The following is a 57,671-nucleotide window of genomic DNA, read 5'->3' on the forward strand; positions in this document are numbered from 1 at the left end:
TTGACAAGAAGATGTTTTATTTGCATCTTAAAGAAACGGAATATCGCTTCAATCATCGCCATGGTAATTTATACCTCGATTTGCTTAAAATACTCCGTAACAACCCTCTTTAACTTCCTAAGCCCCAAATATATATCTCCTTTAAATCTAGATTAATCTATAGTTTGAGTCTATCAAATACAAAAATACAGCTCCCAACTCAATGAGAACTGTATTTTTAATACTAAAAATTGATCGAAATTAAACGGCAAGTACTTTCACAATAATGGTTTGCATGTCTTCATTTTCTTCAGCCAAATAAACACGCTTTAACTCTTTACTTTTCACTTTGAATTGATGATTTTGATACTGAATTACAGCCGGAATTTGATCAAAATACAGGCTATCTGCGTCTAATTCTTCTTGAAAAAGTGGCGTGCCCAATTGATAGTCTAGGCTTTTTAATACTACATATTTAACAGTCGTTTTCATTGAAATAAACCTACTTTTGTTACGCTCTTTATTTTAAGTTTTAACATCGTTTCCCTTCCGAAGAAACCTTTATTTCATCTTTTCGTACAGCTTCTAAACAATCACACTATTTTTGTGAATTCCTCAACGCCCACAGTGCCACCTTAGACTTTTAGTGAAATTACAGGCGAGCGGAATCAATGCTAAAATTTTAAGAATACTAATGATCATTCACCATTCTACTTTGGGGTAAGCACGTGCTTAAACAGTGTTGCGATGCTTTAGAACAAAAATCCATGACCATCGCGTTTATCGAGAGTGCAAGCTCTGGTTATTTATGTAGCCAATTTTCAATTTATAAGAATAGTGGTGCAGATATCTTGTTAGGTGGTCTTGTGAGCTATGATCCATCGATCAAACGTGAAATTTTAAAAGTAGATCCTCTACTAATAGAAAAATTTACGGCCGAATCCGCAGAAGTGACTCAAGCGATGGCTGAGCAAGGACAACAACTATTTTTACATGCGGACTTTGTGGTGGCCTGCACTGGATTACTCAAACCCGGTGGCAGTGCAACCGTAGAAAAACCCGAAGGAACATTTTATATTTCAATTTTACATGATGGTCGTATCTATAATTATCATTATTTTATTTTGGGTACGGCTTTAGAACGCTTAGATCAGTTAACTGAAAATGTTGCTCACAGTGTATTAGACATCTTAAATGCAGAATAAAACATACATAATCTTCATATTTAAATATCATTTTGCATCGCATACTGTATTGAGGAATTTACTTATCAGGACAAGAAAATGCAGCTACGTCATTTCAATGCATTCGCAATTAGCACCCTAATGTCCTGTTTTGCTTTCGCGACGGTAGGTGGCCCTCAAACCATTGAGGTTTTAGGTTTTGATAAAAAAGACCAAAAAATCTATTTAATGCGTCATTTTGAAGATGGTCGTGGTCGTTTACCACAATTATATTATTATCAATTAAATAGCCAAAAACCGACGCAATTAATTACAGTGAAGTCTTTGTATATTAATCCAAAGACAAAACGGATTGATTACGATCAAGACAGCATCCAGTTTGATAAAGAAATCGCGAAAATAAAAAAACGTTTGGTCGAATTAACACCAGTAAATAACAATAATGCTCGAATACAGGTATTAACAACCATGAATGGCGCTGCAAAATCATGGTATGACCCCACTGAAACCATTGATAAATGGACCTATCAATATCGTGTTAAAAATTCGCAGTATAAAAGCACCATACAAAAGGCTGAGACCTATAAAGAAGGTTTAAAAATCTCTAAAACTTATCGTGTAGTGCAAAAGCCTTTTTATTTAGTGACTGTTAAATATCTAGGGATTCCATTTGAAACGGGATATAGCGTCGAAGATCCTGTTTTATTAACCAAATAGATTGTTAACTCAATTAACAAATAATAAAAAAGCCTCTTTTGAGGCTTTTTTATTTCACTTTAAAATTATGCCGCAGAACGCTCTGCAATTGGCACCACTTTGCGCAGTTCAGGGCCTGTATAGTCCGCGCTTGGGCGAATGATTCGGTTATCCGCACGCTGTTCCATCACATGTGCTGCCCAGCCTGTTACACGTGACATTACAAAGATTGGCGTGAATAGTTTGGTTGCAATATCCATGAAGTGATAAGCCGATGCATGGAAGAAGTCTGCATTACAGAACAATTTCTTCTCGCGCCACATCACTTCTTCACAGCGTACTGATACTGGATAAAGCACAGTATCACCGACGTCTTTAGCTAGGCGTTCAGACCAAATTTTGATGATGCCATTACGTGGATCATTGTCTTTATAGATCGCATGACCAAAGCCCATGATCTTTTCTTTACGCTCAAGTTTGCCGAGCATTTCACGTTCAGCTTCTTCTGGAGACGTCCAATTTTCAATCATTTCCATGGCAGCTTCATTTGCACCGCCATGTAATGGGCCACGAAGTGAACCAATCGCACCAGTAATACACGAATGCATATCTGAAAGCGTCGAAGCACATACACGTGCTGTGAAAGTAGATGCGTTAAACTCATGCTCTGCATACAAAATCAGTGATACGTTCATCACTTGCTCATGCAATTCATTTGGTTTTTCACCACGAAGTAAATGCAAGAATTGAGCGCCAATTGAATCATCATCGGTATTTTCTTCTACACGTACGCCGTCATGGCTAAAACGATACCAGTAGCAGATGATCGCAGGAAGCGTTGCCAAAATACGATCTGCAACATCTTGTTGTTCATCGAATGATTTTTCTGTTTCAAGGTTACCTAACATTGAAACGCCTGTACGCATCACGTCCATTGGGTGTGAGTCAGCAGGAATACGCTCTAAAACTTCTTTCAACGCTTGTGGTAATTGACGCAGTGATTTGAGTTTGGCTTTGTATGCTGCAAGCTGTTCTGTTGTTGGTAATTCACCAAAGAAAATCAGGTACGCGACTTCTTCAAACTGACAGTTTTCTGCCAAGTCTTGAACGTCATAACCACGATAGGTTAAGCCCGCACCACTTTTGCCTACAGTTGACAATGCAGTTTTACCAGCTACTTGTCCGCGCAGTCCTGCGCCTGTGAGTACTTTTCCTTCAGCCATTTTTTATTTTCCTTCAGTGAACAATTTATCTAAGGTGTTTTCAAAAGTGTGATAATCGAGGAATTGATAGAGTTCTTTTCGTTGTTGCATTTTATCCAGTACATTGACTTGTGTACCGTCATTGCGGATCGCATGCATTACTTCGAGTGCCGCTTTTTGCATTGCACGTGTTGGTGATAATGGGTAAAGCACCATTGAAATGCCTTGCTCGCCTAGTTCTTCTTTGGTGTAGTAAGGGGTATCACCAAACTCTGTAATGTTTGCCAGTACAGGGACACCAACTGCATCGCAGACTGTTTTATACATGGTAATGTCAGTCATCGCTTCAGCAAAGATCGCATCTGCGCCTGCTTCTACACAGGCACATGCACGGTCGATCACTGCTTGCAAACCTTCTTTTTGCAAAGCATCTGTACGCGCCATCACCACAAAGTTTGAATCGGTTTTTGCATCAACAGCAGCTTTAATACGGTCAACCATTTCTTGTTGTGACACGATTTCTTTGTTCGGACGGTGACCACAACGTTTTTGTGCCACTTGGTCTTCGATATGAACCGCTGCTGCACCCGCAGCAATCATTTGTTTCACAGTACGAGCAATGTTAAATGCACCGCCCCAACCTGTATCGATATCGACAAGTAATGGCGTATCTACACGTTCAGTAATACGACGAACATCTTCCAAAACATTGTCTAAGCTGGTCATGCCTAAGTCAGGTAAACCATATGAATAGTTCGCAACACCTGCACCAGATAAATATATGGCTTTATAGCCAACTTCTTTTGCCATCATTGCTGCATATGCATTTACTGTGCCAATGATTTGTAATGGTTTTTCTACTTCCAATGCTTGTCTAAATCTTAAGCCTGCAGACGTTTGTTGTGTCATATTCCTTTCCACGGCATTTACTTTAATTTTCGAAGTTTGAGTATATCCATATTTTTTTCCAACTCTATGGCTTTGTAGAATATTAACTCTAAAACTTTAGTCAAATATTTCACTTGTCACCTATCTGTTGTTATTCTTTAGTCAAAGATCCCTTATTTATTAGCAAAGCAGAAAAGTACTGAATTTTTTGCTATAATTATCGTCAAATCAGCTATTTTTTTGTTAAATATTATCACTTTATGCAAGATTTAATACACATTGAACCTTTAACGCATGACCAGCCACAAACGCGGCGCGGACATGAACGATGTGTTGCGCTTTTAGAAAGTGCTACGGAGCTTTTTTTAAAACGTGGTTTTGATGCAGTTTCATTAGATGACATCGTGAATCATGCAGGTGGTTCAAAAGCGTCAATCTATAAATATTTTGGTAATAAAGACGGATTATTTAAGGCCATTTGTGACTATCGTCGCTGCTTATTTTTCAAAGATATTTGCCTACCATTTACGGTGAGCCCTGACACCGATATTCGTGCTTATCTCATCAATACTTTAAGTGACTTTCATCAGCATATTGTGATGCCTGAAAATGCTGCATTTATGCGGCTAGTCTTAGAACAAACAGGACGTAATCCTGAAATAGCACGTTATATTCATGAGCAAGGCCCAAAACAAATTCAGAACACCGTTGCAGAAATTTTGTATCAAGCACATCAACACGGTTTGCTGTATTGTGAAAACCCACTGTTTTCGGCTCAATTTTATTTTGGAATTTTGCGTAATTTAGAATGGCGCGTTCTCATGGGCATCACCATTGATGAAAATGATCAAGAAACCATCAATTACATAAGTTATTGCGTTGATCGTTTCCTAGACGGTCACCAAAAGCGCTAGATTTTTTGCAATTTACCTCTCTTATAGTATATTAATCGATTACTTTTTCTCTAACCAACCAACAACTAATTGTTGTTTTGTTCTTTGATTCAGCAATTATTGTGGAGTAACAATGGCTCTACGTCACTTTCTAACTTTACGCGATTTATCGACTTTAGAACTTAACCAAATTGTACAGCGCGGTATCGAACTCAAGCGCAAACAGCATAACAATGAAGTTTTCCAACCTTTCGTTGGTAAAGTCATGGGCATGATTTTTGAGAAATCGAGCACCCGTACACGTGTATCGTTTGAAGCAGGAATGAGCCAATTTGGTGGTAGCGCAATTTTCCTTTCATCTCGCGACTCTCAATTAGGTCGTGGCGAGCCAGTTGAAGATTCTGCACGTGTGATTTCAAGCATGCTTGATATTGTGATGATTCGTACTTTTGGTCATGACATTGTTGAACGTTTTGCTTCTTATTCAAAAGTTCCTGTCATCAATGCATTAACAGATGATCACCACCCTTGCCAATTACTTGCCGATGTTCAAACATTCGTTGAACACCGTGGCTCTATTGAAGGTAAAACGGTTGCTTGGATTGGTGATGGCAACAATATGTGTAACTCATATATTGAAGCAGCTCATATGTGGGGCTTTAAATTAAAAATCGCCGCACCTAAGGGCTATGAACCTAAAGCAGAATTTTTATCTGAATTTGCACACTGTGTTGAACTTGTTGATTCTGCAGAAGATGCTGCAGTTAATGCAGATTTAATCGTGACAGATGTTTGGGCAAGTATGGGCCAAGAAGAAGAACAAAAAATTCGTGAAAAAGCGTTTGCAGATTATCAAGTGAATGAACGCCTGATGGATCTTGCTCACACTGACTGCTTATTTATGCACTGCTTGCCTGCACATCGTGGTGAAGAAATTTCTGAAAATATGCTTGACCACAAAAATGCAGTGGTTTGGGATGAAGCTGAAAATCGCTTACATGCACAAAAAGCACTTGTTGAATTTTTAATTAACGAAAATCTTAAAAAAGACTAAGGTTTTACTTAGATAAATGAAGCACCTTCGGGTGCTTTTTTTGTTTTTGCATGCTTTAATAAAACCATAACTTTTATAAGTGATTTAAAATATGCACATTCAAAACAGCTTTTTAATTTTAGTCTCTTTGGGCCTAAGCACCGTTACATTTGCAGCATCTCCAACTGAGTTAGATCAATACCTCGTAAAAAAAGGAATTTTGGATGCTGCATACCAAATCAAAAATAAACCTGCATTAGATGAAATACTTTCTGCCATAAGTGACGAGGACTCTCGTACTCTTCCTTTTCAAGTTGACCAAAATATGTTGATGGAAAAAATGGAAGTTTCAGCAGATAAAATAGAAATCGAAGGAATTATCACCACACCTGACTTTACACAATTTGCAGAATCGGTGGGTCAACAGCAAGTCAAACAACTGATCAAAAAAAATTCTTTACAAAATTGTGAATTACTATTTGAGCATCAATTTCAACGTGTAAATCCATATGTATTAGAGATGGATTTATCTTCACCTCAACAGAAATACGAAATAAAAATCCACAACGCTGAATGTAAATTTAAATAAACATCTGATTTCTTATAGCTCTTGGTTTAACTTCTGCAATGTTTATTACTTAACGAATTAAACCTTGAGGCTGTAATGCAATCACAGCTGCACCCACCAATACAATGATGCCACCTAGCATATCCCATCGCGTTAGAACTACGTGATCGACAAAACGCAACCACAGCAATGCAGAGAAAATGTAGATTCCACCATAGGCTGCATAGATACGACCCGAAGCTGCTGGATGCAACGTCAATAACCAAACAAATGCAGCCAATGCAAGGGCTGTAGGAATCCATAACCACTGCGATTTTTGCTGATTTATAATCAAATATGGGAAGTGACAGCCTAAAATTTCCATCAATGCTGTTAGTGCAAATAAACCAAATGTGGTCAGCACTTTTGTTAATGGTAAATCCATCATAGAAAAATCCAAATCTAGCGTCGAATAAATATAAAAAACCCGTGCAAGCACGGGTTTTTTATAAATAAATTATTTAAGCAGGTTCAGCGGTTTGGTCTTCAAACACTTCGAGTTTTAAGCCCACAGCTTTACCATTTTCTTTCTTCACTGAAACAGCAACATTGCCGCCATGTTCCGCAAGCTCACCAAACAGAATCATTTCAGCAAGCGGTTTTTTCAAATGCTCTTGGATTAAACGCTGCATTGGACGAGCGCCCATCAAGCGATCGTATCCTTGCTCAGCCATCCATTCGCGTGCATCTTGATCAACCTCAAGAACCACTTTCTTATCATCTAACTGTGCCTGAAGCTCTGTTAAGAACTTATCAACCACACTTTCAATGACCGTTGTTGGCAATGCTTTAAATTGAATAACACCATCTAAACGGTTACGGAACTCTGGTGAGAAGGCTTTTTTCATCGCGTCTTGGTTATCATTACTGTTGTCTTGGTCCATGAAACCAATGCTCACACGTGAAATTGATTCTGCACCAATATTGGTAGTCAGTACTAACACAACGTTACGGAAGTCAGACTTACGACCGTTATTATCTGTTAATGAACCATGATCCATAATTTGCAGTAACAAATTAAAGACATCTGGATGTGCTTTCTCAATTTCGTCTAGTAATAGCACGCAATGCGGATTTTTATGAATCGCGTCGGTCAGCAAACCACCTTGATCAAAACCGACATAACCCGGAGGCGCACCAATTAAACGAGATACGGCATGACGTTCCATGTATTCTGACATATCAAAACGTACTAGTTCGACGCCTAATAATTTCGCCAATTGCTTAGTGACTTCAGTTTTACCCACACCTGTAGGACCCGCAAAGACAAAATTACCCACTGGCTTATCTGGCGCTTTTAGACCTGCACGAGATAATTTAATCGCAGATGCAAGCGCTTCAATCGCTTCATCCTGACCAAACACCACACGTTTCAGATCACGCTCAAGATTTTCAAGGACGCTCTTATCATCTTTAGACACAGTTTTCGGTGGAATACGGGCAATTTTCGATACGATATCTTCAATGTTTTCAACTGAAATGACCGTATCATCCTGCTCAGCTTTTAAACGACGCTGCGCACCAGCTTCATCAATCACATCAATGGCTTTATCTGGCAAGAAACGATCATTGATAAATTTCGCTGATAGTTCTACCGCAGAAACCAAAGCTTGATCTTCGTATTTCACATGATGGAATTCTTCAAATTTGCCTTTTAAGCCACGCAGAATATCAATCGTTTCTGAAATAGATGGTTCATTGACATCAATTTTTTGGAAGCGACGAGATAATGCATGATCTTTTTCAAAGACTTGACGGTATTCTTGGAAAGTCGTTGAACCGATACAACGCAAAGTACCATTTGCCAAAGCTGGTTTGATGAGGTTCGATGCATCCATCGTGCTGCCCATACTTGAGCCTGCACCGATGATCATGTGAATTTCATCAATAAATAAAATAGCTTCGGGCTTTTTCTTCAAGGCATTTAGCAGTTGTTTTAAACGCTTTTCAAAATCACCACGGTATTTAGTTCCTGCAACTAAAGCACCAATGTCTAAACTAAATACTTCTGCATTTTCAAGCGGTTTAGGTGCTTTGCCATTTACAATGAGCCAAGCCAAACCTTCAGCAATCGAAGTTTTACCTACACCCGGATCACCCACCAAAAGTGGGTTGTTTTTACGGCGACGGCATAGAATTTGAGCTGTACGTTCAATCTCTTTTTCACGACCAATCAGTGGATCTGTTTTGCCTTTTTGAGCTTCAACATTGAGATTGGTCGTATATAGCTCTAATGGGCCAGAATTTGAAGACGTGGTGCTTTCACCATCGAGCTCTTCGATTTCTTCTTCGGCTTGGACTTCATCTTTACGTATGCCATGAGACAAATACTGCGTTAATGTCAAACGGTTGATTTGATGGCGTTTAAGTAAATACACCGCAAATGAATCACGCTCTGAATACATCGCAACTAAAATGTCTGCACCTTCTACAGTGCGGTCATTACCACTCGATTGCACATGGAAAATTGCACGCTGCAAAATACGATCAAAACTTTCTGTAGGATGTGGCGCTTGATCGCTATTTTCGCCAAGCTTAGGGGTATGTTGTTCTACGTATTCTTCAAGTTCTTTGCGAAGCACAATAATGTCTGCGCCACATGCTTTCAATGCATTAACAGCGGAATCATTATCCAGTAAAGCCAATAATAAATGTTCTACCGTCAAAAATTCATGTCTCTTTTGACGAGCCATGCTGACAGCCAAACGTAGTGATACTTCTAATTGACGACTGAGCATGTAATCCCCTTATTAATCTTTTGGCTCAATCTGACAAAGTAATGGATGACTTTGCGACCGAGCGTAATTATTGACCTGATTTGCTTTAGTCTCTGCGATGTCTCGCGGATAAACCCCTGCAACACCCTTTCCTTCATAATGTACAGTTAGCATTACTTGAGTGGCTTGGTCAAGATTCAAAGCAAAGTATTGTTGTAAAATTTCAATTACAAAGTCCATTGGGGTGTAATCATCGTTCATTAAAACGACAGCATACATAGGAGGACGCTTTAACTCAGGTGGCGCAGTCAATACTTGAATGTCTGAATCACCATCATCCTGCGTACCTTGGCTGAGAGTCGGGTTTAGATGCCAGTCCACTAAACCAGATTGGTAAAATGAATTTTTAATGTCAGATAAACACGTTTGACGCTTATTGGTTCGCATAGGATTTAGGTTTCACACTTAGTTTGCACTTGCTTCAGTTTGAGGAATTTCTGAAAGGAAGGCAGATTGATTTTCAACAGGCTGACCTTTCGACCAGCTAAAATGGCGAATAACGGGTTTAGAACCGGTTAAACACACTTCAATAAAGTCTGGACTGAAGCCTTTTGGCATGGTCCAACGTCCAGTGAGTCGTTCACTTTCACTAAAGTTAAAGTTTTTGTCTTCTAATGGCACTGCAAGTACTTCTGTGCCCTTAATTAGACGCAGTTCAACACTTCCAGATACATTACTTTTTGATGGGCTAACTTGAACGAGATCAAGTTGGTATTCATACGCATTTTCAGGTAAAGGTTTAATCGCTAAATGTTGTACTGCAAGAGGCATACCACCACGTTGGCGCAATACTTCACGATACAAAACACTCAAATTACCAGTTAATTCTTGATCATCACGTGCTTTTTTAACAGCCAAATATAAATCATTTGAATTACTTACAGCGACATCACGCTCTTGGATTGCCGCATTCAAACTTTTATTTAGGCCTGCTAATTCAGTTTTTTGCTTTTGCACCACATCAACCAGTTGCTCTGCATCTGCATCATATCCGACCACAGTTAAGCCCTGACGATGACCGATACTATATCCGAGCAAACCGCTGCTCAATGCAAGTACAACTGCACCAATCGCCAGTGGCATATTCGTCTTCATAAAAGGCGTTTTTTCACTGTTTTCAGGTTCTGACTTGAAATTAGATTCTGTATTCGACATCGTCATCTCTTATTTTTAGTTCACTCAAGGCACACATTTAAATCCAGTTTTAAATGTGTGTGAAGTTTTAAATCGTTTCTTATGGTAATAAACCAATGCCTTGAAGTCCTGCATTTTCAGCAAAACTAAACATCAAGTTCATATTTTGTACGGCTTGACCTGCAGCACCTTTCACCAAGTTGTCTTGAGCCACCAAAATCACTAATTTTTTCGGTTGAGGTTTGCAAATCGCAATACGTAATTGGTTCGCACCACGCACAGTACGTGTTTCAGGTGAGCTACCTGCCGGCATAACATCTACAAACTGCTCATTGGCATAGAACTGTTCATATATGCTTTGTAAATCCGCAGAAGCACCTGCGTCTGTCAAATCAATATAGATAGTGCTGAGCATGCCACGAATCATCGGTACTAAATGCGGTACGAATAAAATTTCGTTAAACACACCTTTTTGACCTGAAATATTTTCTAAGGCTTCTACAATTTCAGGATGATGACGGTGACCCGCCACACCATACGCTTTAAAGTTATCTGCATTTTCAGAATAGATCATGCCTAGGCTGGCTTTACGGCCTGCACCCGACACACCTGATTTTGCATCAATAATAATGCTTTCTGGTTTCACTAATCCTTCAGCTTTTAAAACTGGTGCTAAACCGAGCTGAACAGTTGTTGGGTAGCAACCTGGGTTACCAATCACTGAAGCCTTTTGAATTTTTTCACGGTTTAATTCTGATAAACCATAAACTGACTCTTTTAATAGCTCTGGACATGCATGGTCTAGACCATACCATTTCTCAAATTGAGCTAAGTCTTGCAAGCGGAAGTCAGCAGCAAGGTCAATCACTTTAGTATTTGCAGCAACTAACTCTTCTGCGTGTTTCATTGCAACACCGTGCGGCGTCGCAAAGAATACAACGTCACATTGTTTTAGTTCTTCAATATTTAGATCTGAATAGCAAAGGTCTGTATGTCCACGCAAACTTGGGAACATATCATCCACACGGCGGCCATTTTCAGTACGCGAAGTTAAAACTTTCACTTCTGCATTTGGGTGTCGCAGTAAAATACGCAGTAATTCAACACCTGTGTAACCTGTACCGCCGACAATACCTACTGAAATCACGCTCATTACCTCTATTCAAAGTATCCATTTGATGACTGCGTAGTATGACAGGAAGTTGAGGATTTCTGAACTGTTTTGCTTGGGTTTAGCTGTTTTTTTAACGTCTTAGAGCATCAGCGCTTTTAATTCTAAAATTATCTGCCACTGGTCTTTAATCATTTGATTTCTTGCATTGATTTGCTATTTTTCATCACAAATAACAAAAAAGATCCCCCTTATGCAAAACGAAATTGATGAAGCCTCTACACTTAATACACTAAATAGAATGTCTGATGCAGGACTTGATTTAACCCAGCCTCGTCTGTTTGATTTTCTACTTTGGCTGCCTACTCAAGGGGCAGCAATTCAAATCTCACAAGAAATTTTTAATATGGGCTTTAAAGCATCGATATATCAAGATGATGAAGATAGGAGTTGGACTTGCGAGTGTTCTAAAGTCATTATTCCATCTTTTGAAAATGTAATAGAAATTGAAAGAAAACTGCATTTTTTGGCGCAAAGTTATGACGGCCATAGTGATGGTTTTGGAACAATGGGCTAAGTTTGTTTATATTTTAAATAAATAATGTACTTAGGCTATTTTATCTAAATGTAATTAAACATCTTAATTTGAGGTTAGGAAACACTCCACCACCACGGCATTGGACTGCTCTTCAACGTTTTCCGATGCTGTTGGAAATGAACATCATGTTTTTGAACTTCTGCCCAAAAGTTTGGGCTATGGTCAAAGTGCTTAGTATGCGCTAACTCATGTACAGCTACATATCGTGCAATTTCCAATGGAAAAAGTACCAAACCACTATTCAACATAATGTCATGTCTAGCAGAACAGCTCCCCCAGCGAGTTTTGGGCTGACGAATCGAGCACTCACCATATTTCAAGCCTGTTTCACTGCTCACTTGCTTTAAATAAATCGGTAAATACTTTTTAGCGTAAGCAATCACAAAGCTTTTTAAATATTGTTCAGGCTGCCGGTCACTGATGAAAAGCTGATGATTTTCTTCATCCAAGATAAATGAATGTTTTTGCGTTTGATACACAACCTGTAAAGGCTGTTCTAAATTAAAGAGTTTTAATTCTGCTGGAAGCGTTTTATCAATCTGCCCTGCTTTTTCCTGCTGCTTCTGCCATGTTTCAATCATCCACTGTTCTGATTGTTCTAAAAATTCTTGAACTTGGCGCGGTGTACAAAACTGGGGAACCGTTAATTTAATTTGAGTTGGTTCGACACGCAGTCTTAAGCGTGTGGCACGTAATTTTCGAGTGATTTGAATTTCAGGAAGGTTTGGTGTCATTAATTCTATAATTTTATTATGAAATTTGTAGTTCACTCTCCTTTTAGGAGAGGGTTAGGGAGAGGTTGATTAACTCCCTAACCCCTACCTTCTCCCTTAGCCATCAATGGCACAAGAGCAGGAACTTTCAGCAGATTAAACCGCAGTACGCTCTTCAATACCGTTATCAGTCGCAACAACAGCAATATCCGCTTTGTTTAATGCAAAGATGCCGTTACACACTACACCCGGAATGTCATTCAAAGTCTTTTCAAGCTCTAAGGCATTCAGGATATTTAAGTTGTGTACGTCTAAAATTACATTACCGTTATCTGTTACTACGCCTTCACGGTACACAGGATCGCCGCCTAAAGAAACGATTTTACGTGCCACAGCAGAACGTGCCATTGGAATCACTTCTACAGGAAGCGGAAATTCACGTGCCAACTGATCAACCCATTTAGAATCATCTACGATACATACGAATTTTTTCGCAATTGATGCAACGATTTTTTCACGAGTCAACGCAGCGCCGCCGCCTTTAATCATGTGCATATGACGGTCAATTTCGTCAGCGCCATCCACATAGGCATCTAAACCGCCAACGTGGTTCATATCAACCACTTCAATGCCTAATTTTTTCAAACGCTGTGCAGTTGCTTCAGAACTCGCAACAGCGGCTTCGAGTTGAAGCTCTGGCAATAATTCGATGAGGAAGTTCACAGTACTTCCTGTACCAACACCCAAAATACCGCCCTTTGGCAAATGCTTTAACGCAGCTTTTGCGGCAGCTTGTTTCTTTTCATCTTGGGTAGCATACAGACTCATAACTTGGCTCAACTATTTTTTGACATTTGTTGCTGATTTTACAGCCCAAATGTACGGGTGTTTGTTACAATGAACGCCTATTTTAAACTGTTAGATGGAAAATTAACATGCTGTCTCGTTTGGTTCGACAAATATTACAGGCAACGGTCTATGACGTTGCAATCGAAACCCCACTCGAAGCAGCGCCACGAATTAGTGAAAAACTAAACAATAACATTCGCTTTAAACGCGAAGATTTACAACCTGTCTTTTCTTTCAAGCTACGCGGTGCCTATAACCGTATTAGTCAATTACCGAAATCTCAGTTGGAACGTGGCGTTATTACTGCTTCTGCAGGTAACCATGCTCAAGGCGTGGCTTTATCTGGTAAAAAGTTAGGTATCCGCGCCATTATCGTTATGCCTAAAACCACACCAGACATTAAAGTACAAGCGGTTAAACGCTTAGGCGGTGAAGTGGTTCTGCATGGCGATTCTTTTGACGTAGCCAATAAATACGCAATCCAATGTGCAAAAGATGAAGGTATGACCTTTATTCCACCTTATGACGACGAACTCGTTATGGCCGGTCAAGGAACCATTGCCAACGAAATTTTGCGTCAATGGCGTGATGTAGACTATGTATTTGTTGCTGTGGGCGGTGGCGGTCTCATTGCCGGTGTAGCTGCTTATCTTGGTGATGTGGCACCGCATGTTAAAGTCATTCCTGTTGAATATGACGAATCAGCATGTTTAAAAGCAGCCTTTGAAGCTAATGAACGTGTCATTCTTCCATCTGTAGGTTTATTTGCCGACGGTACTGCCGTTGCGCAAATTGGTGAAAAGCCATTTGAAGTCATTCAGCTACAAAAATCAGATAACTCAGGCCCAATTGTTGAGCGTGAAGTTGTACTGGTAAATACAGATGAAATCTGTGCAGCCATTAAGGATACCTTTGATGAATGCCGTAGCATTGTTGAACCATCTGGTGCAATGGCGCTTGCAGGGATTAAAAAGTATGTTGCTGAGCATGGCCTAGAAGATAAAAATATGGTGTCAATTGTTTGCGGTGCAAACATGAACTTTGACCGCTTACGCTATATTGCAGAACGTACAGAACTCGGTGAACGTAAAGAAGCAATCTTTGCTGTAACCATTCCAGAAGAAAAAGGTTCTTTCCTTAAATTCTGTCGTGCACTGCAAGGCCGTAACATCACAGAATTCAACTACCGTGCAAGTGATTCTTCTGCGGCGCAAGTCTTTGTGGGTATCAGCCTAAAAGGTGGAGAAAAAGAACGTCATGACATCTATGAAACATTAAAGTTTGAATACGATGTAGATGATCTTTCTGATGATGAAGTCGCTAAGCTTCATATCCGTTATTTAATTGGCGGTCATGCAGATATCGAAAATGAACGCCTATTCCGTGTTGAATTCCCTGAACGTCCAGGTGCGCTACTGACTTTCTTGGAACGTCTTGGCCCTACCCACAACATCACGCTTTTCCATTACCGTAACCACGGTGCTGCTGAAGGTCGCGTATTGGTGGGTATGGAAGCAACGGATGCGAAACAAAACCCAGATGGTTTAATTGAAACATTGGAAAATATTACCTATCCATATGTTGAGATTACCAATAACCTCGGTTATCAACGTTTCTTGAAATAAGTAAAATTTCTATATGAAAGCTGGGATCTAGGTTCCAGCTTTTTTATTTGCATCAACTATTTCCTGAATCAAAATAAATAAATTCATCAAATTAATTTATCAACGCTGTCATTGTTGTTAATTTAACCATACCCTATAATCCATTGAAAATAAAACAAAATGGATATTTAAAATTGAATTTTTATGCCTTATTTATGATCGTCATTGTGGGTTTAGGCGGATATTTTTATGTATATCCGGCTTATCAACTTAAGCAAGAGGAAGATAAGATTCGTCAAAGTATGAAACAAATTCCAAATCAGTCACGTACGCAAAATCTAGAAAATATTTACGGCTATACCGCGCAGGCTGAAATGTTGAATCAATATCCAAATTACATTGTATATATTCGCTTTGATGAGCTAAGTGATCAAACCGCTCCCGAATCTGTTCAAACCATTATCCGTGAATTTTCATGCGATGGCTTAAACCGTTTAAAGAACAATTCCGAGCTTGTTCGTAAAGCCACTCTTAATGTCATTAAAGAAGATCAACATCAATTTCAATATATTCTAAAAAATAAACTAGGCTATGAAATTTTTAAATACCAACAAGTTATGGATAATTGCCCCAATATTGCTGAACTTTATGCCTATCAAAATACTGAAGAAATTAAAAATTAGAGCTTTTCGGTTTAGATGGATTATGTAAATTTTCATAGCCGCTCTAGGCTGAACAAGCTAACATCAACATATTCAATAACTTTAGAATAATTTAGGAATACGGCATGGCACAATTCGCTGTGATTGGCTTAGGAAGTTTTGGCGCAACTGTAGCCACTGAACTCATGGGTTTAAAACACGATGTCATTGGAATCGATAGCAACAAAAAGTTTGTTGAAAGTATTTCGGACCAACTGACCCATGCAGTGATTGCTGATGCAACAGATGAACACGTTTTACAGGAACTCAATATTCAAAACTGTGAAGCCGTCGTTGTTGCGATTGGTGAAGATATTGAAGCCAGCATCTTATGTGTGCTCCATCTTAAAAATATGGGGATTAACAAAATTTGGGCCAAAGCCAAGTCCAAAGCGCATCACATGATTTTAACCCATTTAGGGATCAGCAAAATCATCCATCCTGAAGAAGATATGGGTGTTCGTGTTGCCCAGTCACTGAGTTATCCAATGGTGAGCCGCTACATGGTGCTCGAAGATGATCATTATTTGGTGAAAGTTGAAATTAAAGAATCACAACAAGGCACGCGTTTAAATCAAATAATGGATCATGTCCCTGAAGTGAAGACGATTTTGCATAAACGTGGCACCGAGCTTCAATATAGTTTAGATCCGAACCTGATTTTACAAACTGGCGATATTTTAGTGGTTGAAGGTTTACTCGAACATTTACGTCGACTGGCTAAACACTTTAAAGCAACTTTGTAATCAGCGTCGTGCTCTATTTGCACACAATCGCGCAAGATGACAGTAGAAAAACATGAAACTGCACAATAAACAGCGTAATACCATTAATCTTAGCCCACCCAGTATTTTGGCATTGGGTTTTCTTGGGCTCATTATCATTGGCACCTTGCTGTTAAAGCTCCCATATTCACATCATGGCGATTTAAGTTGGATCAATGCCCTCTTTACAGCGACCTCTGCCGTAACCATTACAGGACTTTCAGTTGTAAATGTCGGCGAAGCCTATACGGTGTTTGGTAAAGTCGTGATTATGGGTTTACTACAATGCGGCGGTCTCGGCTTTATGACCTTTGCGATATTGGCCGCTATGAGTTTGTCCCCTAAAATTGGGCTAAAACAACAAATTATGGCTCAAGAAACCATTGGACAAACCAGCCTTGCCAAAGTGACCATGACTATTAAAGGCGTACTGCTTTATTCGCTATTTTTTGAAATGGTGGGAACGGTTATTTTGACCATCGCTTGGATGCAAGAATACAATTTTAACCAGGCCCTGTTTTATGCTGCCTTTTATAGTGTTTCAGCATTTAATAATGGTGGATTTTCATTATTTCCCAATAGTTTAATGAGCTTCGCTGACCGTTATTTCATTACATTTACCATCAGTATGCTTTATATCATCGGTGGTATCGGCTTTTTGGTACTGATGGACATTAAGCGCAATAAAAGTTGGAAAAAACTCAGCACCAATAGCAAGCTGATTTTATCGACCATTGCAGGCTTAAATGTCTTTGCCTTCATCACCATTTGGTTATTAGAAGCCAATAATGCTGCAACCTTAGCCACGATGTCACTAGGTGATCAAGCCCTAAATGCTTGGTTCCATGCAACGGTTCCACGTTCATCCGGTTTTAACAGCTTACCCATGGAAAGCATGAGCGATGCATCATCACTCGTCACGATGTTACTAATGTTTATTGGAGGTGGTTCTCTCAGTACAGCCGGCGGCATTAAAGTCGGGACGTTTATTATTGTTGTGCTCAGTGTGGTCAGTTTTTTAAGACGTGAAGATGAACTGCGTGTGTTTAACCACTCTGTTTCTGAAAAAACGACCTTTAAAGCATTAGCGGTGATTTTCATTACAGTAACGTTGATTTTCATTGGCTTTTTCAGTCTATTGCTTCTCGAACCTGATAAACGCTTTTTAGACTTACTCTTTGAAGCAGTATCCGCTGCCTGCACCGTTGGCCTATCTCGTGGCATCACCAGTGACTTACAACCCGCCAGTTTAGTCGCCCTGATGTTATTAATGTTCGCAGGCCGTCTTGGCCCCTTAACACTGGCTTATCTGATTGCTACACCGAAGAAGAGTCGCTTAAAACACCCACCTTCTGAGATCCAAATCGGTTGATTTGTACATTTTCTCTCCGCCATAAAAAAAACCACGCCATAGCATGGTTTTTTTATTTACTGATGTTACATAGTAACATCAGTAGCGTAATTTGATTCAAATGAAAGAACGATACGCGGTAAGGTCATCCGCAAGTGTTTGAGACAGGATGACTTCTAATCAAAAATGTTTTTGCGATACTTTAAATAAATAGACGCTAGAGAGCGAGTTTTGCGGATGACAATGGTTTTGGGTACTTTTGCCGAAACAAAAGTACCTCCAGCCGAAGGCTAATCCCTTTATTCAATCCCTAGATATAAGACTCCGTCGATTAGACTTAAAAGCATCTTAAAAATGCGAAATTACTTTTACGTCCGTAAATTAATTATTGAGCAATCATTAAAACCAATTCATTAATGACACACCGACACCGACATAGGTTGCACGATGGTTATAGTCAATCAGGCTTTCACCATAACCATCAAACAATTGAACTGTACCGCGCAATTTACCATTGATTGGGAAAGTCCAATCAAACTGCACAGCACCATGTGAATCATCACCACCTTTTAGTGAATGGCGCAACATCAAACTAAAGTCATGATCTTTATGACGATAAAAAGCTGTTAAATCTCCACGTCCCACATAGTCGGTAATATCTGGGTTGTTATCATCTTTGGTATCTTCTTCGAAACGATACCAAGGACGTAACATCAGTGCAAAATTGTCACGTTCAAATCCTAGATTTAATATGACACGGTTCCAACTCCGCGATAAGGGATCAGAACGTCCATTAGACTGATGGTTAAAAGTTAAGCCCAGCATACGCCAGTTCAAACCCAAGAGTTCATAGTTGGTACGAAAAACCAGACTGGCTTCAGGTTCATAGTTGGTTTCACGGAATGGTCGAGATTCATCTTCGTTATAGACTTGCCAACGAGAAGACTGGGTATAGCCCAACCAAATATCACCATTATCACCAAATAAGTTTTCAACAGCTTTGGTTTTTAATGACAATTGGAATTTGGCTTCCATCGATTTCAGGTTTTGTTCCTGATCGGCTTGTAACGTGTTGTTTTCATTCGGGCTTGATGGACGTTCATTTTTATCCGAAGTCCAATATCCCGGCATTAAATACACAGGTTGATAGCCACGAATATTCCACGTCCCCAATTTACTTTCTGGAGAAAGCTCCCAACGACTATCCAATAGTGAAAGATTTGGATTGAGGTTCGGTGCTTCTACAGCAAATAAACGGTCCGTAAACGCATGACTGACTTTTTCTTTCAAAGTCAGCTTTTCAGTCGGCTCAGGTTTGATTTCTTGGGCAGCTTGACGCTCAGAAACCAACATTTCTTTTTCAGCAGGTTGCACTTTAAACAAAGCGTCATAACACGATAATCGCTCTGCATTTGACTCAAGTGCCACACATGCTTCAGCGGTAGCTGGTTTAACAGCCACTTCCGCATTTTGTGCATTTACAGTATTGACATACATTGAACTGAGCGCAATGAGGCTCAGTTGCAATGTCGTACGCTCAAGAGATTTGAACGCCATAAAAACCCCTTTTTTGTTTTAATTCACTTGTTTTATTTCGAAACCAAGCTCAACTAAAGCATCTCGCTTAGCCACCGGTGCAACCACAGCTTTTGTCGGTTGTTGTTCAACCAAGTACGCCACAGCAACACGTTTTAGATCTTCCAAAGTCACATTCAAAAGACGTTCACGTAACATTTGACGGAAAGCTGGCGTGCGTTTATGCAATAAAGCGTAGCAAGCTGTAATAGCTTCACCCGCTGGTGATCCCGGTTTATCCATGCTAGCAATTAGACCCAAAATCGCTTCTTCTAGCTGATGAGGTTGTTGTTCAGCATTCAGTAGCCACTGCACACTTGCGTCAAAATCCTTAAACGTTTCAGCTAAACGTGGGTCACGGTAGCTATAGAAACGGAATGAACATGCATTACCGTCATAGCTTGCACCACCACCATAAGCACCACCTTTTTCACGAATCGCGCTATGCAAGAAGCCATTACGCAAATAAGCCGCCAAAATCATTAAAGGTGCTGCATCAGGATGCGACACTTCCACCGCAGGATATGCTGAAGCGCAGAACTGAACATTGGCTTGAATGAGCCAAGCTTCGTCATTGTTGCTATCTGCAAAATTCACTTGAGTTAAAGCATGTGGGTTATCATCAATCGCCACTTTATCCCAAATGGTTTGAACTTCCTCAACCAATCGGTCTGAATGATGTTCTTCACACACCACCAAGAATTGTGTTGGTGCTTTAAGCAAACGGTTATGAATTAACTTAAGCTCATCAATCAAGGCATTATAAGCCGTGTCGTCTTGCTCAATTTTGCTGACAAGTTCTGACAACCAGTTCAGCGCGCCTAGGCCTGTATTATGATAATCACGTAACGCCAATGCACTATGTTGACGACCTGCAATTTGCATTGCATAGCTATGACCAGAGCCAGAAACACGTGACTGCCAACGTGCTTTACGTTGTTGCAATAACTCTACGATACGATTTTTTTCATCAAAACGTAGCTGTTCAAAAGCCAATTTCAATAAGCGAATGGCTTCAAGATTATTCACCAATGATTTAGTGGTCAACGTTAGCCAAGCACTAATTTGACCTTTATCATCCACTTTTGAACGCAGCGATGCACCCATACCTAAACCGCCACTCACAGCTGTTTGCAACTGTTGTAGCTCTAAGTAGTCGTATTCACCTGCACCAACTTCACCCATCAAAATCGATAAGAGATTGAAATACGGCGATTGCACCACTTCATCAGGAATCTGAATCAAAACTTGTTGGTAGTAAAGACCATTGGTGCCTGCGTGGTAAAGATTTAACGGCGTATCCAAGCCATTACTGATAATTTCGCGTAATTGACCTTGTACAATCTGTAATTGTGCAGGAACGTCTTCTAAACCTACTTTAGGCAATAGGTTCAAATCATCTGGGGTATCTTGACGAATGTTCAGTGCTTCAGTCTGCGCAACAATCTCTGCTTTTTGCGCTTCAGTTAAGTTCGCATCAATTTCTTTTAAACGTGCTTTTTCTGCTGCCGCTTCCAACGCATTTTTTTCAGCATCTGGAACCAAAGTTAATTGCACACGATGTTGATTATCTAGCAAGTATGTTTTGATTAAGTTAGATAACCACATTGGGTCTTTCAACTCTTCCTTCACTTGTTCAATGGCCGTATCCACATCCCAAACATCCACAGGGTCTGAATGGTGAATCGCACTGCTTAAACCATTCAGAATTAAGCTTAGGCCATATGGTGTACCATCACCATTGATTTCACGCTGATGCAATTCAATTTGATGCAAAATCGCCTCAACTAAAGTCGGATCAACAGGCTTGGCCGCAACGTCTTCTAATACTTTAAACACGCCATTTTTAAATTGTTCTGCATGCTCAGGGTTAGAACCTTGAATTGCACAGTAGAACGTCATTTCATAGTTTGAATCATCTACACCCATGAATGGACCAGTAGACTGCGCATAACCACAGGTTTCTAAGTAATGACGTAATGGTGAAGCAGAATCTTCAAGCAATACCCCCTCAACCAAACGCATACCTAAACGTAATTTGATATTACTTGCTTCTGGCAATAACCAAGAAAGCACATGATAGGTTTTGTCTTTGAGGTCTTCAGCATCAACTGCATACGTTTCAGTTACAGTTACAGGCGCAGTTAAGCGGCGCTCAGGTTTTGAATACAGCGTTTGACCTTTTTCAAATTTTGACAAAGCAAGCGTTTCAAACTGTTCTTGTAAGTTATAAGCAGGCTCATTACCAAAGGTCATGAACACCGCATTACTTGGGTGATAATGTGATTTGTAGAAACTTACTAGCTCTTCATAACTTAAGTCAGGAATGTCTTTCGGATCACCGCCTGAGTTGTAATGATATGTCGTTTCTGGGAATAAATGATGGGCAAGTTGGTGATACAACTGATCTGAAGGTGAACTCATGGCACCTTTCATTTCATTAAATACCACGCCTTTATATACAGCTTCGCCATTTTCTAGCTCAATACGAATCCCTTCTTGCGCAAAATCAAGCGGGTTCAAATTCGCAGCAAAAGCAGCATCCATATAAACTTCTAACAAGTTTTGGAAATCTTTTTTGTTTTGCGTTGCAAATGGATAAGCCGTCCAATCCGCTGCGGTAAACGCATTCATAAACGTATTGAGGGAACGACGAATCATTAAAAAGAATGGGTCACGTACAGGGAACTTTTCTGAGCCACAAAGTGCTGTATGCTCAAGAATATGCGCCTCACCTTTTGAATCCATCGGCTGCGTACGGAAGGCAACTAAAAATACGTTTTCGTCATGGTTTGTGGCTAAGTGATAATGCACTGCGCCAGTCACTTTGTGTTTATATTCAGACACTAAAATGTCTAAAGCTTCAACATGATGTTGACGAATCAACTGAAACGCGGGATGTACAGTTTGAGAAATGGTTTCAGTGACATCTACAGTCATGTGTGCTCCTAATCTATTCATTTAAATTAGGCAAAGTATACCTTAAAAAATCACAACTAGATTCACCGAAACGACATTTCCAACTGTTTTAATCAACTTGAACTTTAATTTTAAAAATCACTTGTTTTCGCACTAAAACATTTAGACTGGTTTTATGGATTGCCTATCATTTCGTGTTGACCAATAGACGCAAATCACAATCGCCAACAACAGTACAAAAGAAGCCATAAAGCGACTTAGATCCAATCCACCTGAACTGATTGGCTTGTCTAGAAAATCGCCGACAACTGCGCCCAATGGACGTGTCAAAACAAAAGTAGCCCAAAATAAAATCGTCTTTGAGACCCGACTAAAAAAGTACAACAACGCCATCAATAGAATTAAACCACAAAATAGCCAAATGCCACCGCTATAGCCTAATCCTGTACTATCGGAAGTCCAGTCCCCCAAAGCTGTACCTAGCGTTTGAGAAAATGTAATCGTCAACCAATAAAAGATCTGTGTTCGCGGCAAATTCTCTACACTCGGATTAATTGCCCCTTCGACCTGATACCAGCTGAAAAGCGATATGAGCACCAAACTGAGTAACAGAAAACTACCACCCAAGTAGCCAATCCCTAAAGAACGATCTACAAAATCCGCTAAAGTCGTACCTACCGTTGTACTGGCAATAATCGTGGCCCAATATAAATAAGGTTTATAGGCTTTGGACTTTATTTGAAAATACAGCAAACTGATAAATATGCCTGCGAAACTAAAGGTACTGAGTAGATAGCCCAAATTTAAGGACATGGACAATGCATCACCACTGGTTTCACCAAAGGTGGTCGCAAAAATTTTGGTCAACCAAAACAGCGCGGTAATCTGGGGGACTTTTTTAACGTAGTCTTGTAGTTCATGCACTTGCATATGCATATGCATCACTCAATGCAGTTATTTTGATGCTTATATCTTCGATAACTGAAATGAATTTTTGCTTAAAATAAGGCACTCTTTTTTTAGAATTGTCACAAGAAAAAAAGCACCCGATATCGGATGCTTCATTTACAGTATTTACTGTCTATTTGTGGATTTAAAACTAAACTAGATATTTAAAATAATTATAATTTGGATGACTTTCGACATAGACATAATTCTGTTTTTGATAGAATTTTGCAGCATTTTTAAGCTCAGTATTTAAGCACAGTGCAGAAAAGTGTTTTTTTGCACCCTTTTCCAATTCCACCAATAGCTGCTTACCCACGCCACGCTGACGGTACTGCGGATGCACATAGAAACGGCGAACTCGTCCAATCCGTTCTTCTACACCAGTATCACCCCATTGCTGATTTAAACCGCCACAAGCAATTAATTTATCGCCATCATAAGCAAGCAATAATTGCTCACCCGTTTGGTCAAAACGATTTTTACCACTTTGATATTCTTCAATTAAACGGTGTATAAATGTATAGCCTTCATGCTGCGCCAAAGCAGCAATATTTTCGATTTGAGCAGGAAGTTGCTCTGCTGGACGAATCGTAATTTCCATATATTCACACTTTTAATCTGTTATCTATTTATGATGACCAAATCATCTTGATTCAGTCTGAACACCCTATAGCTCTATAAAAGTAAAATTTTTCGATTTGCACAATAGCAAAGCTGATTAAAACGGCAACTAATTCAAAAAAAATGTAAAAATATAATGGATTTGCCCGATTTTTATACACACTTGTCCTTTAATTGAATTTTTTTCAACAAACTACAGCAATCCTGAGCATTCGTGTAAACTTAGCACTTTCATTTTTTTGATGTGAACATACAACATGGCAACTGTTGACCTTTTTGCAATTGGTAATGCACTTATTGACCAAGAATTTAAAGTCTCTGACGAATTCCTAATTCAACACAATCTGCAAAAAGGTACGATGCAACTGACAGATGGCGATACTCAAGCAGCCCTTTATAACAATCTAAAAGCCACTCAAGAATATAAAGGTCAAGCTTCTGGTGGTTCTGCAGCAAATACAACGGTTGCTTTTAGTGCTTTAGGCGGAACTGCATTTTATGGTTGTCGTGTCGGCAATGATGACTTAGGTCAAATTTACCTAAATGGTTTAAACGACGCTGGCATCCAAACTGCAACTCAATCAATCAGTGAAGGTGTAACTGGCACATGTATGGTATTGGTCAGCCCTGATTCTGAACGTACGATGCATACTTACCTCGGTATTACTGCGGAATTGACTGATAGCCAAATTGATTTTGGCAGCTTAAATACTGCGAAATGGTTATATATCGAAGGTTATCTTTCAACATCAGACAGCGCACGCCTTGCGGTAAAACAAGCACGCCAAATCGCCAAAGCCAATGGTGTACAAATTGCATTGACCTTATCTGATCCAGCAATGGTGCAATATGCACGTCAAGGTCTAGATGAATTACTCGATGATGGCGTGGACTTATTGTTCTGTAATGAACAAGAAGCACTGATGTATACAGAAACAGATCATTTAGATGCTGCACTTACGAAATTGCAATCACTAAGCAAACACATTGTCATTACATTAAGTGCCAAAGGTGCCTTAATTCATAATGAAGCCGCAACATTTACCGTGCCAGGTCGTAAAGTTACCGCAGTAGATACCAATGGTGCTGGTGATGCTTTTGCTGGTGCTTTCCTATATGCACTCAATGCAGGTCATGACTATCAAACGGCTGCTGAACTTGCCATCTTGATCTCAAGTGAAGTTGTGGCTCAGTTTGGTCCACGCCTAGCAGTTGAAGACTATGCTCAGCTTTTACAATCATTTCAGAAGGAATGTGCTTAATGTTTAAAATTTGCATGACGGATGATGTGCCTGAACGTGAAGCACGATCATTCGAAACGCCTGAAGGTGAAACGATTTTTATCACCCAACGTGATGGCATGTTTTACGCTTATCAAAATAACTGCCCACACTTGCACGTGGAACTTGAGTTTCTTGAAAATCAGTTTCTAGATCGTGACCAAGAGTTTATTGAGTGCTCAACACACGGCGCACTGTTTATGGTCGACTCTGGGGAATGTATTTCTGGCCCATGCCAAGGTCAAGCCCTTGAAAAAGTGAACATTAACGTGCATTCTGACGGTGGAATCTACCTCACAGAAGAATAAACACTGGAATACAACCATGTCCGCATTTTTAACAGACTATAACTTAATACCCTTTCATTTAAGTTTATTGGCCGTACTGTTATTGGGCATGGTTGAAACCATTGGCTATTACATCAATATTAGTCCTAGCCAAGTTTTGAAAAGAATTGCCCCACAGCGCATACAAGAATTGGCATTATTGAATGTCAAATTTTCCAAGACTCTGATTTTGTTCTTTCTACTGATGAATTTTAGCTTTGCAGGCTATGTACTTCAGTTCTGTATTCACGCTAAAGAAGGTCAATTCGTTCCCGCTTATTATCTTATTTTACCTGCGTTGATTATTGCCATATTCTTTACGGTATTTATGATTCATTGTTTGGATCAGGTTGTACCGCCCAAATATAAAAAGCAAACGGTTAACTTGCTTGGCCGCCTTGCAACCATTTCAAGTGGAAATGCCCGTCCCGGCTTTTCGGCTCAAGCGCGTGTGCGTGATGAGTTTGGTCAACTACATTATGTGCAAGTTGAACCAGAGTTTGGTGAGTTAGAGTTTCAGTCGAAAATCATTTTGATTCGTCAAAAAAAATCACACTATATTGGCAAAAAAATCAGTGTGTCGAACCGTTTATTTAATCCATCTTAGCGTCATATTGTTATCATTTTTCAAATCAAAAAAAAGCTAGTGTTCACTGGCTTGTATTCAATCAAATACTTAAAGCGATATTTTGATTAACGCTTCAGGAAACCTGAGACCAAATTCATCACTTGTTGAATATCAGCATTCGCTTCTTGCTGATTGGTTTGTCCAGCTTGTGGCGTCAATGAGTCAATAATTTGCGGCAATACTGTTGAAATTGCACTGTACACATCTTGTTTCTGAGTTTGAGTTTCTTGTGCAACTTGCTCCACTTCGGCATCATCAAATAAATTTTGTACTTGTTGATTATTCACAGCGGCATTATCGCCAGGGCCTGTAGATACCCAATCATCAACCTGACTGCTCAAGCCCTGTCCACGTAATTTATCCAAAGCACCTTGTAGGCCACCTTGTTTTTGAATCCAAGCCAGCACCAGAGGTAACACTGCAACTAAAATGGTTGAAGCATTGCCACCACTACTACGTTGCTGCGACTGCGCTGCACCGCCCAGTTGGCCCAACACAGAGCCTAGAATTCCACCCAAACCACCCGCTTGGTTTTGAGCATTGGTTTGTGTATTTTGAGCGCCTGCATTTGCACCCAGTTGCCCCAACACCGAACCTAAAATACCGCCCAAGCCACCTTGTTGATTTTGATTGTTTGCACCACCAAGGGCCTGCTTTGCTAAAATCTCAACAATATTATTTAAATTTGTCATTTTATTTTTCCCAGTGAAACCTAGATAAACTTAATTACAGCATACGTGGGAAAAGACAGTTTTATCATAAATGTTTGTTAATTTTTGCAATTTCTCGCAGGCTAAGTATTTGTTACCAACGGAATTTATCCCAGTTTTCAGGATTTGCCCAAAATTTAGAGTTAAACCAATCTGGAATGTGTTTATAAGTCAAAATATTAAACTGCCATAAAGCAAAATCACCTTCATGTGTGGTTTTATCAATGAGCTGAGTAAAGCCTAAAGCACGTAATAATTGTTCATCGTGTAATTTACTCACCACCACGATGCGTTTGGCAAATAGGTCTCGCAATTTTACCAACATCTGAGTTTTCTGCTGCTGATCCAAACTCAACATCATTTCAGTATCAAGAATCACAAATCCAAGGTCAAAACGCTGGGTAAAAGGCAGATTTAAAAACTCAGTTACGTTAAAATGTTGCCATTGAATTGGATGAAATTGATTGTATTGCTCAAGATCCTGACCAATACAGATTGCGGTTGAAATGGGCTGCTCTTTTGACAAATCGTCTAGCATAGAAGTGATGACATTTTGTTCAGCCATTGACCGCATCCTTAATAATGAAGTGAGTATTCGTATGGAACTACAAGGCATTTGCCATAAAATGCATGCAGGTCTTAAAGACCTTAGTGTAACTGATCAACATACACACAAGGCAAATGTTGAGTATAAATTTATTCTAGATCGCTCAGAAGTTGATCTACCGTTTAGCCTTGGCCAAGAAATTGAAATTGAAGCCACTGGAAATATCTACTGCATTTCTTGCGGCGCAAAAACGCCTAAATCGTATTCACAAGGTCATTGCTTCAAATGCATGAAGACTAAGGCATCTTGTGATATGTGCATTATGAAGCCTGAAACCTGTCATTATCATCTCGGGACTTGCCGTGAAGATGATTTTGCCCATGAAGTTTGCTTTCAACCGCATATTGTCTATTTAGCCAATTCGAGTGCCTTAAAAGTGGGGATTACCCGCTTGGGTCAAATGCCTACACGTTGGCTAGACCAAGGTGCGACGCAAGCTTTGCCTATTATGAAAGTTGGTTCACGTCGTTTATCTGGTCAGCTTGAAGTCATGTTTGGTACGCAAGTGGCCGATAAAACCGATTGGCGTAAATTGCTCAAAGGTGAAGCAGAACCGATCAACCTGATCGAAATTCGCGACCAATTGGTAGAAGAATTCGCACCAAAAATTCAGACCATTCGTGAAGAATTTAGCCAAAATTTAGAGTTTAATGAAACCGTTGAACTGCTAGAAGATGAGTTGCCACGCCAATTTATCTACCCGGTAGATGAATATCCTGAAAAAATCAAATCGCATAATTTGGACAAAACACCGATTATTCGAGGAAAATTACAAGGGATTAAAGGTCAGTATTTGATTTTGGATACCGGTGTGATTAATATTCGAAAATACACTGGCTATGAAATTAAAGTACGTACTTAAATCGACTCAAAGTATCTAATTAAGTTTAAAAAAGCGAGATATTTCTCGCTTTTTTACACCTACTCTACCAATCTGATTCATTGAACAGTTGAAAGAAACTTTAAATATGGCAACGCCATTAACTGCTCCGCTTCTAAGATTGGCATATGACCAACATGGTCTAAAATCAGAGGCTTTTCGGCTTTTTTAAATAAGCGTCTCAGTTCTTCTGCTACTTCAACATTGATAATCTGATCTTGCTTCCCCCAGATAATAAACACAGGTGCATCAATGCCTCGTGCAGCCAAAGCAAAGGACTCTGGCGTATACAAGGTGGCCATTTTTTGCAGTTGCTCCACCATTTTATTGGTTTGTTTAGACTGAACGATCATCAACTTTTCTTGCCCAATTTTTAATTCTTGTGGAATAAAAGGCGGAGATTGCATCACGATCTTCATCACGCGATCAAAATCACCAGTTTTTCTGACCACTAGCTCTGCAAGCTTTGCCGTATCTTTTAAATATACTGTATTGCTCGACTTAAAGACACCAGCCGAATCCACCAACAATAAAGATTTCACTTCTAAGGGATACTGAGCGCTATAGAGCATGGCAATTGCACCACCCATCGAATGCCCTGCGATATGTAAATTTGGATCTAACTTTGCAGCATCTATAAATCGTCGTAATTTTTCAGTTAAATTAGGAATTGATAGATCAAATTGATCTGCGACAATAGTTTCTCCATGTGCTGGCAGATCTGGAATAATGACATGATAATTGGGCGTTAAATAACGGGCAACTCGGTTCCAATTATCACGCGTGCCTGACAAACCATGCAGCAACAGTAGCGTCGGTTTTCGTGGATCTCCTCCTTCACTGTATATCCATTCGATTTCATTATTTTTGACTTTATTACTACTCAAGCCCGCCCAAGCTCTTTCCTGCTCTAAAACTTTTTGAAAGTTTAGTTCTGCAGCTTGAATACTACTGGCAACGCAAATCGTTAGTAGCATCTGTATCATGTGTTTAAAATAATGATCTATCCACCGCAATAACGGGTTCTTTAAACGTTTACATTGAGGCATATACAGAGATATCATCCACTTAATCCTTTGTCGTGATGAGTTATTTTTTTCATATTATTTTTTGAGAACACCAATCTACGATGCTAGAGTCAATATTTCATTTGCCAAATCTTTTAAATAAAAATTATATCTGTCAATTTAAACCAAAAAAAACCAGCTCGGAAGCTGGTTCATATTTCTAAGCAAGCCAATCAGACGGTGTCAGTGGAGCTTCAATGAGTAAGCTTGGATATTCAAGCGCAGGAAGTATAGCGGGCGGATTTGAAACGTCGCTGCCCAATGCGATCAAATCCTGTTCATCGGTGTGCAATACAATTGGGACTTCATTCGCATCCTGTAAAAGCGTATCTAGATTGATCACAGATTGAATCGGCTCAATTTGACTGTCATTTTGGTTTTCACTTTGCTCATCACTTGCCAATAAAATCTCTGTAAGTTCAACAGATGATTCAGGTTGTGCAAGAAACAGTTTAGCTATTGAGATTTCAGGCGATTGAACACCACGACTGTCCTCCGCCACGATTGTTGCAAAGCCACCATTTTGAATCGGGTTATCCATCGACCAAAAACCACTTTCATTGGCATACGTCACGTACTCTTGACCATTGGCTGTAACAATGATTTTAGCCTGTTGAAATGCATTGCCTTCGAGTTTTTCAGTATTTAGCGTCACTTCTGGCGCCGGCAGTAGATAGCTTGGATTTTCAGGCGAGGTCTGAATAAATGGAAATACCAAGCCAATCGCAGGAGATTGCTGACCAAATTGATCTTCCACAACAATCATCAACATGCCACCATTTGCCACTGGATTTTCTATTGACCAATCACCATTTTCATCGACCTGAATACGATAGACCGCTTGATCCGACTAAATCACAACAGTCGTATTTGGTGCGGCAGTACCTGATATCACCGCGCCAGACTCTAAAATCGTAACAGCTTGCGGTAAAATGATTTGCGCTGTATGCAACGCCTCAGAACGATGACCATCCTGATCAATTGCCACAACACTTATTGCACCTGTGGTCGTTAAAGGATTGAGCATCGACCAATCGCCATTTACATCAGCAACTGTTATAAACTCTTGCTCACCATAGGTCACAACCACCGTATTTCCTGCATCAGCTTTACCAACCAAATATTCGCCTTTTTCAATTATTTCCGGCATCTTGGGTAGCACACTTGGCTCTGCAATTGGAGCAATCATTATTGCCTCTGAGCGTAAGCCATGATGATTTACCGCATAAATTGTGGCAACTCCACCATCCTTCAGTGGATTATCAATCTGCCGATGTCCTTGTTTATCCACTTTGACGCGTGTAACAGTTTCACCGACTGAAATGATCACCCATGTTTTTGGCTCTGCCGTGCCAGTTATAAGATCATCTAGTCCAGTCACTTCTGGTGTTGAGGGAATATGCTGATGCTGTGTTTTCCCCTGAATCAGCAACTGCTTTATTTCAACTTGTCCCAAAATGTTTTTTAAAATACCGTTTAAATCTCTCATCTTTTGCATAACACCCTCAAATCACATCATTATATTTATTTGGGAAAATGCCTTCCCAAACTCAATTTAAGAGAATTATTTAAATAGTCAATTTTATTTAATCTTTGTTTTTAAAAGTTTTTCTTAAAGTGTGATGCATTAAACTTAAACATAAAAAAACCAGCTCGAAAGCTGGTTTTTTTTAAAGCTGCCTTAATTATTTAATTTTGGCATGATCTTTTAGATAACGTGTGTAGTCATCAAATTCTTGTTGACCACGAAGCTGTTGATAAAGTTTTGTTAACTCATCTAACTGCTCACCCGTTAATGCCGCATCAGATTGTTTGTTCACTGTAGTCACAGCAACCACAACCAATTCATTTGGTAGATTAGTCGTAGTAACAGACCAATGACCTGCTTTCGGCGCTTTTACGCTAAATGCAGCACGTTGAATTTCGCGTTTCAATAAACCATCAGCACGGGTGAATGTACCCGCATTTTCAAAGTTTAAACTGCCTTTCGCAACTGAAGCAGCAGGTTTTGCAGCAAACTCTTTTAAAGTCGCTTGAATCTGTGCTTTTGCAGCATCAGACGCTTTCTTTTCAATCAGCTGAGTTTTCACATGCGCTTTCGCTTCAGCTAAGGTTTGAACACCCGCAGCATGATAGTTACGCACTTTCACCCAAACCACATCACCGTTTTTCAACTGAATGCTCGATGAAACATTACGTTCACCATTTTTAACATCATCGTTAAACAATTTAACTTTGACGTTTGCATCACTTAAAACTGGATGTTGCGATGCTAATGTTAAGCCATTCAATGACTGTACTTTTACGCCTTTCACTTCTTGGCCCACGACATCAAGAGCATCACTGCTTACAACCATGTCATTGAGGCTGTTTACAGTGTCAGAAAAAACATTGGCTTTTTTCGAAGCAGCAACTTCAGCTTGTAGACGTGCTTTTTCTTGTTCAAATGAAACCACTTTTACAGCTGGTGCCACTTTTTCGATCAAGTGATAACCACTGTCTGTTTTCACTGGAGCAGTCACTTGACCAGCTTGAGCACCTTCAACTGCAGCATCAAACGCATCACCAAACACACCTTTTTCATAAGCAACCAGTTCACCACCTTTCGCTTTAGATTCAGGATCTTCAGAGAATTGCGCAGCAGCTTGGTTAAAGCTTAAACCCGCTTTTATTTTAGCTTGAACACTTTCAGCCAGTTTTTTAGCTTCGGCATCTGAACGATTGTCCGCAGTGATCATGATGTGCTTAACGATAGGTTTAACTGACTTCTGTGCATTCTCAACAAAGCTGTTATACGCTTCTTTCAGTTCAGCATCAGTTGCAGCTTCTACAGGTGCAGTAATATTGGCAGGTGTTAATACGACAAAATCTGCATCAACACTAGTTGCTTGCTTAAATTTGTTTTTATGCTGCTCATAATAAGCCGCAATTTCTGCATCAGATACTTTTACATTTTTCTTGTAATTTTCAAGATTAATGCTTGTCAACTGAATACTACGTTGTTCCGTTTGTAAGTTCGCAATTTGCAAGATATCAAGCTTACTCACCAATGCATATTCCATAAATGTTGTAGACAACATTTTTAAAGCATGGTCTTTACGTAAATTATCAATGAATGTGCGGTTTGTCATACCAATCGATTCGAGGTATCTCCCAAACGCTTCATCTGAAAATTGACCATTGACTTGGAAGCTTGGCTGCTGATGAATCATTTGCACAATTTGTGCATCACTCAAGCTAATGCCTAATTTATCAGCTTGTTGCAATAACAATTGGCGTGAAACCAAAGTATCCATCGCTTTATTGCTAATGAAATTTTGATTCAATAATGTTTCATCACCCTGAGCATATGCCAGATATTGTTCTTTTAATGAGTTCGTCAGTGCTTCGAGTTCTTTTTGAGAAATTTCAGTACCGTTTACAGTCTTTGCTGCATCTTTAGATCCACCACTAAAATATCCTTCAATACCTACAAGTGCTAAAGGGGTCAAAAACAAAACGAGCAAGACCTTGCCCAGCCAACCCTTAATGACTTTACGAAACGATTCCATAAGTATTCCAATATTTTATTTGCGGTGAATTTTAACCGAAAACCCGAGATGAATGAATGCGATATATCAATTAATCACATTTACCAATAAAAAACGCGCCAAATAATGGCGCGTCTCATGTGCTTAATAAGATTAAGCTACAGAATCTTTCAAGCCTTTACCAGCTTTGAAGCTAGGAACTTTGCTTGCTTTGATTTCTAAAGTCGCACCAGTTTGTGGGTTACGACCAGTACGTGCAGCGCGTTCTTTAACGCTGAAAGTACCGAAACCAACTAAAGTAACTGTATCACCAGCTTTTAATGCATTGGTAACTGCAGCAATTGTAGCATCTAAAGCTTTACCGGCATCGGCCTTAGATAATCCCCCATTTTCGGCAATTGCATCAATTAATTCTGATTTATTCATGAAAATTACGTCCTCTTAATATCGTTTATTTAAGGTTCAAGAATTTGTATAAAACGCCATAACGCCTTTATAGCAATGCTTTAGGGTTAAACGCAATACTCATCAACCTCTTTTTATAGAATTTTTTGACGAAAAAAACCTTGAAAATTCGATAATAGTAAAAAAGTTAGTGTTTTTTTAGTATTTCGGCCCTCAGTTGGGCATTTTCTTCGGCCAATTGGTCAACTTTAGTATGTAATTGAAGTATAAGCCTTTCTAAGTGCTGTAAATCCTTTACAGTCACCAATCCTAAACGGTTTAAAGAATGATTAACACCATTATCTAAAATTTTTTCTACTTTATCTTTCGTATCGGTTACAGATTCTTTGGCTTTTTCTGAAACTTTTTCGACAGTTTGATCTGCAATATCAATCGTTTTGGACTCAAGCTCCTCTCCAACTTTGACTAAAGAGTCAAAAAGCTTATTTCCTTCACCCTCAGCACGTGAAAAAGCACCTAATCCAGCCAACCAAATCTGTTTGGTATATTTGCGAAAATCCATTTTAGAGCGACGATCAGAATGACTACGTACGCGAGTTTTAGCCGGCTTTTCTGCTTTTTCTTGTGCATCATCAATTATGCTTTCTGTATTTTCCATAATCCGCACTTCTCCTGATTATTTTATGTGCACAGCAACATGTGATTCTTCATTTTAACAACATAATAGCAAACATATGACTTGATAGATTGATTAAACTGTTCTACAAAGCTGGTGAATTACCAACTTTTTGGTATATTCTAAGTTCCTCTAGAGCAGGATGCTCAGTTTCCAGTGCTTTCAGATTTTAACAAGGACATTTTTTTTATGAGTGATACGCAACAAACACAAGCTCAACCACATTTGTTGCTTACTATGACCCTGATTGTTTTAGAAACGATTTTTACTTTCATTTTAAAACATGACCGTGTTGTAGCATTACAAGCTAAAAAATTTGTTGATCAAAAAGTCGCACTGAAAATAAATAGCTACATCCCTTATTTTGATTTTTATGTTCAGTTTACTGAGCACGGTATTCTGTTCGACACGAAATCTCCAGATAAAGCCATCGACCTTGATGTCCGCACGACACTAATAGATTTGGTAAAAATTTTTGTATTTGGTAATCGTAAAAGCATCAAAACCATGCGTATCGATGGTGATGTGGTTCTAAAAGATGAATTTCGTGATCTGGTTTCATTATTTAGTGTGCCCAAAATTTTATCTGACTGGAAACACTGGCTGTCTGAACCTGTCGAAGAAAACGATATCGTTGCGTCAAAAAAACGTATTGCCCCACTTTTAGAAAAAATCGAACAGCAACGCTCTAAAATCAACACACTGCAAGTTGAAGTTAAACAATATAAAAACCGTATTAAGCGTATCGAACGTCGTCAAAAGCGGATTAATATCGCTTTTAGTCTAATATCTGTTCTTTTAATAACGTTATTAGTGTATAATGTGTGGTTCAAATAAATACATAATTTTTCAGACAAAATAAAACAAATAAACAATCTCAAAAAAACTTGACTATTTTAGTCAGGATTCATAAAATCTGCACATCTAGACTTAACATGTGTATCGAATCATGCGCTTAACAACTCGCGGTCGCTACGCAGTGACTGCTCTACTTGATTTAGCTTTGCAGCCAACTGAACAAACGATCACTCTTGCAGAAATTGCAGCTCGTCAAACCATTTCAGTGGCCTATCTTGAGCAGTTATTTGCAAAATTAAAGCGTCACGGCTTAGTTTCCAGCATCCGTGGAGCAAACGGTGGTTATCACCTAGCTCGTAGTGCTGAAGACATCACTGTTTTGGAAATTATTGAAGCTGTAAATGAAACAGTTGATGCAACCCGTTGTGACCACAAAGGCAACTGCCAAAATGGTGCAATGTGCTTGACTCACGATTTATGGCAGGAACTCTCCCACCACATTGCCGATTATCTTGCAAAAATCACCCTTGCTGACCTTGTAGCACGCGATAACGTTCAAACCGTATCTATTCGTCAAAATTCAGCAAACTTTGATTCAGCCCTTTTATCGGTTACAGGTATTTGACATGAAGCGTCCTATTTATCTTGACTATGCAGCAACTACACCTGTAGACCCTCAAGTCGCAGAACGTATGATGGAATGTCTAACGTTTGACGGTACTTTTGGTAATGCAGCTTCTCGTTCTCATGCTTACGGCTGGCAGGCAGAAGAAAAAGTAGAATATGCACGTGAACAAGTTGCTAATCTAGTAAAAGCTGATCCACGCGAAATCGTTTGGACGTCTGGTGCAACTGAGTCTGACAACCTTGCGCTTAAAGGTATTGCTCAGTTCTATGCATCTAAAGGCAAGCACATTATTACAAGTAAAATTGAACATAAAGCAATTCTTGATACTTGCCGCGAGCTTGAAGAAGAAGGCTTCGAAATTACTTATCTTGAGCCAGAAGCAAAAACAGGTTTAATTACACCTGAAATGGTTCAAGCGGCCCTTCGTCCAGATACGATTCTTGTATCTTTGATGATGGTGAACAATGAAATCGGTACAACTACAGATGTAGCTGCAATCGGTGAATTGACTCGTGCAAACAAAACTTATTTCCACGTAGATGCTGCGCAAGCTGCTGGTAAAGTAGAAATTGATCTTTCAACTATGAAAGTTGATTTGATGAGTTTCTCTGGCCACAAAATCTATGGTCCTAAAGGTATTGGTGCTCTTTATGTACGTCGTCAACCACGTGTACGTATTAAAGCGCAAATGCACGGTGGCGGTCATGAACGTGGTATGCGTTCAGGTACGCTAGCGACTCACCAAATCGTGGGTATGGGCGAAGCGTTCGAACTTGCAGGCAAAAACCTACATGCCGAACAAACTCGTATTCGTGTACTTCGTGACAAACTTTGGAATGGCTTGCAAGGTCTTGAACAAGTCTTCCTGAACGGTCACCCAGAATACAACGTTGCAAACTATCTAAACGTCAGCTTTAACTTTGTTGAAGGTGAATCGTTAATGATGGCACTTAAAGATTGCGCAGTATCTTCTGGTTCTGCATGTACATCAGCAACTTTAGAACCATCTTATGTACTTCGTGCATTGGGTCTTTCAGACGAACTGGCTCACAGCTCGATTCGTTTCAGCTTTGGTAAATACACCACTGAAGCCGATATTGACCATGTACTTGAAATTACCAAAGCAGCAGTTGAAAAACTACGTGATCTTTCACCGCTTTGGGATATGTACAAAGAAGGTATCGACCTTAATTCTGTAGAATGGGCTGAACACTAATTCATCCCGGTGAGATAGCTTTTATTTTAAGGCTATCTCATTGATTAACGTAATTTCACCCCCATATTAATCTTAAGGCTGACCCCGAGGTTTGGAGAAGCGTCATGGCTTATAGCGAAAAAGTAATTGATCATTACGAAAACCCTCGTAATGTTGGTGTTTTAGACAAAAATGCAGAAAACGTTGGTACAGGTATGGTCGGTGCACCAGCTTGTGGCGATGTTATGCGTCTACAGATTCAAGTTGATGACAATGGCGTAATTGAAGAAGCTCGCTTCAAAACTTACGGTTGTGGTTCAGCAATTGCATCTAGCTCATTAGTAACAGAGTGGCTAAAAGGCAAAACTCTTGATGAAGCTCAAGCAATTAAGAACATTGATATTGCAACTGAACTTGCACTTCCACCAGTAAAAGTACACTGCTCTGTACTTGCTGAAGATGCAATCAAAGCTGCTGTAGAAGACTACCGTAGCAAGAAAGTAAAAGCTTAATTGTTTACGTGTTTTAAAAAAGATTAACGGAGTTTTCATGATTCATTTAACTGAAAATGCTGCAACTCATATCAGCAATTACATCAAGAATCGCGGTAAGGGTGAAGGCATTCGCGTTGGCGTGAAAACTTCTGGCTGTTCTGGTTTAGCTTATGTACTTGAGTTTGTCGATGATATTGACACGCATGACCAAGTATTCGATCAGTTTGGCGTAAAAGTATTCGTTGACCCAAAAAGCTTAGTTTATCTCGAAGGTATGGAGATGGACTATGTGAAAAATGGATTAAACGAAGGTTTTGAATTTAATAACCCAAATAAAAAAGGCGAATGTGGCTGCGGCGAATCGTTTACGGTTTAAGCCTTTTCCACACTCCTTTTTCGCATTAAAACAGTGTAAAATTCACTGTTTTAATTGCATTTAAAGCAACACTTTTTGCACCTCTATTGCGGACACCATCTCCCATGAATCATTTTGAGTTGTTTAACTTACCTGTAGCACTCGATATTGATTTAGCAGTTTTAAAATCTGAATTTTTAAAGTTGCAGCAACAATATCATCCAGATAAAGCTGAAGACAAAGATCTAGCCCTGATTAAATCCAGTGAGATTAATCAAGCATTTAAAGCTTTATCCAATGTTGATAGCCGCGCTGCATATCTTTTAAGTCTTAAAAAACAAGATTATCACCTTGATCAATCGATTAGTGATTTTGAGTTCCTACAAGATGCCTTAGAAATTCGTGAACAGTTAGATGAGGCATGCTCTGCTGATGACCTCACTTCACTTAAAACTGAAGTTCAGCAATGGATTGACGGTTTGGTTCGTGAATTCAAGATTGATTATGACGACGAAGACTGGGCTGAAGCACGTGATACCGTACGTAAATTACGCTTCTTCCAAAAAGTAATGGCTGACATCGATAAAGCTGAAGATCGCTTCTTAGACGACGATAGCTTTGATTTAGACGATGATTTTTAATTTATTTTTTATATTTGACGTTCAAAGGATGTAACACACATGGCTCTCTTGCAAATTGCAGAACCTGGTCAATCAAGTGCGCCGCATGAACACCGCATCGCAATTGGTATCGATCTTGGGACTACACACTCTTTAGTAGCCACGGTACTTTCTGGTAAAGCGAAAGTGCTTAACGATGAACATGGTCGTGTGTTACTCCCTTCTATTGCACACTATGACGAATCCACTACGCAATATGGTGACGACGCAAAGGCATTCTTAACGACTGATCCTAAAAACACCATCGTTTCTGTAAAACGCTTTATGGGTCGCTCTAAGGCAGATATTAAATTCCAACACCCGTACAACTTAGTCGGTGAAGCGAATGAAATGCCTGCTTTTGAAACTGCACAAGGTCGCAAAACACCCGTTGAAATTTCTGCTGAAATTTTAAAACAACTTAAAGACCGTGCAGAAAGCAGCTTAAACAATCCAGTAAATGGTGCTGTCATTACTGTGCCTGCCTATTTTGATGAAGCACAGCGTCAAGCAACGCGTGATGCAGCACAGCTTGCAGGCTTAAATGTACTCCGTCTTTTAAATGAACCGACTGCTGCGGCAGTGGCTTATGGCTTAGACCAAGACACCAATCTTGCACATGATCAAAACTATGTGATCTACGATCTGGGTGGTGGTACTTTTGACGTTTCAATTTTACGTTTCTCTCAAGGTGTTTTTGAAGTTCTAGCAACGGGTGGCCACACGGCGCTTGGTGGTGATGACTTAGACCGTCTGATTGTAAAATGGGCAAAAAAACAACTGAATATTGAAACTTTAGATGATGCTGAATATGCCCATTTCATCGTTTCTGCTCGTAAAGCAAAAGAAGCTCTAACCGAGGCTGAATCTGTAGAGCTTAAAGTCCTTGATCAATCATTGACTTTAGACCGCCCTACTTTTGAATCCATCATCAAAGTTGCTTTGGATAAAACCATCAGCGTTTGCAAACGTGTCATGCGTGATGCCAAGCTTGAGCTCAGCGATATTCAAAATGTGGTATTGGTCGGTGGTTCTACCCGCTCGTATGCTGTACAAAAAGCTGTTCAAGATGTCTTCAATCAAGAACCGCTCTGTACTATTAACCCTGATGAAGTTGTGGCCATTGGCGCGTCGATTACAGCGAACCAACTTATTGGTAACTCTAAAGATGGTTCACTGCTTTTAGATGTCACACCACTTTCTTTAGGTTTAGAAACCATGGGCGGTTTGGTTGAGCGCCTTATTTCGCGTAATACAGCCATTCCAGTGGCACGTCGCCAAGAATTCACAACCTATCAAGATGGTCAAACAGCGATGTTAATTCATGTTGTACAAGGTGAACGTGATCTGGTTGAACATTGCCGTAGTCTAGGTCGTTTCGTGCTTCGTGGTATTCCACCGATGACTGCAGGTCAAGCGCGTATCGAAGTGACATTCCAAGTTGATGCAGATGGTTTACTGACGGTGTCTGCCAAAGAAACCACTTCTGGTGTACATGCTCAAATTGACATCAAACCTTCTTATGGTTTATCTGATGCCGACACTGAACGCTTACTGATTGATGGTTATAAGTTTGCTGAAGAAGATAAAAACTTACGTCATCTTCAAGAAACCAAGGTTGAAGCAAAACGTGAACTTGAAGCACTTGATCAAGCACTTAAAGTAGATGCTCAACTCCTCAACCAAGAGCAACTCAGTTCCCTCACTTCTGCACGCAGTGTTTTAAATGCTGCACTTGAAACGACTGATATCAAAGCTATTGAACATGCTGTAGAACAGCTTAAAATACATAGCGATGCATTTGCTGCAGCTCGTATGAATCAGCACATTGATGCCGCATTGAAAGGCACAAAACTCGATGACTGGTCAAACTCAAATTAATTTATAGGTCAAGATTATGCCACGTATTAAAGTACTGCCTCACGCAACAATCTGCCCAAACGGCGCTGAGTTTGAAGTCGAATCAAATGCTAACCTTTGCGAAAGCATGTTAAAAAACGGCATCAAAATTGAACATGCATGTGATATGTCTAAAGCATGCACCACTTGCCATGTGGTTGTACGTAAAGGTTTTGATGGTCTAGATGAAATGGATGATGTCGAAGCAGATCTTCTCGATCGTGCTTGGGGGTTAGAACCAGACTCTCGTCTGTCATGCCAAGTAAAAATTGAAGATGAAGATTTGGAAATTGAAATTCCTAAATACACCATCAACCATGCTTCAGAAAATCATTAATTTATAGAATATTTTCTATAATCAAAAAGCCAGTTCATCGTCACTGGCTTTTTTATGCATAAATCTATTCAAGAATTCAAAAAAAGAAGACGTTTTGATAAAAGAATGAATTGAGTTATTTTTACAATTTAAGGCAATACGATTAGATCTAATTTTTATAATGTATATGTGAAATTAAGAGTGAGATTCAGTTTTTTTGACTTCTTCGATCACTTCGTCTTCTAAATTCAGTTTAACAATACCAGCAGAGTTGGTCATTTTTTGCTGAGTTTGTAAGCGTTTAATCATACGTTCTAAAACATGTATTAGTTCAGGATATTCAAAGTTTTGTACTTCATCTAAGTTCAACAATAGATTAAAGCCTTTATATTCGTAATCGAACCAACGTTGATAATCTGTTTTCTGTGAGGTGTATTTTTCCATCACTTGCCAAGTACGTACTGGGCCTTTGATACCTTTTAAGAAGATCGGTGCTTTAGGTGCACATAAATAGTCATTTTTCACTAAATGATGCGTATCGTCTGAAATCAAAATTTCATCGACTTCGGCAGCACTCTGTAATCTTGCAGCCAAGTTGGCATCACGACCCACGATGGTATAAGCCATACGGTGAGCCGCACCATAGTTCCCAACGTGGCAATACCCTGTAGAAATACCCATACGAATGTGTAGCGGCGGATAACCCATTTTAATCCAGCGTTCACGTAGCAACTTCATTTGCTGACGCATGACCATTGCCATCTCTAAACAGGTTTTTGCATCTTGCTCTACGCCTTGGCTATGTGGATCACCAAAGAAGATTAGAATTGCATCACCCATAAATTTATCGACAGTCGCTTCATACTGTTTGGCAATCTCAGTCATATGACTCAAATAGTCATTGAGTAGAAATGCTAAATCGTCTGGGATTAATGTTTCAGAAAGTTCTGTGAACCCTTGAATATCTGAAAAGAAAATCGTGAGTTTTTTACGTTTATATTCGATTTTAGCTTCAGACTCACCTTTCATAATCGATTGCCAAAGCTGCATTGGCGCATAACGACTCAATTGATTAGCGAATTCCATATAACGATTCATCTGATCATAATAGTGGTTCTTTTTATTGCTCAAAGACTGAACTTGGGTGTGTTGATAAAATGTCCCCACACTGAAATAGGTAATGAGGCATAAAAAGCCAAGAACGGTTAATTCACTGCTGGTTGACTCAAAATACTCTTGAAAACCAAAGACATAAATATTACACAAATAAAATACAGTGACGCCTACAATTCCTGCCAAGGACATCATTAAGAAATTAATTTTGTTATAAATGGTTGTATACAGCAGTGCAAAGACCGCAAGAAAGGTTAAAACGAGGCTTAAATGTACTGCAGACATCAGCACAGCAATAACAATGATATCGATCAGAAAAAGTACATTACGCTTAACTTGATTGCTATATCGATAAATTAGCCAATGGGAAAACTTGGGAACAACTAAAATCAGAAAAAATAAAAATGCAGGAATGTAGATTTGATATTGCGTATCTGGCTGAGTGTAATGATAGACAACAATCACCAAAGACAGCATGATATATCCCATCAAACGATGAAAATATTCAAACTGTTTAGGCTCTTTGCTGATTAAATTGTCTAACGGCACTCGATCGCCCCCATACGGACACTCATTCTTCTACTATCCTGATATTGTCCGTAAATCGGGATTAGTCCATACGCCAATCGAAAGGCATATCGCCTTGACCACGTAGTGCAAGCATTAGTGTTTGGCGCATGTGTGCCAAGACATCATTGTTATAAGGAACTGCTGGCGTACCCCAAACTGGTTTCGGCCAAGCCACATCATTTTGATAACGAACAACATGATGAAAATGTAATTGTGGAACCATATTACCCAATGCAGCTACATTCATTTTGTCTGCACGGAATACACGTGACAATTGGCTTGATAACCAGCTTGATTCACGTAAAAACTGCTCTTGGTCTGCCTGACTTAATTCATAAAGCTCTGTAATTCCCGGAACACGTGGAATCAAAATAAGCCACGGGAATTGCATATCATTCATCAAACGACATGTTGACAGAGGAAAGTCGCCTACATAAAACGTATCTTGAGCAAGTTGTGGATGTAAACTAAACATATCTTTATAAATGATGCAAAATTAGAATGATGGCTAATACTATCACATCCTTATGGGTGTGAATATTCTGTACAGAACGTTTCATTACAAATAAACTGCATTTGAATAAAACGTTGCTTGCTTATGACTCTAATAAATTTTTCAAAAAAATCAAGCGTTTCTTCTATATAAAAAACACGCATGAAAATCCACTCAATCTAAACAAGCAATTTATACGCCAAATCTAGTGATTTGGCGCCAATTCCTTCAGCAAACTGTCTAATAAGTCATTTATAAATTGAATCCGTTTGTCATATTCTTCGAGCATGACCATGACTTTTAGACGCTGTCCACCTTCCATTCGGAAGAAAGTCGGATGCTTTTGCATCATTTGAATAATCGATATGGCTTGAACTGGTGTATCTGGTGAGAACTCAATACTGCCGCCATGTGAGCTGATATCAATTTTAGTGATACCCAATTGCTCCGCTTTTAAACGCAACTGATGGACAGAGAATAATTGCTTGACTGCTTGCGGCGGCAAGCCAAAACGATCGATCAACTCCATACGAATGTTATCGAGTTTCTCTTGAGTATCCGTATTACTAATGCGTTTATAGAACAATAACCGTTGATGTACATCACCTAAATAATCATCTGGAATTAAGGCTGGCATGTGCATGCTAATTTCAGCCGTTAATGACAATGGAGAGTCAAAGTTAGGCGTTTTACCTTTTCGAATGGCTTTGGTGGCTTTTTCAAGCATTTCCATATACAGGCTATAACCGATGGTTTGCATTGAGCCACTTTGCTGTTCACCCAGCAACTCACCTGCGCCACGAATTTCTAAGTCTTCTGTAGCCAACATGAAGCCCGCGCCCAAAGTTGATGCACGCGAAATGGCATCTAGGCGTTTTTCAGCATCACCTTTTAAGCCTTTGAGCGAAGGCACAAGTAAATAGGCGTAAGCTTGATGGTGCGATCGACCGACACGACCACGTAGTTGGTGCAACTGCGCTAGTCCCAGTTTATCTGCGCGTTCAATCAAAATGGTATTGGCGTTTGGAACGTCAATACCCGTTTCAATAATGGTTGAACACACCAGCACATTATATTCTTTATGATAGAACTGCTGCATGATTTGCTCTAGTTCACGCTCACGCATTTGACCATGTGCTACCGCGACTCGTGCTTCAGGAACCAATTCACGTAAAGTTTCTGCCGTACGTTCAATGGTCTCCACTTCATTGTGTAAGAAATACACTTGCCCGCCACGTAGCAGTTCACGCAAGATGGCTTCTTTGATCGAATCTCCAGTATGCTCTTGCACAAAGGTTTTCACAGCAAGACGACGTGCAGGTGGCGTTGCAATAATTGATAGATCACGCATACCACTAAAAGCCATATTCAGCGTACGTGGAATAGGCGTTGCAGTTAGCGTCAGCATATCGACATCGGCGCGTAATGCTTTAATTCGCTCTTTATCACGCACACCAAAACGGTGCTCTTCATCCACGATCATGAGACCGAGATTTTTAAATTGCACACTTTCCTGCAAGATTTTATGTGTGCCAATTACGATATCCACTTTGCCTTCTGCGAGGTCTTCAATGGTTTTAGTATGTGATTTTGATGAACCAAAGCGTGAAAGGACTTCAATACGTACAGGCCAATCCGCGAAGCGATCTTTGAAAGACTCGTAGTGCTGCTGTGCCAACAACGTGGTTGGAACAAGTACAGCCACTTGTTTGTTATTTTGTACTGCCACAAATGCAGCACGCATGGCCACTTCTGTTTTACCAAAACCGACATCACCACAAACCAAACGATCCATCGGCTTTGCTTGTTGCATGTCATACAGTGTCGCTTCAATAGCATTGGCTTGATCTAAAGTTTCCTCATAGGCGAAGCCACTGGCAAACTGCATATAGAGACTTTGATCCAGTTCAAATCCATAACCGGGCTTCGAATGACGACGTGCTTGAATATGTAAAAGTTCTGCCGCCACATCATGGATCTGCTCTAAAGCCTTGCGTTTGGCTTTAGACCATGCATCTGTGCCCAATTTATGTAATGGTGCTAGATCTGGGTCACCACCACTGTATCGGCTAATTAAATGCAGGTTTGTTACAGGGACATACACCTTAGCTGCATCGGCATAGTCTAACTGCAAAAACTCATGGTCTTGGTCATCGATACTCAAGGTAATTAAACCTGCATATCGCCCGACACCATAATCAATATGAACCACAGGTGCGCCAATACTTAGCTCGGTTAAACTACGAACAAGAAACTCTTCTGATACTTCCTGTTGGCGTTTACGACGACGTTGAACCACACGGTGTTCATAAAGCTGATTTTCAGAAATTACACTGAGCTTGTCAGTTAGCAATAAACCACGATCTAAGGGTGCATTGGTGATCGCAATCGCATGCATAGAATGCATAAAATCATCAAAACTTTCGACCGTTGGAATATCACCCAAACTTGGGCGCAATGCATCTTTTAAAGTTTCACGTCGACCAGCGCTTTCAGCCACTAAAAGTACCGGATAATTTGCCGCATCGATATACTGCTTAACCGCAGAAAATGGTTTTTCACGTTTTGGATCGATAGGTAATCGGGGTGGAATCTCAGCTGCAAGATTGATCACGCCATTGCGTTCATCAAAAGCCTCAGGCGAAGCCACAATACGACGGCAGAGATTTAATTGTTCTAAAACCTGATTTGGTTGTAGGAAAATCTGCTCTGGCGGCAAAATCGGTTGGTCGACATTATGACGGCGGTCTTCATAACGACGCACAATGTCTGACCAAAACTGAATCAATGTGTCATCAATAGCTTTATCTGTAATGACAATGCCATTCTCTGGTAAGTACGAAAATAGCGTACTTTGCTCTTTCATGGCTTGTTCAGCGAAGAACAACGGAAAATAAAACTCAATACCCGGTGAAGCTATACCATCTTGTACATCTTGATAAATTGGGTTTTTCTTTGGATTTGCTGTCGGAAAATTTTCCGCATATCGATCACGAAACAGTGAGCGCGCTTCTTTTAATGGAAATTCTTTTGCAGGTAAAACCGTAAAATGATCTAAATTTTGGGTGGTTCGCTGAGTTTCAGGATCAAAGAATTTGAGGGTATCGATTTCATCATCAAATAAGTCAATACGAATCGGTGAACTTTGCCCCGAAGCGTAAATATCCATAATGCTACCGCGTACTGCAAATTCACCATGATCATAAACGGTATCCACCAAGTGATAGCCCGCTTGTACTAATCTTAATTTTTGTTGTTCGATATCAAATTTTTGACCCACTTTAATATCAAAGTGTTCACCTAATACCCAAGATGCCGGTGCAACTCGCTGCGCTAAAGTTGTTGCTGAAACCAACAACACACCTTGCTGTGGCATATTGGACAAAATCGCCAAGCGTTCAGAAACAATGTCTTGATGTGGCGACAGCCGGTCATAAGGTAAAATTTCCCAATCTGGGAAAATAGTTGGCTTAATTCCGTAAAATTCCAGCTCACTTTCTAACTGCCCGAGATGCTGATTATTACGTGCAACAATCACAAACAACTGTTTGGATTGTTTGCTAATTTCTTTAAATAATAATGCAGCAGATGAGCCTTGTAAGTTTCCGACCCACCGCTTTTCGCCAGCTTTAAGCTGTTTAAGATTGAGTTGTGAAATTTCTTGCTGGAACATGATGTAAATAGCTTTTAATGTTTTAATCACTTGGTGATCATATTAACACGATGCTTTTTACATTCCGAGATTTAAGCAACTATATACAGTGTTTTAACCAATGTGGATTTGTGATTGTATTTTCTATTGATGAGTACCCTTAACGCACACATCAAACTCAAACACTGCAGTCCATTCACTTACTTACGATCACGGATGAATTGACGATAATAATCATTCAATAGTTTGACATAGAGTTTAAACTGCAACAGATTTTCTTCAGTATTGCCTAATCTTGCAACAAAACGTTTATTTGCAATTTCCAAGTCTATTTTTTCATTGATAATCATTGCAGTTGCATAGAGCTGTTTTAAATCATCGAAATTTGTCATTTTTCTATTCGACAAATATTCCATACGTTCAGACAATGTATTTAAAACTACGCCTTCAATGATATAGCCCTGAGTTTCATCATATTGAATGTGGTGTTGTTCTAAGTAAAGTTGCTCAGGCGACTCTTTAGCGCCTTTGAATAAATCGACTAACTTATTAAACATCTGACTATCTACAACATGATAAAAAACCTATTGTACTTCGATTACGTCCTTTTTGGGGCAAGTTAAAGCTGTTCTGACTTTATCTATGCGCTAAATTTTTCATCCAAACGTTCATGGCTATATATAGAAAAATAATAGCTATCTTCAGTTTCTATAAAGCTCTAATCTCAACACAATACTTTCTTTTAGAAATTAAGTTCCTATTAGAGACTTAATACATCACTGCCATCAGATTAGTTCTCTAGCTTTACCACTGATTTCTTCAAATAAAAAACGAAGGATTAACCTTCGTCATTTACTCTTCATTTACTATTTAAGAGTCTTAAATAAGCATTTAACTCACTTGAGCCAGTGGCATACTAAATGGTGTCACTTCAGAAACTAAATTTTCAATCGAGAAAATTTCATCCAATTGACTTTCAGTTAACAGCTCTTGCTCTAAAACCACTTGGCGAATGGTTTTATTTTCGGCAATACATTGCTTACCGATTTCATCACATTTTGCATGACCTAAATATGGATCGAGTAAGGTCACGATTCCTACACTACGCATCACAGCATCAAAACATGCTTGCTCATTTGCCTGAATCCCTTGAATGCATTTGCTGTCTAATGTTTTTACGGCATTCACCAAAAGCTCAATCGATTCATTCATGGACAATGCAATCACCGGCTCCATGACATTTAATTGTAATTGCCCTGCTTCTGCGGCTAAAGTGATGGTTAAATCATTCCCCATTACTCGAAATGCAATTTGGTTGACCACTTCTGGGATCACGGGATTGACCTTTGCAGGCATGATCGACGAACCTGCTTGTAACTCAGGTAATCGAATTTCCGCTAAACCTGTACGTGGCCCAGAACTTAAAAGACGTAAGTCATTACAAATTTTAGAAAGTTTGACAGCTAAACGTTTTAAGCAACTCGATAATAAAATAAATACGCCACAATCGCTGGTTGCTTCGACATAGTCTTCTGCACCTTGCAATTTTAGACCGGTCAAATGAGCTAGATTTTCAACGGCCTTGGCCGCATAACCTGCAGGAGAATTCACGCCAGTACCAATTGCTGTCGCACCTAAATTAATTTCCAATAAAAGCTGTCGATTTTGCACAATCAACTTCAAATCTTCTTTTAATAATGTTGCAAATGCACGGAACTCTTGCCCCAAAGTCATCGGAACTGCATCTTGTAACTGTGTACGCCCCATTTTGATGACATGTTTAAACTCATCAGCTTTAACATGTAAGCTTCCGATAAGTTGATTTAGCACTACAAATAAAGCATCAAAAGCACTATATGTCGCTAGACGCAGCGCTGTTGGATAGACATCATTGGTGGATTGTGACTTATTGACATGGTCGTTGGGATGAATCCTTTGATAACTGCCTTTCGCATCTCCGAGCGATTCAAGGGCAATATTGGCAATGACTTCATTGGCATTCATGTTAATAGAAGTGCCTGCTCCACCTTGATAAATATCAATTGGAAATGAATCTGCCCATTGTTCAGGATGATCAATCAAAGCATCACACGCTTGCTGAATCGCTTGGCGAATATCATCTTGTATTAAGTTAAATTGATAATTGGTTTCTGCTGATGCTTTTTTTACCTGAGCAATAGCGCGTACAAAGTTTAAATTTTGTCCGACATGCTGCTTTGATATTTGAAAGTTTTCGATGGCACGCAATGTATGTATGCCGTAATAACATGACTGCGGGACTGCTTTATCCCCCAATAAATCATGCTCTATTCTCGTTTTTTCCATTTGAACCGTTGTCACTGCGCATTCCCTCTAATTACGCACCAAGACTATGCATACCTCATATTCGACCTGTTCAAATCATCTCACTACAGATGATGTGATGCACATTTGCAACCAAATATTTCAAATGCACATTTCTTGTTCACTATGTAACATTGTGTAATTTTTACCTAATTTCATTAGTTCTCTTTTTGTGATGAAAAGTCTTAGGTAGATTTACATTTCAAAATTTAAATTCCCGTCTGGACAACATTTCAGCAGCACAATAAAAAATTCGATTTGTAATAAGAAGAAATATCATTTACACAAAATATACATAAAATATGCTTAAAGGTTACAGAGTGTAATTTTTAAATCGTGCTTGAATCTGCGACTTACGACAGAAGTACAAATTTTCATCTAGGACAGAGATGATTTGCTTTCATTAAGGACGAACCGCCTATGAGCCATTTAAACCCGACATTAGTCACCTTTATTTTTTATATTCTTGCAATGCTTGCCATTGGTTTGTATGCCTACAGAGCTACGCATAACTTTGACGAATACATTTTAGGTGGACGAAGTTTAGGAAGTGTTGTGACTGCACTTTCAGCAGGTGCATCCGACATGAGTGGTTGGCTACTCATGGGTCTCCCTGGTGCAATTTATCTATCTGGTCTTTCTGAAGCTTGGATTGCGATCGGCTTAATTATCGGTGCTTGGTTGAACTGGCTGATCGTTGCGGGTCGCTTGCGTGTTCATACCGAATATCAAAATAATGCCCTGACCCTGCCCGATTATTTCACGAGCCGTTTTGCAGACCGTAAAAAGATTTTACGTATCATTTCAGCTGTAGTGATTTTAGTGTTCTTTGCGATTTACTGTGCTTCTGGCATGGTGGCTGGCGCACGACTTTTCGAAAGTTTATTCGGTTGGAACTACACAACAGCACTGTGGATTGGTGCCATTGCAACCATCAGTTATGTCTGTATTGGTGGATTCTTAGCGATCAGTTGGACCGATACTTTCCAAGCGGGTCTGATGATCTTTGCATTGCTGATCACACCGATCATTGCCTACCTTGCTTTAGGTGATAACAGTCAAAATCTTGCTGCTATTTTGGAAACAGCTTGCCCACAAGCTTCTAATTTATTTGAAGGTTTAAGTACAGTTGCGATTTTATCCAGCATGGCGTGGGGCTTAGGCTATTTTGGTCAGCCGCATATTTTGGTTCGCTTTATGGCAGCCGATTCTGTTAAATCCATTCCGAATGCACGTCGCATTGGTATGACATGGATGATCCTATGTCTAGGCGGTGCTGTAGCAGCCGGTTATATCGGTATTGCTTACTTCCAAGTTCACCCAGAACTGGCAAGCGTCGTTAATGCCAACCCTGAAACGGTATTTATGGAATTGACTAAAATTCTATTCAATCCGTGGATTGCTGGGATTATTTTAGCGGCAATTTTAGCTGCGGTGATGAGCACACTTAGCTGTCAGTTATTGGTGTGTTCAACAACCTTGACGGAAGATTTGTACAAAGGATTTATTCGTAAAAACGCATCGCAAAAAGAATTGGTTTGGATTGGACGTGCGATGGTCTTGGCAATTGCGGTATTTGCAATCACCTTTGCAATGAACCCTGCAAGTAAAGTTTTAGGCTTAGTGGCTTATGCATGGGCAGGTTTCGGTGCTGCATTTGGCCCGCTGATTATTCTTTCATTGCTGTGGAAACGTATGACGCTTAACGGTGCAATCATTGGCATGATCGTGGGTGCTGTGACTGTCATCGTGTGGAAAAACTACTTAGGCCACCTTGGTTTATACGAAATCATTCCAGGCTTTATTTTCTCTGCAATCAGTATCGTTGTGGTGAGCTTATTGGGCAAAGCACCAGAGGCGGATGTGGTTGAACGCTTTGAAAAAGCCGAAGCGCAATATCAAAAAGAAATGTCTGAAATCTAAAATTTTTGACACTTAAAAGGGGCTAAATGCCCCTTTTTAGTACTCACATTTTCTATTACATAATTTATGTTACGCAGTAACATCAGATGCGCAATTTGATTCAAATAAGAAAACGATACGCGATAAAGTCATCCACAAGTGTTTGAGACAGGACTAATTTTCATCAAAAATGTTTTTGCGACATTTTTAATAATTTGACGGTAGTGAACGAGTTTTGTTGGTGAGGTGCATTGCACCGCAAGATGGTTTCCTTGCGAAGCACACTTCTCATTTTGCCAAATGAGAAACATCGTTTCGTAAAAGTGCCTCCAGCCGAAGGCTAAACCCTTTATCCAAACTCAAGATGTAAGACTCCGTCGAATAGACTTAAAAATCGTTTTAAAATGCGCAATTACATTTATACTCGTAAGAGCCGTTACTTAATTGATCGAGCCGCAGGTTTCAGCTTAATTTGCATACTTTCTTTGATCACTTCCATCACAGGATAACTACGCGTTTCCTTGATACCAGGTAATTGCCAAAGCACCTGCCCTGAAATTTTTCTAAATTCTTCCATATTTGCGCAGCGTATTTTCACCACAAAATCAAAACCACCGCTGATCATGTGACATTCTACGATTTCTGGAATTTGACGCACTGCATCCGAAAAATCTTCCAATACGTTGGGCGTGGTTTTATCTAGTAAAATCTCCACAAAAACCACAAATCCATTGTTGAGTAAGACCGGATTTAAACGTGCTTCATAGCCTAAAATAAAGCCTTCTTTCGATAATTTTTGCACACGTGCCAACGCCGCAGTCGGTGATAAATTCACCATTTCCGCAAGCTTAATATTGGACAATTTTCCGTCTTCTTGCAGCAACTCTAAAATACGAATATCTATACGGTCTAAGCTCAAATATGGGCTACTCATCTGAATTTTTCTCTAAATATTATTAAAACTATAGTGAGTTATTCGCTAAATATTCTGTGATGATAAATTAAATAAAGGATCAAGCTCAAGATTTATTTGCTCGTCATAGAACTTTGACACGGAAAATTGAAACATGAATGGAAAAGTATTTGAAGTCACGGGAAGCGATGACTACATCACTGAATTTAAAGACAAGAATAGCTTTGAACAATCGATTAATACAGCATGGCGTCGTGCTGAAACTGAGTGCATTGAAAACTTATTAGCACACAGTGAAATCCCTTCCCCGATCAGCGATCAAATTCAACAATTGGCTTTTGACTTAGCCCATTCATTACGTGAACGTAAAAGCGGTACAGGTAAAGCAGGCATTGTACAAGGCTTGCTACAAGAGTTTTCATTGTCTTCTCAGGAAGGCATCGCGCTCATGTGTTTAGCTGAAGCGCTACTCCGTATTCCAGACAAAGCAACACGTGATTTACTGATCAAAGATAAAATCAACCAAGGTAACTGGAAAGATCATGTTGGCCAAAGTAGCCTCATGTTCGTAAATGCTGCTGCTTGGGGATTAATGCTGACGGGCAAACTGATGGAAACCCCTCAACAAAAAAGTCTGTCTAGCCTACTCACCGGTATTTTAGCACGCAGTGGACGTGGCATTATCCGTAAAGCTGTAGACGTGGCTATGCGTATGATGGGTGAACAGTTTGTTACAGGTGAAACCATCAATGAAGCGCTTAAACATGCAGAAGTATTAGAAGACAAAGGCTTCCGCTATTCATATGACATGTTAGGTGAAGCAGCATTAACTGAACCTGATGCAGAACGTTATTATCAAGACTATACCGATGCGATCCACGCGATTGGTCAAGCCTCTGAAGGTAAAGATGTTTATAACGGTGCAGGTATTTCGATCAAATTATCTGCCCTACACCCACGCTACCAACGCTCGCAGATCGATCGTGTACATAACGAGCTTTATGGAAAAGTGCTTGAACTTGCAGTATTAGCCAAGCATTACAATATTGGTCTAAACATTGATGCTGAAGAAACTGACCGTTTAGAAATTTCTTTGGAACTACTTGAACGCCTGTGTTTTGAGCCTAAATTAGCGGATTGGAAAGGTATTGGATTTGTGATTCAAGCCTACCAAAAGCGCTGTTTCTATGTGGTCGACCATATTATTGACCTCGCTAAGCGTAGCCAAAAACGTTTAATGATCCGCTTAGTGAAAGGTGCATACTGGGACAGCGAAATTAAGAAAGCGCAAATTGAAGGTATGAGTGACTATCCTGTATTTACGCGCAAAGTTCATACCGACCTGTCTTATATTGCATGTGCTAAAAAGCTCTTGGCAGCGCCTGAGCAAATTTATCCTCAGTTTGCAACACACAATGCGCAAACTGTTGCTACGATCTACCAATTAGCACAGCCAGAGCTTTACTATCCAGGCCAGTATGAATTCCAGTGCCTGCACGGCATGGGTGAACCCCTCTATGAACAAGTGGTGGGTTCAAAGTCTGACAACAAACTGGGTGTGCCATGTCGTATTTATGCACCAGTGGGTAACCATGAAACCTTATTGGCCTATTTGGTTCGACGTTTACTGGAAAATGGTGCGAATACCTCTTTCGTCAACCGTATTGCAGATAAAAACTTAAAAATTGAAGATTTAATTGAAAATCCAAGACAGACGATATTAGCGACGGCTGAAAAAGAAGGTATCACTGGCGCTAAGCATCCTTCTATCCCATTTCCGCAAGATTTGTATGGCTCAGAACGTCGCAACTCAAAAGGACTCGATTTAGCCAATGATCGCGACTTATCTCAGCTCAATACCACGGCAGTACAGCATGCACATACCCAGTGGCATGCTAGTGCAATGGGCGCTAATTTAGAAGAAATTCATACTGCAAGTATCAACATTACAAACCCTGCAAACCGTAGTGACGTGGTCGGCAGTGTCAGTGAAGCTAGTCTAGAGCAAGCGGAAATCGCTCTCAATAATGCTGTAAATGCCCAAGCTTCATGGAAAACTTTAGACAAAGATCAGCGTGCAGCATGCTTAAACCGTGCGGCAGATTTGATGGAAGCACAATTGCAATCTCTGATGGTGTTGTTGTCACGTGAAAGTGGTAAAACTTATGCCAATGCTATTGCTGAAGTCCGTGAAGCTGTAGATTTCCTACGTTATTATGCAGCTCAAATGATTGATCTAGCAGAAAATACGCAAATTGAACCTCTTGGCACTGTGCTGTGCATTAGCCCATGGAACTTCCCGCTTGCTATTTTCACAGGTCAAATTGCTGCAGCCTTGGTTGCAGGTAATACCGTGATTGCCAAGCCTGCTGAACAAACGCCTCTGATTGCTGCTCAAGCTGTACATATTTTATGGGAAGCAGGTGTTCCGTTTGATGTATTGCAACTCCTTCCTGGCCGTGGCGAAATCATTGGTGCCAAACTCAGCGCGGACTCACGTGTCCAAGGCATCATGTTTACTGGCTCAACGGAAGTCGCACGTATCTTGCAAAAAACCGTGGCACAGCGCTTAAACCAATTTGGCGAAAGCGTGGTATTGATTGCTGAAACTGGCGGTCAAAATGCCATGATTGTTGACTCATCAGCATTGACAGAACAAGTGGTATTGGATGTCGTTAACTCTGCCTATGACAGTGCAGGTCAACGCTGTTCTGCCCTACGTATTCTCTGTGTACAAGAAGATAATGTGGACGTTGTCCGTACCATGTTACAAGGTGCGATGAAGCAACTTCGTGTCGGAAATCCCGCACTATTAGCAACTGACATTGGCCCAGTGATCGACCTTGAAGCACAGCAAAATATTGAAAAACATATTGAGAAGATGCGTAGCAAAGGCTATCCCGTACATCAAATCATGTTTAATGCTGATAGCAATGCCTTAAGTACGGGAACCTTCGTTGCACCAACTTTGATTGAACTGCCACATTTAAATGATTTAGAACGCGAAGTTTTTGGGCCAGTATTGCATTTAATCACCTACAAATATGGTGAGATTGAAAACCTATTAACACAAATTAATGCCAAAGGTTATGGTTTAACCATGGGCTTGCATACACGTATTGATGACACGATTCAAAAAGTCATCGGTCATGCAGAAGTCGGCAACCTGTACATTAACCGTAATATTGTAGGTGCTGTGGTTGGTGTACAACCCTTTGGCGGCGAAGGCTTATCAGGTACAGGTCCAAAAGCGGGCGGTCCTTTATATCTCTACCGTTTAATGCATCAAGTGTCTGTGAAAAAACTGGCTACACCTTATGCGGCTCAGGCAGAAACGCAAGCTACACACTTCCCTGCATATGAAGCTTTTAACACTTGGGCGAAGCAGCATTTTTCAGGCATTGCGATTCAAGCACCGCAGGCCATAGCCGCTGGACAAAGTTTTGGGCTACAAGGCCCAACCGGTGAAAACAACCAATATGCCATTTTGGCACGTAAGGGTGTGCTTTCATTGGCTAACAATGATGCAGATCAACTACATCAAATTGCTGCGATTTTATCGGTAGGTAGTCAGCCTGTGGTACTTGCAGACAATACTTTTGTGTTGAAACACTTAAATAGTATGCCGAAAATTCTCGTGGACCAATTTAAAGTGATCACGGATATTTATCATGGCAATTTTGATGCAGTTTTACATCATGGTGAAAAAGGTGAGTTATTAAAAATTCAACAAGTCATCGCGTCTCGTGAAGGTGCAATTATTGGCATTACGCATTTAGCTTCAGGCCAATATGACATCCCTGTAGAACGTTTCGTGATTGAGCGTGCAATCAGTGTCAATACAGCGGCAGCCGGTGGTAATGCTAGCTTAATGACAATGAATTAAACACTGAATTGAACTCCAACTAATCAGTTCCTCACTTAGCTCAATCTTTATGAATGTTCCATAAAGATTGAGCGTTTTTTTAACTTCCCCTCGATAAAAGTTCTGTTTAGCGTATTCAGACTCATTTTCTCGACAGATAAATACAGCCAAAAGTGGAATTAATTTAGTCTTATAAGGTGAATTTTGCTAACATGACTTTTTTTAATATGTTTGCGATTTTTTACTGCATATGACTTCAACTTATCAGCAACAACTTGATGCCAAAGTTGCCCGCATTACGGCTCAATTTTCAGAATACAACCCTCCCTCTTTAGAAGTTTTTCCTTCTGCTGAACAAAACTTTCGTATGCGAGCGGAATTCCGAATTTGGCATACTGAAAATGATATGTTCTATGCAATGTTTGAACGCAATGCAGATAATGAAAAACAAGTTGTAGAAATTAAAGATTTCCCGATTGCAGATAAAAGCATTAATGATTTAATGCCCGTATTATTAAATGAACTCAAGGCACAAGAGATCTTATCGAGCCGTTTATTTGAGGTTCATTTCTTATCAACGCTGAAAGGTGAAATGTTAGTTTCATTGGTTTACCGCTGCCCGCTCAATGCTGAATGGGAGGTAGCTGCCAAAGCGCTGTCTGAAAAGCTCAACATCAAGATTTATGGTCGTAGTCGTGGTCAGCGCGTGATTTTAACTGATGACTATGTGGTTGAAGAACTCCAAGTATTTGATCGTAAATATCAGTACAAGCAAATCGAAAGTAGCTTCACACAGCCAAATGCCGGCGTATGTCAAAAAATGCTGGAATGGGCGTGTCAGGCTGCCGATCACTCAGACCAAGACTTACTTGAGCTTTACTGTGGTAATGGCAATTTCACGCTGCCTCTTTCCACACGCTTTAATCGCGTTTTGGCAACAGAATTAGCCAAGTCTTCAGTTTATGCAGCACAGTGGAATATTGAGCAAAATGGCATTGATAATATCCAAGTGGCTCGTCTATCAGCTGAAGAGTTTACCCAAGCCTACAATGCTGAACGTACATTCCGCCGCCTTGAAGAAGCTGAGATTGAAATTTCAAGCTATAACTTCGATACGGTATTTGTCGATCCACCGCGTGCTGGTATCGATGATGAAACACTAAAACTGTTGCAACGTTTTGAACGCATTATCTATATTTCATGCAACCCAGATACTTTACATGACAATCTTAAACTGCTTTCACAAACGCATAAAATCAGTAAATTTGCCTTGTTTGATCAATTCCCTTATACACACCATGTAGAGTCTGGTGTGTTTCTTGAGAAGATTTAAACAAATTATTTCAAGTCATGTTGTTGTCATAAAAGGAGCTTTCTAAAAGCTCCTTTTTTATATACTAAAAAAGCTTTATTTTCTCGCCACATGCGGTGTAATGGATGCCTTTTTATATCAATTAGGCAAAGATTCTAAAAGTCCAATCGAAAAAATGATGATTCAAGTGGCTAAAATTTCACTTTAGTAGTCTTGCTTTATTTATTGGATTGGTTATATTTCGTCCTATGTTAGGTCGCAAATGAAGGCTCTATGAGTTTTTGGCATAAGTTGTTCGCTAATGAACAGCAAAACGGGCATAAGAATCAAATTGCCTGTGTTGAAAATGATTGCTCTTGTAAAACCAATGAACAGCTTATTGCTGCTCTTACAAAGGCAACAGATGAAGATGTTATCCTCGGTATTAAAAAAGTGCTCGCTTCGCGCGGTTATAGCCGTAAGGAATTAAATGAAATCCAGCATCTACCTCTACAGTAGAGTCTGAACATTCAGTGTTCAAACAAGGCATTCTATTTACAGAGTGCCTTTTTCATTTTTAAAATAATCATAATGATGCCGCTTATTTACAGATCAGGTTTTGTGAGTCGGCCACATCGTAATTTACAACTTTTATGCTATGCTCCAAGGCAAATTAGCGATATATAATTTTTAAGCACTCGACAATAAAACCCAATATTGCATCAAATATGATGCCGAAGACCTCTAAACAGCATTGATATAAAAATTAAAGGAATGAACATGAATAAATTAACAAGTTGCCTTATTGCTTGCTGCATACTCAGTCTAAGTGCTTGTAGCCAAATCCCCAAAGAATGCGAAGAATCTTGGGATAAACTCGAAGCCCTATCGAAACAAATGGGCTTAAACGAAGAGCAAATCAAAGAACA

The 57,671-nt window shown here is 39.8% G+C and carries 55 protein-coding genes and 1 pseudogene (1 of these 56 running past the window's edge); 28 read left to right on the top strand and 28 right to left on the bottom strand.

The window, feature by feature from the left end:
• Window positions 1-113, top strand: a pseudogene (locus FTU36_RS07365) (IS1595 family transposase); the annotation flags it as partial.
• Between the two features lie 127 nt (window positions 114-240).
• Here FTU36_RS07365 and FTU36_RS07370 read toward each other — a convergent pair.
• Entirely contained in the window at window positions 241-471 is a 231-nt protein-coding gene (locus FTU36_RS07370; protein ID WP_078190858.1) for a hypothetical protein, read from the bottom strand.
• A 236-nt stretch (window positions 472-707) separates the two neighbouring features.
• Between FTU36_RS07370 and FTU36_RS07375 the strand changes: the two genes are divergently transcribed.
• Window positions 708-1,184 (top strand): CinA family protein, encoded by a 477-nt coding sequence (locus FTU36_RS07375; protein WP_168379808.1) that lies wholly within the window; start codon window positions 708-710, stop codon window positions 1,182-1,184.
• Window positions 1,185-1,262: 78 nt separating this feature from the next.
• Window positions 1,263-1,880, top strand: coding sequence for an aminotransferase (locus FTU36_RS07380; protein WP_180117285.1), 618 nt, complete (start codon window positions 1,263-1,265; stop codon window positions 1,878-1,880).
• Window positions 1,881-1,945: 65 nt separating this feature from the next.
• Here FTU36_RS07380 and prpC read toward each other — a convergent pair whose 3' ends face one another.
• Window positions 1,946-3,082: a 2-methylcitrate synthase gene (gene prpC, locus FTU36_RS07385; protein WP_180005560.1), complete on the bottom strand. Its 1,137-nt coding sequence runs from the start codon at window positions 3,080-3,082 to the stop codon at window positions 1,946-1,948.
• A gap of 3 nt (window positions 3,083-3,085) precedes the next feature.
• The gene (prpB, locus tag FTU36_RS07390) at window positions 3,086-3,970 is read right to left on the bottom strand and encodes a methylisocitrate lyase (protein WP_078188636.1); all 885 of its coding nucleotides are present in this window, start codon (window positions 3,968-3,970) and stop codon (window positions 3,086-3,088) included.
• A gap of 239 nt (window positions 3,971-4,209) precedes the next feature.
• On the opposite strand from prpB, the gene FTU36_RS07395 reads away from it, so the two are divergent.
• The 3 genes from FTU36_RS07395 (at window position 4,210) to FTU36_RS07405 (ending at window position 6,464) form a co-directional block, all read left to right on the top strand.
• Entirely contained in the window at window positions 4,210-4,863 is a 654-nt protein-coding gene (locus FTU36_RS07395; RefSeq protein ID WP_111883702.1) for a TetR/AcrR family transcriptional regulator, read from the top strand.
• Between the two features lie 112 nt (window positions 4,864-4,975).
• Entirely contained in the window at window positions 4,976-5,896 is a 921-nt protein-coding gene (argF, locus tag FTU36_RS07400) for an ornithine carbamoyltransferase (RefSeq protein WP_180117287.1), read from the top strand.
• Between the two features lie 91 nt (window positions 5,897-5,987).
• Window positions 5,988-6,464: a hypothetical protein gene (locus FTU36_RS07405; RefSeq protein WP_168379811.1), complete on the top strand. Its 477-nt coding sequence runs from the start codon at window positions 5,988-5,990 to the stop codon at window positions 6,462-6,464.
• 49 nt (window positions 6,465-6,513) lie between these two features.
• On the opposite strand, the gene FTU36_RS07410 is transcribed toward FTU36_RS07405, so the two are convergent.
• The 5 genes from FTU36_RS07410 to argC form a co-directional block, all read right to left on the bottom strand.
• Window positions 6,514-6,867, bottom strand: a complete 354-nt coding sequence (locus FTU36_RS07410; RefSeq protein WP_180117344.1) for a YnfA family protein — start codon at window positions 6,865-6,867, stop codon at window positions 6,514-6,516.
• Window positions 6,868-6,943: 76 nt separating this feature from the next.
• Window positions 6,944-9,220 (bottom strand): ATP-dependent Clp protease ATP-binding subunit ClpA, encoded by a 2,277-nt coding sequence (gene clpA / locus FTU36_RS07415; RefSeq protein ID WP_180117289.1) that lies wholly within the window; start codon window positions 9,218-9,220, stop codon window positions 6,944-6,946.
• 12 nt (window positions 9,221-9,232) lie between these two features.
• On the bottom strand, window positions 9,233-9,646 hold the full coding sequence (gene clpS / locus FTU36_RS07420) for an ATP-dependent Clp protease adapter ClpS (RefSeq protein ID WP_078188641.1): 414 nt from the start codon (window positions 9,644-9,646) through the stop codon (window positions 9,233-9,235).
• Between the two features lie 18 nt (window positions 9,647-9,664).
• Window positions 9,665-10,414 carry a hypothetical protein gene (locus FTU36_RS07425; protein ID WP_180117291.1) on the bottom strand — a complete coding sequence of 250 codons (750 nt, stop codon included), beginning with the start codon at window positions 10,412-10,414 and terminating at the stop codon, window positions 9,665-9,667.
• A 79-nt stretch (window positions 10,415-10,493) separates the two neighbouring features.
• Window positions 10,494-11,546, bottom strand: a complete 1,053-nt coding sequence (argC, locus tag FTU36_RS07430) for an N-acetyl-gamma-glutamyl-phosphate reductase (RefSeq protein ID WP_180094555.1) — start codon at window positions 11,544-11,546, stop codon at window positions 10,494-10,496.
• Between the two features lie 211 nt (window positions 11,547-11,757).
• On the opposite strand from argC, the gene FTU36_RS07435 reads away from it, so the two are divergent.
• Entirely contained in the window at window positions 11,758-12,081 is a 324-nt protein-coding gene (locus FTU36_RS07435; RefSeq protein ID WP_180117293.1) for a ribonuclease E inhibitor RraB, read from the top strand.
• Window positions 12,082-12,155: 74 nt separating this feature from the next.
• Here FTU36_RS07435 and FTU36_RS07440 read toward each other — a convergent pair whose 3' ends face one another.
• The gene (locus FTU36_RS07440) at window positions 12,156-12,836 is read right to left on the bottom strand and encodes a SprT family zinc-dependent metalloprotease (protein ID WP_180117295.1); all 681 of its coding nucleotides are present in this window, start codon (window positions 12,834-12,836) and stop codon (window positions 12,156-12,158) included.
• Window positions 12,837-12,971: 135 nt separating this feature from the next.
• Window positions 12,972-13,643, bottom strand: a complete 672-nt coding sequence (gene rpiA / locus FTU36_RS07445) for a ribose-5-phosphate isomerase RpiA (RefSeq protein ID WP_078188646.1) — start codon at window positions 13,641-13,643, stop codon at window positions 12,972-12,974.
• A 107-nt stretch (window positions 13,644-13,750) separates the two neighbouring features.
• Here rpiA and ilvA point away from each other — a divergent pair, with 107 nt between their 5' ends.
• From ilvA to FTU36_RS07465, 4 genes are all read left to right on the top strand, one after another.
• Entirely contained in the window at window positions 13,751-15,289 is a 1,539-nt protein-coding gene (ilvA, locus tag FTU36_RS07450; protein ID WP_180117297.1) for a threonine ammonia-lyase, biosynthetic, read from the top strand.
• Window positions 15,290-15,483: 194 nt separating this feature from the next.
• Entirely contained in the window at window positions 15,484-15,951 is a 468-nt protein-coding gene (locus FTU36_RS07455) for a hypothetical protein (RefSeq protein WP_180110952.1), read from the top strand.
• Window positions 15,952-16,055: 104 nt separating this feature from the next.
• Window positions 16,056-16,715, top strand: a complete 660-nt coding sequence (locus FTU36_RS07460) for a TrkA family potassium uptake protein (protein ID WP_078188649.1) — start codon at window positions 16,056-16,058, stop codon at window positions 16,713-16,715.
• Window positions 16,716-16,767: 52 nt separating this feature from the next.
• Window positions 16,768-18,105, top strand: a complete 1,338-nt coding sequence (locus FTU36_RS07465; RefSeq protein WP_168378596.1) for a TrkH family potassium uptake protein — start codon at window positions 16,768-16,770, stop codon at window positions 18,103-18,105.
• Window positions 18,106-18,483: 378 nt separating this feature from the next.
• Here the strand turns inward: FTU36_RS07465 and FTU36_RS07470 are convergent, their stop codons facing one another.
• The 4 genes from FTU36_RS07470 to FTU36_RS07485 all read right to left on the bottom strand — a co-directional run bounded on the left by FTU36_RS07470 (window position 18,484) and on the right by FTU36_RS07485 (window position 24,127).
• Window positions 18,484-19,641 (bottom strand): phospholipase A, encoded by a 1,158-nt coding sequence (locus FTU36_RS07470; RefSeq protein ID WP_180117300.1) that lies wholly within the window; start codon window positions 19,639-19,641, stop codon window positions 18,484-18,486.
• A gap of 18 nt (window positions 19,642-19,659) precedes the next feature.
• Window positions 19,660-22,599: an insulinase family protein gene (locus FTU36_RS07475; RefSeq protein ID WP_180117302.1), complete on the bottom strand. Its 2,940-nt coding sequence runs from the start codon at window positions 22,597-22,599 to the stop codon at window positions 19,660-19,662.
• A gap of 141 nt (window positions 22,600-22,740) precedes the next feature.
• Window positions 22,741-23,514 (bottom strand): hypothetical protein, encoded by a 774-nt coding sequence (locus FTU36_RS07480; RefSeq protein WP_180117304.1) that lies wholly within the window; start codon window positions 23,512-23,514, stop codon window positions 22,741-22,743.
• Window positions 23,515-23,677: 163 nt separating this feature from the next.
• Window positions 23,678-24,127, bottom strand: coding sequence for a GNAT family N-acetyltransferase (locus FTU36_RS07485; RefSeq protein WP_180117306.1), 450 nt, complete (start codon window positions 24,125-24,127; stop codon window positions 23,678-23,680).
• A gap of 277 nt (window positions 24,128-24,404) precedes the next feature.
• On the opposite strand from FTU36_RS07485, the gene FTU36_RS07490 reads away from it, so the two are divergent.
• Genes FTU36_RS07490 through FTU36_RS07500 form a run of 3 tightly spaced genes read left to right on the top strand, consistent with a single transcriptional unit; the run spans window position 24,405 to window position 26,360 of the window.
• Window positions 24,405-25,409 carry an adenosine kinase gene (locus FTU36_RS07490; RefSeq protein ID WP_180004657.1) on the top strand — a complete coding sequence of 335 codons (1,005 nt, stop codon included), beginning with the start codon at window positions 24,405-24,407 and terminating at the stop codon, window positions 25,407-25,409.
• Window positions 25,409-25,735 carry a Rieske (2Fe-2S) protein gene (locus FTU36_RS07495; RefSeq protein WP_180004656.1) on the top strand — a complete coding sequence of 109 codons (327 nt, stop codon included), beginning with the start codon at window positions 25,409-25,411 and terminating at the stop codon, window positions 25,733-25,735. The genes FTU36_RS07490 and FTU36_RS07495 overlap by 1 nt, the downstream gene beginning before the upstream one ends.
• Before the next feature lie 16 nt (window positions 25,736-25,751).
• Window positions 25,752-26,360 (top strand): OB-fold-containig protein, encoded by a 609-nt coding sequence (locus tag FTU36_RS07500; protein ID WP_168378601.1) that lies wholly within the window; start codon window positions 25,752-25,754, stop codon window positions 26,358-26,360.
• Window positions 26,361-26,446: 86 nt separating this feature from the next.
• On the opposite strand, the gene FTU36_RS07505 is transcribed toward FTU36_RS07500, so the two are convergent.
• The gene (locus tag FTU36_RS07505; protein ID WP_180065504.1) at window positions 26,447-27,073 is read right to left on the bottom strand and encodes a YidB family protein; all 627 of its coding nucleotides are present in this window, start codon (window positions 27,071-27,073) and stop codon (window positions 26,447-26,449) included.
• A gap of 112 nt (window positions 27,074-27,185) precedes the next feature.
• Window positions 27,186-27,656: a DUF6231 family protein gene (locus FTU36_RS07510; protein ID WP_180117308.1), complete on the bottom strand. Its 471-nt coding sequence runs from the start codon at window positions 27,654-27,656 to the stop codon at window positions 27,186-27,188.
• Window positions 27,657-27,690: 34 nt separating this feature from the next.
• Between FTU36_RS07510 and FTU36_RS07515 the strand changes: the two genes are divergently transcribed.
• Window positions 27,691-28,560 carry a DUF2797 domain-containing protein gene (locus FTU36_RS07515; protein ID WP_078189198.1) on the top strand — a complete coding sequence of 290 codons (870 nt, stop codon included), beginning with the start codon at window positions 27,691-27,693 and terminating at the stop codon, window positions 28,558-28,560.
• Between the two features lie 77 nt (window positions 28,561-28,637).
• On the opposite strand, the gene FTU36_RS07520 is transcribed toward FTU36_RS07515, so the two are convergent.
• The 6 genes from FTU36_RS07520 to FTU36_RS07545 form a co-directional block, all read right to left on the bottom strand.
• Window positions 28,638-29,555, bottom strand: a complete 918-nt coding sequence (locus FTU36_RS07520) for an alpha/beta fold hydrolase (protein WP_373683466.1) — start codon at window positions 29,553-29,555, stop codon at window positions 28,638-28,640.
• 250 nt (window positions 29,556-29,805) lie between these two features.
• Complete coding sequence (locus FTU36_RS07525; protein WP_180022148.1) at window positions 29,806-30,417, bottom strand: hypothetical protein; 612 nt, start codon at window positions 30,415-30,417, stop codon at window positions 29,806-29,808.
• 78 nt (window positions 30,418-30,495) lie between these two features.
• A complete protein-coding gene (locus tag FTU36_RS07530; RefSeq protein ID WP_180065502.1) occupies window positions 30,496-31,143 on the bottom strand; it encodes an Ig-like domain-containing protein in 648 nt (215 codons plus the stop codon).
• Window positions 31,144-31,330: 187 nt separating this feature from the next.
• Window positions 31,331-33,196: a SurA N-terminal domain-containing protein gene (locus FTU36_RS07535; RefSeq protein WP_180117309.1), complete on the bottom strand. Its 1,866-nt coding sequence runs from the start codon at window positions 33,194-33,196 to the stop codon at window positions 31,331-31,333.
• Window positions 33,197-33,328: 132 nt separating this feature from the next.
• Window positions 33,329-33,601 (bottom strand): HU family DNA-binding protein, encoded by a 273-nt coding sequence (locus tag FTU36_RS07540; RefSeq protein ID WP_078188662.1) that lies wholly within the window; start codon window positions 33,599-33,601, stop codon window positions 33,329-33,331.
• 166 nt (window positions 33,602-33,767) lie between these two features.
• Window positions 33,768-34,238 carry a phasin family protein gene (locus FTU36_RS07545; protein ID WP_180117311.1) on the bottom strand — a complete coding sequence of 157 codons (471 nt, stop codon included), beginning with the start codon at window positions 34,236-34,238 and terminating at the stop codon, window positions 33,768-33,770.
• 207 nt (window positions 34,239-34,445) lie between these two features.
• Between FTU36_RS07545 and FTU36_RS07550 the strand changes: the two genes are divergently transcribed.
• From FTU36_RS07550 to fdx, 8 genes are all read left to right on the top strand, one after another.
• A complete protein-coding gene (locus tag FTU36_RS07550) occupies window positions 34,446-35,093 on the top strand; it encodes a hypothetical protein (RefSeq protein WP_180004651.1) in 648 nt (215 codons plus the stop codon).
• 112 nt (window positions 35,094-35,205) lie between these two features.
• The gene (locus tag FTU36_RS07555; protein ID WP_078188665.1) at window positions 35,206-35,679 is read left to right on the top strand and encodes an Rrf2 family transcriptional regulator; all 474 of its coding nucleotides are present in this window, start codon (window positions 35,206-35,208) and stop codon (window positions 35,677-35,679) included.
• 1 nt (window position 35,680) lies between these two features.
• The gene (locus tag FTU36_RS07560; protein ID WP_078188666.1) at window positions 35,681-36,898 is read left to right on the top strand and encodes an IscS subfamily cysteine desulfurase; all 1,218 of its coding nucleotides are present in this window, start codon (window positions 35,681-35,683) and stop codon (window positions 36,896-36,898) included.
• 104 nt (window positions 36,899-37,002) lie between these two features.
• Complete coding sequence (iscU, locus tag FTU36_RS07565; RefSeq protein ID WP_078188667.1) at window positions 37,003-37,389, top strand: Fe-S cluster assembly scaffold IscU; 387 nt, start codon at window positions 37,003-37,005, stop codon at window positions 37,387-37,389.
• A 37-nt stretch (window positions 37,390-37,426) separates the two neighbouring features.
• On the top strand, window positions 37,427-37,747 hold the full coding sequence (gene iscA, locus FTU36_RS07570) for an iron-sulfur cluster assembly protein IscA (RefSeq protein ID WP_078188668.1): 321 nt from the start codon (window positions 37,427-37,429) through the stop codon (window positions 37,745-37,747).
• A gap of 104 nt (window positions 37,748-37,851) precedes the next feature.
• Entirely contained in the window at window positions 37,852-38,367 is a 516-nt protein-coding gene (hscB, locus tag FTU36_RS07575) for a Fe-S protein assembly co-chaperone HscB (protein WP_168378605.1), read from the top strand.
• A 39-nt stretch (window positions 38,368-38,406) separates the two neighbouring features.
• Window positions 38,407-40,266, top strand: coding sequence for a Fe-S protein assembly chaperone HscA (gene hscA, locus FTU36_RS07580; protein WP_180117313.1), 1,860 nt, complete (start codon window positions 38,407-38,409; stop codon window positions 40,264-40,266).
• A gap of 16 nt (window positions 40,267-40,282) precedes the next feature.
• Window positions 40,283-40,621, top strand: a complete 339-nt coding sequence (gene fdx / locus FTU36_RS07585) for an ISC system 2Fe-2S type ferredoxin (RefSeq protein WP_078193483.1) — start codon at window positions 40,283-40,285, stop codon at window positions 40,619-40,621.
• A gap of 174 nt (window positions 40,622-40,795) precedes the next feature.
• Here fdx and FTU36_RS07590 read toward each other — a convergent pair whose 3' ends face one another.
• The 5 genes from FTU36_RS07590 to aspA all read right to left on the bottom strand — a co-directional run bounded on the left by FTU36_RS07590 (window position 40,796) and on the right by aspA (window position 48,768).
• Entirely contained in the window at window positions 40,796-42,262 is a 1,467-nt protein-coding gene (locus FTU36_RS07590; protein ID WP_180117315.1) for an adenylate/guanylate cyclase domain-containing protein, read from the bottom strand.
• Between the two features lie 61 nt (window positions 42,263-42,323).
• Window positions 42,324-42,758 carry an HIT domain-containing protein gene (locus FTU36_RS07595; protein ID WP_067762788.1) on the bottom strand — a complete coding sequence of 145 codons (435 nt, stop codon included), beginning with the start codon at window positions 42,756-42,758 and terminating at the stop codon, window positions 42,324-42,326.
• A 223-nt stretch (window positions 42,759-42,981) separates the two neighbouring features.
• Window positions 42,982-46,449 carry a transcription-repair coupling factor gene (mfd, locus tag FTU36_RS07600; protein ID WP_180117345.1) on the bottom strand — a complete coding sequence of 1,156 codons (3,468 nt, stop codon included), beginning with the start codon at window positions 46,447-46,449 and terminating at the stop codon, window positions 42,982-42,984.
• Window positions 46,450-46,628: 179 nt separating this feature from the next.
• Window positions 46,629-46,985, bottom strand: coding sequence for a hypothetical protein (locus FTU36_RS07605; protein ID WP_180010120.1), 357 nt, complete (start codon window positions 46,983-46,985; stop codon window positions 46,629-46,631).
• A gap of 334 nt (window positions 46,986-47,319) precedes the next feature.
• Entirely contained in the window at window positions 47,320-48,768 is a 1,449-nt protein-coding gene (aspA, locus tag FTU36_RS07610; protein WP_180117317.1) for an aspartate ammonia-lyase, read from the bottom strand.
• 423 nt (window positions 48,769-49,191) lie between these two features.
• Here aspA and putP point away from each other — a divergent pair, with 423 nt between their 5' ends.
• Complete coding sequence (putP, locus tag FTU36_RS07615; protein WP_180117319.1) at window positions 49,192-50,694, top strand: sodium/proline symporter PutP; 1,503 nt, start codon at window positions 49,192-49,194, stop codon at window positions 50,692-50,694.
• A gap of 415 nt (window positions 50,695-51,109) precedes the next feature.
• On the opposite strand, the gene FTU36_RS07620 is transcribed toward putP, so the two are convergent.
• On the bottom strand, window positions 51,110-51,607 hold the full coding sequence (locus FTU36_RS07620; RefSeq protein ID WP_168378610.1) for an Lrp/AsnC ligand binding domain-containing protein: 498 nt from the start codon (window positions 51,605-51,607) through the stop codon (window positions 51,110-51,112).
• 133 nt (window positions 51,608-51,740) lie between these two features.
• On the opposite strand from FTU36_RS07620, the gene putA reads away from it, so the two are divergent.
• From putA to FTU36_RS07640, 4 genes are all read left to right on the top strand, one after another.
• Window positions 51,741-55,472: a trifunctional transcriptional regulator/proline dehydrogenase/L-glutamate gamma-semialdehyde dehydrogenase gene (gene putA, locus FTU36_RS07625; protein WP_180117321.1), complete on the top strand. Its 3,732-nt coding sequence runs from the start codon at window positions 51,741-51,743 to the stop codon at window positions 55,470-55,472.
• Between the two features lie 229 nt (window positions 55,473-55,701).
• Window positions 55,702-56,784 (top strand): tRNA (uridine(54)-C5)-methyltransferase TrmA, encoded by a 1,083-nt coding sequence (gene trmA / locus FTU36_RS07630; protein ID WP_180117323.1) that lies wholly within the window; start codon window positions 55,702-55,704, stop codon window positions 56,782-56,784.
• A gap of 252 nt (window positions 56,785-57,036) precedes the next feature.
• Window positions 57,037-57,261 (top strand): hypothetical protein, encoded by a 225-nt coding sequence (locus FTU36_RS07635; RefSeq protein ID WP_168378613.1) that lies wholly within the window; start codon window positions 57,037-57,039, stop codon window positions 57,259-57,261.
• A gap of 261 nt (window positions 57,262-57,522) precedes the next feature.
• Window positions 57,523-57,671, top strand: the 5' portion of a protein-coding gene (locus FTU36_RS07640) for a hypothetical protein (protein ID WP_168378614.1). It continues 100 nt past the right edge of the window; 149 of the gene's 249 nt are visible here — the first part of the coding sequence; it begins with the start codon at window positions 57,523-57,525; its stop codon lies off the right edge, out of view.

Origin of the sequence: Acinetobacter sp. YH12096 (assembly GCF_013419215.1) — a bacterium.
GTDB lineage: Bacteria > Pseudomonadota > Gammaproteobacteria > Pseudomonadales > Moraxellaceae > Acinetobacter > Acinetobacter amyesii.

Coding starts and splice junctions, on each gene's coding strand:
- FTU36_RS07485 (WP_180117306.1), bottom strand. CDS start 24,127: ATGGAAATTACGATTCGTCCAGCAGAGCAACTTCCTGCTCAAATCGAA.
- mfd (WP_180117345.1), bottom strand. CDS start 46,449: ATGTTCCAGCAAGAAATTTCACAACTCAATCTTAAACAGCTTAAAGCT.
- FTU36_RS07510 (WP_180117308.1), bottom strand. CDS start 27,656: ATGGCTGAACAAAATGTCATCACTTCTATGCTAGACGATTTGTCAAAA.
- putP (WP_180117319.1), top strand. CDS start 49,192: ATGAGCCATTTAAACCCGACATTAGTCACCTTTATTTTTTATATTCTT.
- argF (WP_180117287.1), top strand. CDS start 4,976: ATGGCTCTACGTCACTTTCTAACTTTACGCGATTTATCGACTTTAGAA.
- FTU36_RS07500 (WP_168378601.1), top strand. CDS start 25,752: ATGTCCGCATTTTTAACAGACTATAACTTAATACCCTTTCATTTAAGT.
- clpS (WP_078188641.1), bottom strand. CDS start 9,646: ATGCGAACCAATAAGCGTCAAACGTGTTTATCTGACATTAAAAATTCA.
- iscU (WP_078188667.1), top strand. CDS start 37,003: ATGGCTTATAGCGAAAAAGTAATTGATCATTACGAAAACCCTCGTAAT.
- FTU36_RS07635 (WP_168378613.1), top strand. CDS start 57,037: ATGAGTTTTTGGCATAAGTTGTTCGCTAATGAACAGCAAAACGGGCAT.
- FTU36_RS07495 (WP_180004656.1), top strand. CDS start 25,409: ATGTTTAAAATTTGCATGACGGATGATGTGCCTGAACGTGAAGCACGA.
- trmA (WP_180117323.1), top strand. CDS start 55,702: ATGACTTCAACTTATCAGCAACAACTTGATGCCAAAGTTGCCCGCATT.
- rpiA (WP_078188646.1), bottom strand. CDS start 13,643: ATGAGTCTGTATGCTACCCAAGATGAAAAGAAACAAGCTGCCGCAAAA.
- FTU36_RS07435 (WP_180117293.1), top strand. CDS start 11,758: ATGCAAAACGAAATTGATGAAGCCTCTACACTTAATACACTAAATAGA.
- FTU36_RS07535 (WP_180117309.1), bottom strand. CDS start 33,196: ATGGAATCGTTTCGTAAAGTCATTAAGGGTTGGCTGGGCAAGGTCTTG.
- putA (WP_180117321.1), top strand. CDS start 51,741: ATGAATGGAAAAGTATTTGAAGTCACGGGAAGCGATGACTACATCACT.
- FTU36_RS07505 (WP_180065504.1), bottom strand. CDS start 27,073: ATGACAAATTTAAATAATATTGTTGAGATTTTAGCAAAGCAGGCCCTT.
- FTU36_RS07550 (WP_180004651.1), top strand. CDS start 34,446: ATGAGTGATACGCAACAAACACAAGCTCAACCACATTTGTTGCTTACT.
- FTU36_RS07370 (WP_078190858.1), bottom strand. CDS start 471: ATGAAAACGACTGTTAAATATGTAGTATTAAAAAGCCTAGACTATCAA.
- clpA (WP_180117289.1), bottom strand. CDS start 9,220: ATGCTCAGTCGTCAATTAGAAGTATCACTACGTTTGGCTGTCAGCATG.
- FTU36_RS07410 (WP_180117344.1), bottom strand. CDS start 6,867: ATGGATTTACCATTAACAAAAGTGCTGACCACATTTGGTTTATTTGCA.
- FTU36_RS07525 (WP_180022148.1), bottom strand. CDS start 30,417: ATGTTGATGATTGTTGTGGAAGATCAATTTGGTCAGCAATCTCCTGCG.
- FTU36_RS07555 (WP_078188665.1), top strand. CDS start 35,206: ATGCGCTTAACAACTCGCGGTCGCTACGCAGTGACTGCTCTACTTGAT.
- hscA (WP_180117313.1), top strand. CDS start 38,407: ATGGCTCTCTTGCAAATTGCAGAACCTGGTCAATCAAGTGCGCCGCAT.
- FTU36_RS07595 (WP_067762788.1), bottom strand. CDS start 42,758: ATGTTTAGTTTACATCCACAACTTGCTCAAGATACGTTTTATGTAGGC.
- FTU36_RS07470 (WP_180117300.1), bottom strand. CDS start 19,641: ATGGCGTTCAAATCTCTTGAGCGTACGACATTGCAACTGAGCCTCATT.
- FTU36_RS07520 (WP_373683466.1), bottom strand. CDS start 29,555: ATGCTACTAACGATTTGCGTTGCCAGTAGTATTCAAGCTGCAGAACTA.
- iscA (WP_078188668.1), top strand. CDS start 37,427: ATGATTCATTTAACTGAAAATGCTGCAACTCATATCAGCAATTACATC.
- argC (WP_180094555.1), bottom strand. CDS start 11,546: ATGAGCGTGATTTCAGTAGGTATTGTCGGCGGTACAGGTTACACAGGT.
- FTU36_RS07620 (WP_168378610.1), bottom strand. CDS start 51,607: ATGAGTAGCCCATATTTGAGCTTAGACCGTATAGATATTCGTATTTTA.
- fdx (WP_078193483.1), top strand. CDS start 40,283: ATGCCACGTATTAAAGTACTGCCTCACGCAACAATCTGCCCAAACGGC.
- FTU36_RS07475 (WP_180117302.1), bottom strand. CDS start 22,599: ATGACTGTAGATGTCACTGAAACCATTTCTCAAACTGTACATCCCGCG.
- FTU36_RS07545 (WP_180117311.1), bottom strand. CDS start 34,238: ATGGAAAATACAGAAAGCATAATTGATGATGCACAAGAAAAAGCAGAA.
- prpB (WP_078188636.1), bottom strand. CDS start 3,970: ATGACACAACAAACGTCTGCAGGCTTAAGATTTAGACAAGCATTGGAA.
- FTU36_RS07425 (WP_180117291.1), bottom strand. CDS start 10,414: ATGTCGAATACAGAATCTAATTTCAAGTCAGAACCTGAAAACAGTGAA.
- FTU36_RS07440 (WP_180117295.1), bottom strand. CDS start 12,836: ATGACACCAAACCTTCCTGAAATTCAAATCACTCGAAAATTACGTGCC.
- FTU36_RS07560 (WP_078188666.1), top strand. CDS start 35,681: ATGAAGCGTCCTATTTATCTTGACTATGCAGCAACTACACCTGTAGAC.
- FTU36_RS07455 (WP_180110952.1), top strand. CDS start 15,484: ATGATCGTCATTGTGGGTTTAGGCGGATATTTTTATGTATATCCGGCT.
- prpC (WP_180005560.1), bottom strand. CDS start 3,082: ATGGCTGAAGGAAAAGTACTCACAGGCGCAGGACTGCGCGGACAAGTA.
- FTU36_RS07460 (WP_078188649.1), top strand. CDS start 16,056: ATGGCACAATTCGCTGTGATTGGCTTAGGAAGTTTTGGCGCAACTGTA.
- FTU36_RS07490 (WP_180004657.1), top strand. CDS start 24,405: ATGGCAACTGTTGACCTTTTTGCAATTGGTAATGCACTTATTGACCAA.
- FTU36_RS07405 (WP_168379811.1), top strand. CDS start 5,988: ATGCACATTCAAAACAGCTTTTTAATTTTAGTCTCTTTGGGCCTAAGC.
- ilvA (WP_180117297.1), top strand. CDS start 13,751: ATGCTGTCTCGTTTGGTTCGACAAATATTACAGGCAACGGTCTATGAC.
- hscB (WP_168378605.1), top strand. CDS start 37,852: ATGAATCATTTTGAGTTGTTTAACTTACCTGTAGCACTCGATATTGAT.
- FTU36_RS07380 (WP_180117285.1), top strand. CDS start 1,263: ATGCAGCTACGTCATTTCAATGCATTCGCAATTAGCACCCTAATGTCC.
- FTU36_RS07540 (WP_078188662.1), bottom strand. CDS start 33,601: ATGAATAAATCAGAATTAATTGATGCAATTGCCGAAAATGGGGGATTA.
- FTU36_RS07515 (WP_078189198.1), top strand. CDS start 27,691: ATGGAACTACAAGGCATTTGCCATAAAATGCATGCAGGTCTTAAAGAC.
- FTU36_RS07530 (WP_180065502.1), bottom strand. CDS start 31,143: ATGCAAAAGATGAGAGATTTAAACGGTATTTTAAAAAACATTTTGGGA.
- FTU36_RS07465 (WP_168378596.1), top strand. CDS start 16,768: ATGAAACTGCACAATAAACAGCGTAATACCATTAATCTTAGCCCACCC.
- FTU36_RS07605 (WP_180010120.1), bottom strand. CDS start 46,985: ATGTTTAATAAGTTAGTCGATTTATTCAAAGGCGCTAAAGAGTCGCCT.
- FTU36_RS07395 (WP_111883702.1), top strand. CDS start 4,210: ATGCAAGATTTAATACACATTGAACCTTTAACGCATGACCAGCCACAA.
- FTU36_RS07480 (WP_180117304.1), bottom strand. CDS start 23,514: ATGCATATGCAAGTGCATGAACTACAAGACTACGTTAAAAAAGTCCCC.